The organism is Cyanobacterium stanieri LEGE 03274 (assembly GCF_015207825.1).
Classification (GTDB): Bacteria; Cyanobacteriota; Cyanobacteriia; order Cyanobacteriales; family Cyanobacteriaceae; genus Cyanobacterium; species Cyanobacterium stanieri_B.
Genome location: NZ_JADEWC010000004.1, coordinates 115,343 through 158,833, shown reverse-complemented (window position 1 = coordinate 158,833; position 43,491 = coordinate 115,343). Strand labels below are relative to the sequence as shown.

37 protein-coding genes are annotated in these 43,491 nt (G+C 37.9%); 20 read left to right on the top strand and 17 right to left on the bottom strand.

All coding sequences use genetic code 11. The features are described from left to right. Window positions 1-129: 129 nt before the first annotated feature. Entirely contained in the window at window positions 130-2,637 is a 2,508-nt protein-coding gene (gene priA / locus IQ215_RS03325; protein ID WP_193799901.1) for a primosomal protein N', read from the top strand. Between the two features lie 174 nt (window positions 2,638-2,811). Continuing rightward, window positions 2,812-3,384, top strand: coding sequence for a Uma2 family endonuclease (locus IQ215_RS03320; RefSeq protein ID WP_193799900.1), 573 nt, complete (start codon window positions 2,812-2,814; stop codon window positions 3,382-3,384). A gap of 2 nt (window positions 3,385-3,386) precedes the next feature. On the opposite strand, the gene IQ215_RS03315 is transcribed toward IQ215_RS03320, so the two are convergent. Then, entirely contained in the window at window positions 3,387-4,055 is a 669-nt protein-coding gene (locus IQ215_RS03315) for an SDR family oxidoreductase (protein ID WP_193799899.1), read from the bottom strand. Window positions 4,056-4,060: 5 nt separating this feature from the next. Then, window positions 4,061-4,297 (bottom strand): (2Fe-2S) ferredoxin domain-containing protein, encoded by a 237-nt coding sequence (locus IQ215_RS03310; RefSeq protein WP_193799898.1) that lies wholly within the window; start codon window positions 4,295-4,297, stop codon window positions 4,061-4,063. 323 nt (window positions 4,298-4,620) lie between these two features. On the opposite strand from IQ215_RS03310, the gene IQ215_RS03305 reads away from it, so the two are divergent. Both IQ215_RS03305 and gyrA read left to right on the top strand, forming a co-directional pair. Next, window positions 4,621-6,174 carry an NAD(P)H-quinone oxidoreductase subunit N gene (locus IQ215_RS03305; RefSeq protein ID WP_193799897.1) on the top strand — a complete coding sequence of 518 codons (1,554 nt, stop codon included), beginning with the start codon at window positions 4,621-4,623 and terminating at the stop codon, window positions 6,172-6,174. A gap of 181 nt (window positions 6,175-6,355) precedes the next feature. Further along, a complete protein-coding gene (gene gyrA / locus IQ215_RS03300; RefSeq protein WP_193799896.1) occupies window positions 6,356-8,932 on the top strand; it encodes a DNA topoisomerase (ATP-hydrolyzing) subunit A in 2,577 nt (858 codons plus the stop codon). Between the two features lie 293 nt (window positions 8,933-9,225). Here the strand turns inward: gyrA and IQ215_RS03295 are convergent, their stop codons facing one another. Both IQ215_RS03295 and IQ215_RS03290 read right to left on the bottom strand, forming a co-directional pair. After that, window positions 9,226-10,413, bottom strand: coding sequence for a class I SAM-dependent methyltransferase (locus tag IQ215_RS03295; protein ID WP_193799895.1), 1,188 nt, complete (start codon window positions 10,411-10,413; stop codon window positions 9,226-9,228). A 116-nt stretch (window positions 10,414-10,529) separates the two neighbouring features. Continuing rightward, complete coding sequence (locus IQ215_RS03290) at window positions 10,530-11,321, bottom strand: DUF6816 family protein (protein WP_193799894.1); 792 nt, start codon at window positions 11,319-11,321, stop codon at window positions 10,530-10,532. A 184-nt stretch (window positions 11,322-11,505) separates the two neighbouring features. Between IQ215_RS03290 and IQ215_RS03285 the strand changes: the two genes are divergently transcribed. Both IQ215_RS03285 and IQ215_RS03280 read left to right on the top strand, forming a co-directional pair. Further along, a complete protein-coding gene (locus tag IQ215_RS03285) occupies window positions 11,506-12,177 on the top strand; it encodes a response regulator transcription factor (RefSeq protein WP_193799893.1) in 672 nt (223 codons plus the stop codon). Window positions 12,178-12,273: 96 nt separating this feature from the next. After that, window positions 12,274-13,590: a four-carbon acid sugar kinase family protein gene (locus IQ215_RS03280; protein WP_193799892.1), complete on the top strand. Its 1,317-nt coding sequence runs from the start codon at window positions 12,274-12,276 to the stop codon at window positions 13,588-13,590. Here IQ215_RS03280 and IQ215_RS03275 read toward each other — a convergent pair. The 4 genes from IQ215_RS03275 to IQ215_RS03260 form a co-directional block, all read right to left on the bottom strand. After that, window positions 13,562-14,053, bottom strand: a complete 492-nt coding sequence (locus tag IQ215_RS03275; protein ID WP_193799891.1) for a molybdenum cofactor biosynthesis protein MoaE — start codon at window positions 14,051-14,053, stop codon at window positions 13,562-13,564. The two genes, IQ215_RS03280 and IQ215_RS03275, sit on opposite strands and share 29 nt — an antisense overlap. Window positions 14,054-14,219: 166 nt before the next feature. Further along, complete coding sequence (locus IQ215_RS03270) at window positions 14,220-15,113, bottom strand: CoB--CoM heterodisulfide reductase iron-sulfur subunit B family protein (protein WP_193799890.1); 894 nt, start codon at window positions 15,111-15,113, stop codon at window positions 14,220-14,222. A gap of 250 nt (window positions 15,114-15,363) precedes the next feature. After that, a complete protein-coding gene (locus IQ215_RS03265) occupies window positions 15,364-16,095 on the bottom strand; it encodes a 2-phosphosulfolactate phosphatase family protein (RefSeq protein ID WP_193799889.1) in 732 nt (243 codons plus the stop codon). A 110-nt stretch (window positions 16,096-16,205) separates the two neighbouring features. Next, window positions 16,206-16,904 (bottom strand): DUF3318 domain-containing protein, encoded by a 699-nt coding sequence (locus tag IQ215_RS03260; RefSeq protein ID WP_193799888.1) that lies wholly within the window; start codon window positions 16,902-16,904, stop codon window positions 16,206-16,208. 92 nt (window positions 16,905-16,996) lie between these two features. Between IQ215_RS03260 and IQ215_RS03255 the strand changes: the two genes are divergently transcribed. From IQ215_RS03255 to IQ215_RS03245, 3 genes are all read left to right on the top strand, one after another. After that, window positions 16,997-17,410, top strand: coding sequence for a hypothetical protein (locus IQ215_RS03255; RefSeq protein ID WP_193799887.1), 414 nt, complete (start codon window positions 16,997-16,999; stop codon window positions 17,408-17,410). A gap of 299 nt (window positions 17,411-17,709) precedes the next feature. Beyond that, window positions 17,710-18,456, top strand: coding sequence for a response regulator transcription factor RpaB (gene rpaB, locus IQ215_RS03250; RefSeq protein ID WP_193799886.1), 747 nt, complete (start codon window positions 17,710-17,712; stop codon window positions 18,454-18,456). A gap of 318 nt (window positions 18,457-18,774) precedes the next feature. Further along, complete coding sequence (locus IQ215_RS03245) at window positions 18,775-19,434, top strand: cofactor assembly of complex C subunit B (RefSeq protein WP_193799885.1); 660 nt, start codon at window positions 18,775-18,777, stop codon at window positions 19,432-19,434. Window positions 19,435-19,546: 112 nt separating this feature from the next. On the opposite strand, the gene IQ215_RS03240 is transcribed toward IQ215_RS03245, so the two are convergent. Continuing rightward, complete coding sequence (locus IQ215_RS03240; RefSeq protein ID WP_193799884.1) at window positions 19,547-20,362, bottom strand: tetratricopeptide repeat protein; 816 nt, start codon at window positions 20,360-20,362, stop codon at window positions 19,547-19,549. A gap of 171 nt (window positions 20,363-20,533) precedes the next feature. On the opposite strand from IQ215_RS03240, the gene dnaG reads away from it, so the two are divergent. Beyond that, on the top strand, window positions 20,534-22,462 hold the full coding sequence (gene dnaG / locus IQ215_RS03235) for a DNA primase (protein WP_193799909.1): 1,929 nt from the start codon (window positions 20,534-20,536) through the stop codon (window positions 22,460-22,462). 486 nt (window positions 22,463-22,948) lie between these two features. Beyond that, window positions 22,949-23,839, top strand: coding sequence for a tRNA (adenosine(37)-N6)-dimethylallyltransferase MiaA (miaA, locus tag IQ215_RS03230; RefSeq protein ID WP_193799883.1), 891 nt, complete (start codon window positions 22,949-22,951; stop codon window positions 23,837-23,839). 62 nt (window positions 23,840-23,901) lie between these two features. Here the strand turns inward: miaA and IQ215_RS03225 are convergent, their stop codons facing one another. Beyond that, window positions 23,902-24,546: a hypothetical protein gene (locus IQ215_RS03225; protein ID WP_193799882.1), complete on the bottom strand. Its 645-nt coding sequence runs from the start codon at window positions 24,544-24,546 to the stop codon at window positions 23,902-23,904. Between the two features lie 284 nt (window positions 24,547-24,830). Between IQ215_RS03225 and IQ215_RS03220 the strand changes: the two genes are divergently transcribed. The 4 genes from IQ215_RS03220 to IQ215_RS03205 all read left to right on the top strand — a co-directional run bounded on the left by IQ215_RS03220 (window position 24,831) and on the right by IQ215_RS03205 (window position 30,225). After that, window positions 24,831-26,168, top strand: coding sequence for a sedoheptulose 7-phosphate cyclase (locus tag IQ215_RS03220; RefSeq protein ID WP_241735239.1), 1,338 nt, complete (start codon window positions 24,831-24,833; stop codon window positions 26,166-26,168). Window positions 26,169-26,525: 357 nt separating this feature from the next. Further along, a complete protein-coding gene (locus IQ215_RS03215; protein WP_193799881.1) occupies window positions 26,526-27,347 on the top strand; it encodes an O-methyltransferase in 822 nt (273 codons plus the stop codon). 86 nt (window positions 27,348-27,433) lie between these two features. Next, window positions 27,434-28,456, top strand: a complete 1,023-nt coding sequence (locus IQ215_RS03210; RefSeq protein ID WP_193799880.1) for a D-alanine--D-alanine ligase family protein — start codon at window positions 27,434-27,436, stop codon at window positions 28,454-28,456. Between the two features lie 446 nt (window positions 28,457-28,902). Further along, complete coding sequence (locus IQ215_RS03205; RefSeq protein WP_193799879.1) at window positions 28,903-30,225, top strand: ATP-grasp domain-containing protein; 1,323 nt, start codon at window positions 28,903-28,905, stop codon at window positions 30,223-30,225. Between the two features lie 45 nt (window positions 30,226-30,270). On the opposite strand, the gene IQ215_RS03200 is transcribed toward IQ215_RS03205, so the two are convergent. The 7 genes from IQ215_RS03200 to bchD all read right to left on the bottom strand — a co-directional run bounded on the left by IQ215_RS03200 (window position 30,271) and on the right by bchD (window position 36,601). Next, the gene (locus IQ215_RS03200) at window positions 30,271-30,915 is read right to left on the bottom strand and encodes a class I SAM-dependent methyltransferase (protein WP_206688486.1); all 645 of its coding nucleotides are present in this window, start codon (window positions 30,913-30,915) and stop codon (window positions 30,271-30,273) included. Between the two features lie 2 nt (window positions 30,916-30,917). After that, window positions 30,918-31,868: a 4-(cytidine 5'-diphospho)-2-C-methyl-D-erythritol kinase gene (gene ispE, locus IQ215_RS03195; protein WP_193799878.1), complete on the bottom strand. Its 951-nt coding sequence runs from the start codon at window positions 31,866-31,868 to the stop codon at window positions 30,918-30,920. A gap of 274 nt (window positions 31,869-32,142) precedes the next feature. Then, window positions 32,143-32,355, bottom strand: a complete 213-nt coding sequence (locus tag IQ215_RS03190) for a type II toxin-antitoxin system HicA family toxin (RefSeq protein WP_193799877.1) — start codon at window positions 32,353-32,355, stop codon at window positions 32,143-32,145. A 13-nt stretch (window positions 32,356-32,368) separates the two neighbouring features. Then, complete coding sequence (locus IQ215_RS03185; RefSeq protein WP_193799876.1) at window positions 32,369-32,575, bottom strand: type II toxin-antitoxin system HicB family antitoxin; 207 nt, start codon at window positions 32,573-32,575, stop codon at window positions 32,369-32,371. A 192-nt stretch (window positions 32,576-32,767) separates the two neighbouring features. Next, on the bottom strand, window positions 32,768-33,580 hold the full coding sequence (locus IQ215_RS03180; protein WP_193799875.1) for a DNA-methyltransferase: 813 nt from the start codon (window positions 33,578-33,580) through the stop codon (window positions 32,768-32,770). A gap of 10 nt (window positions 33,581-33,590) precedes the next feature. Further along, complete coding sequence (locus IQ215_RS03175; protein ID WP_193799874.1) at window positions 33,591-34,496, bottom strand: HindIII family type II restriction endonuclease; 906 nt, start codon at window positions 34,494-34,496, stop codon at window positions 33,591-33,593. Window positions 34,497-34,561: 65 nt separating this feature from the next. Then, entirely contained in the window at window positions 34,562-36,601 is a 2,040-nt protein-coding gene (gene bchD / locus IQ215_RS03170; protein ID WP_193799873.1) for a magnesium chelatase ATPase subunit D, read from the bottom strand. Window positions 36,602-36,758: 157 nt separating this feature from the next. On the opposite strand from bchD, the gene cax reads away from it, so the two are divergent. From cax to IQ215_RS03145, 5 genes are all read left to right on the top strand, one after another. Beyond that, window positions 36,759-37,847 (top strand): calcium/proton exchanger, encoded by a 1,089-nt coding sequence (cax, locus tag IQ215_RS03165; RefSeq protein WP_193799872.1) that lies wholly within the window; start codon window positions 36,759-36,761, stop codon window positions 37,845-37,847. Between the two features lie 322 nt (window positions 37,848-38,169). Then, the gene (locus IQ215_RS03160) at window positions 38,170-39,453 is read left to right on the top strand and encodes a sensor histidine kinase (RefSeq protein WP_193799871.1); all 1,284 of its coding nucleotides are present in this window, start codon (window positions 38,170-38,172) and stop codon (window positions 39,451-39,453) included. A 102-nt stretch (window positions 39,454-39,555) separates the two neighbouring features. Next, on the top strand, window positions 39,556-40,626 hold the full coding sequence (locus IQ215_RS03155) for an iron ABC transporter substrate-binding protein (protein ID WP_193799870.1): 1,071 nt from the start codon (window positions 39,556-39,558) through the stop codon (window positions 40,624-40,626). Between the two features lie 355 nt (window positions 40,627-40,981). Continuing rightward, a complete protein-coding gene (locus IQ215_RS03150; RefSeq protein WP_193799869.1) occupies window positions 40,982-42,619 on the top strand; it encodes an ABC transporter permease in 1,638 nt (545 codons plus the stop codon). A gap of 200 nt (window positions 42,620-42,819) precedes the next feature. Then, complete coding sequence (locus IQ215_RS03145; RefSeq protein ID WP_193799868.1) at window positions 42,820-43,131, top strand: RNA recognition motif domain-containing protein; 312 nt, start codon at window positions 42,820-42,822, stop codon at window positions 43,129-43,131. Window positions 43,132-43,491: the final 360 nt, after the last annotated feature.

Genomic DNA, 43,491 nt, shown 5'->3' with positions numbered 1-43,491 from the left:
GAGTAGGGGGATAAAGGTGATTAAAGTTTATGATAAAAAAACAGTAAAATATAGTCATTGTCAATTGCCCCTTGTCAATTGTCCATTAACCCCATGGCTCCATTGTTGTACTAACTCCTATAATCATTTATGTATCCTCAATCTTCATCTACTCTCACTTTAGCAGAGCCTCAGACAGAATATGGTTCAAAAAATTATCAGTGGGTGGAAGTATTGGTAGATTGCCCCTATGCAGAAGGGTTATACACCTATGGCATCGGTGATGATTTGAATGTAAAAGCAGGGGATATTTTAAGTGTGCCTTTCGGAAATTCGGTGGTAGGTGCGATCGCCCTTAGGCTATTATTAAAACCCCCAGAAGGATTAGAAATTGAGCAAATTAAAAAAGTAGAAGATGTGATCACATCGGGCTTTTTTCCTCCTCGTTATTGGGAATTATTAACTAGGGTTTCGGAATATTATTTAACAGATTTAATTTATGTCATTAAATGTGCTTTACCACCAAAATTATTGGGTAAATCACAAAAAAGAGTCAGACTTTTATTTGATAATATTCCCCCTGGGGCAGAAAACTTTTGTCCTCGCACAGCATGGCGAGTTTTAGAACTATTACAAAATAGTAAAAATGGTGATTATACCTTTAGTTATATTAATCAAAAGGTAAAGGGAGCAAGGAGGGGTATTAACGATTTAGTCAAAAGAAATTGGGTGCAAACCTATTTACAACCCCCTGCCAAAGCTAAACCAAAATATCAAAAAGTAGTCACTTTTATTAGTGATAATTCCTCCGTTACCATAACTCAAAAACAAAGGGATGTTTTAGCTACTTTAAAAATAAATGGCGGAGAGTTATCGCAACAAGATTTGATGCAAAAATGTGAATTAAATAGTAATTCAGTTATTAATAGTTTAGCCAAAAAAGGTTGTGTGGTAATCCAAGAAAGGGAAAGTTTACGACTATTACAAAACTCGAATCCTGAAAAAGATTTACCGAAAGTATTGACACAAGAGCAACAATGCGCATTAGAAAAAATTAATGGTTTACAAGGATATAACGTAGCCCTATTGCACGGGGTGACAGGATCAGGGAAAACCGAAGTATATCTAAGGGCGATCGCCCCTATCCTCGAACAAAAAAAATCAGCCCTTGTGCTAGTACCCGAAATAGGCTTAACCCCCCAACTCACCGACAGATTTCGAGCCAGATTTGGACAACAAGTTTGCGTTTACCATAGTGCCTTGAGTGACGGAGAAAGGTACGACACATGGCGACAAATGCTCACAGGAGAACCCCAAGTCGTTATCGGCACCCGTAGCGCCGTCTTTGCACCCCTACCAAATTTGGGCATGATTATCCTAGACGAAGAACATGACACCAGCTTTAAACAAAGTCAACCCGTTCCCCCCTACCATGCCAAAACCGTCGCCCAGTGGCGTTCAGAATTGGTAAATTGCCCGTTGATTTTAGGTTCGGCTACCCCCTCCCTCGAATCATGGCAACTCACCACAGGAGGGCAAAAAAACCCAGAATTAGAGCAAAAAAAACACTATCTATCCTTACCAAACCGAGTCTATAACCGCCCCTTACCCCCCGTAGAAATTGTCGATATGCGCCATGAGTTGCGCAAAGGCAACCGTAGCATTTTTAGCCATGCCCTTGGTAACGCCTTGGGTAACCTAAAGGAAGAAGGAAAACAAGCCATCCTCTTTATTTCCCGTCGGGGACATAGTACATTTGTATCTTGTCGCAGTTGTGGTTATGTGATGGAATGCCCCCATTGTGATGTTTCCTTGTCCTACCATTATCCCAAGGAAGGGGCTACCCAACTATTACGCTGTCACTATTGCAACCATACTCAAATCCATCCCAAGCATTGCCCCGAATGTGGTTCGCCCTATCTCAAGTTTTTTGGCACGGGTACTCAAAGGGTATTACTAGAATTACAAAAAGCCTTTCCTGAATTAAAAGTATTACGGTTTGATAGTGATACCACCAGCACCAAAAACGCCCATCGCCGAATTTTAGAAGATTTTGAAGCAGGTAAGGCGGATGTGTTAATCGGTACACAAATGTTAACCAAGGGCATTGATTTAGCTCAAGTAACCCTTGTGGGGGTGGTATCTGCGGATGGTTTATTATTTCATTCCGATTATCGAGCTAGTGAGAGGGCTTTTCAAACCTTAACCCAAGTGGCAGGAAGGGCAGGAAGGGGCAATGATCCAGGGCAAGTGATAATACAAACTTACTCCCCCGAACATCCCGTTATCGGGGCGGTGCAAACTCACAATTATTCTGCATTTATCGCCACGGAATTGGAGCAACGGGAAATGCTCGATTATCCTCCCTATGGTAGTTTAATTTTGCTCAAGTGTACAGGGGCGGATGGAAACAAGGTAAGGGAAGCCATAGAGGCGATCGCCGATGTTTGTGAACAAATATTGCCCGATGATGTGGAAATTTTGGGGCCTGCCCCGGCCAATGTGATGAGGGTAGCTAGGCGTTACCGTTGGCAAATTTTACTCAAATCCCTTGAACCTTTTTCTGATGAGTTAAAACAGCAATTATTAACCCTAAAACAATATTGTCCTAGTACGGTTTCCTTTAATATTGATGTAGATCCTATTAGAATTGAATAGGTAGGTATTAGGTGTTTGGGGGTATAAGATGCCACGTCCCTAAGGGTATTAGGTTAAAATTATTAGAATGTAACAGTTATAGTTATTTAAGTGGGTTTTGAGACAGTTTCACCAGCTAAAACCCTTGTTTTATAAGTCTTTTATAATTTGGTCATTTTCATTTGGAGTAACTATATGGTTAATTCTATCGAGTCCATTGATCAAACATTAATAAGTTTAGATGAATTTCTCAAACTGCCTGAAACTAAGCCTTATAGTGAATATATTAATGGAAAAATAGAACAAAAATCCATGCTCCAAGGACAACATAGCGTCTTACAAGGCAGTTTAGCCACTGCAATTAATCAAAAAGTTTTAGAAAACAAAATCGCCTATGCCTTTCCTGAATTAAGATGTACCTTTGGGGGGCGATCGTTAGTACCAGATATATCAGTTTTCACATGGCAACGTATTCCTAAAAATGAAAAAGGGAAAATTGCCAATCGTTTTTTAACTTATCCAGATTGGGTAATTGAAATTTTGTCCCCCGAACAATCTGCCAATAAAGTTATGCGAAAAATTATGTTTTGTCTGGGGGAGGGAACAAAACTCGGTTGGTTAATTGATACAGAGGATGAATCAGTAATGATTCTTAAGCCGAATCAATTTCCAGAAATTAAAGTAGAAAAGGAAATTTTACCTGTTTTAGATGATATTAAAAACTTAGATTTATCCGTAGAAAAAATGTTCAGTTGGTTATCTTTTTAGGTCTAACTAACTGTTAAAGAATCCCCATTATTTCTGAGAGATAAACTTAATAAAAAAGGAACAGCTTTTTTCACCCAATCATCAATAGAATCATATAATTTTGCCTCTTCACCAAAACAAGTATTTAACATTTCGGTATTAATAACCCCAGGATTTAGGGCAACGGTGGCAAGGTTGCCCGGTAACTCTTGGGCAAGGGCTTTAGTTAATCCTTCAATAGCCCATTTAGAAGCACAATAGGGAGCAACTTCGGGGGAGGTGGAACGTCCCCAACCTGAGCTAAGATTAACAATGATACCTTCTTTTTTGTCCATCATCAGGGGTACTATTCCCCGAATTATGTTGGCTGTGCCTTTGATATTAATGTCAATTAGTTGATCAAAATCTTCGGTAGGTATTTCCCATAGGGGCGCTGGTTGATTAATAATGGCAGCGTTGTTGATGACTAAGTCGGGAATTTGAGGTAAGGATTTAAGCCATTTTTTTACTTCTTGATAACTGGCTACATTGAGGGAAGAAAAATAGTGTTCTGGATATTTATGTTGTAATTCTTTGATGGTATTGTAGGAACGAGCGCACCCTATAACAGTATGACCTAAAGGGATAAATTTTTCTGTTAATGCTTTTCCTAATCCTTTACTTACTCCTGTGATTAATATTGTTTTAGCCATGATAATTATTCAGAGTTGAGTATATTTAAAAGTTCCTTCTTATTTCTTATGTTAGGATAAATTTTTTGTTCTGGTAAGATTAAAACTGTAATACCATTACCACAATGACCAAAACAATATTTAGTTATCACTTTTGTGTTATTTTCCTTTTCTTTTTGAATAGCTTCTAAAAGGTAATTACTTCCATATTTTTTACAAGATCTACCGTTACATATAACTATTAAATGGGGTTTTTTATCCATAAACATATTTAGACCTTTCTATGATATTAAATTATCATCCATAATTAAGTAGGGTCTGCTGAATGAATTATAAACTAGACATATCAAGTATTTGAACACATTATAACCATCAAAAAATACAGAAAAATAATGTTTTTTTTGCAAAAACACAGTTAAAACACAGAAACCATTGCCTATTCCCCGCCCTCACGACTCCACTTTTTCAACAAACTCTAAGTAATGCCATAAAACAATTATTCATTATCAATTATCAACTCTCAACTATCCATTGTAGGAACTTTTCGGGTAAGATTGACTATTGATAGTTTTAAAATCAACTAATTATGGATTTTTCTAGTCAAGTCGCTAGTCAATTAAATGCGATCGCAATTCTACCAGAAGGAATTGTTGTGATAACATTATTATTAGTATTAATAGGAGATTTAATTTTTGGACGTAAATCCGCTTCATGGCTTCCCTATGTTGCTATTGGTGGTTTACTTGCGTCTGTGGTAGCCCTCATTCTGGGATGGGATAACCCTAATCCCCAATCCTTTTTAGGCTCGTTTGTGGGTGATAACCTCAGTATTGTATTCCGCATCATTGTGGCACTTTCTGCGGCGATTACCATCACCATGAGCATTACTTATATTGAAAATACAGGCACTGCCCTATCAGAGTTTATCTGTATTTTACTTACCGCTACCTTGGGTGGGATGTTTTTGTGTGGTGCATCAGAATTGGTGATGATTTTTGTATCCCTAGAAATGCTCAGTATTTCTTCATACCTGATGACAGGATACATGAAAAGAGATCCTCGTTCCAATGAAGCAGCCTTAAAATATCTTTTGATTGGGGCGGCTAGTTCTGCTATTTTTCTTTATGGTCTATCCTTGTTATATGGACTTTCTGGCGGTTTAACGGATATAAATGCGATCGCCTCTACCATCCAAGTAGGCACTGGGTTAGAATCCCTAGGATTAGCCATTGCCCTTGTGTTTGTCATTGCAGGTATCGCCTTCAAAATCTCCGCTGTACCCTTCCACCAGTGGACTCCAGACGTTTACGAAGGTTCACCCACCCCCGTAGTTGCCTTCCTTTCCGTGGGTTCAAAAGCCGCAGGATTTGCCATCGCCATTCGTTTACTGGCCACCGCTTTCAACCCCATGGGCGAACAATGGCAATTCATTTTTACCGCCCTTGCCATCCTTAGTATGGTACTCGGAAACGTGGTTGCTTTGGCTCAAACTAGCATGAAAAGAATGTTAGCCTATTCCTCCATCGGTCAAGCAGGGTTTGTAATGATTGGTTTAGTAGCCGACTCCCAGGCAGGATATTCTAGTATGATATTCTATCTCTTTATCTACCTATTCATGAACCTTGGGGCATTTACCTGTGTAATTCTCTTTGCCCTCAGAACAGGTACTGATAAAATTAGTGATTATGCAGGATTATATCAAAAAGATCCCCTCCTCACCCTTGGTTTAAGCCTCTGCCTACTCTCCCTCGGCGGTATTCCCCCCTTGGCTGGATTTTTTGGTAAAATTTACATTTTCTGGGCAGGATGGCAAAGTGGGCTTTATGGCTTAGTTTTAACGGCGCTCGTCACCAGTGTAATTTCTATTTACTACTATATCCGAGTGGTAAAAATGATGGTAGTAAAAGAACCTCAAGAAATGTCCGAAGTGGTCAAAAGATACCCCCCAGTGCGCTGGAATCTTCCCGGTATGCGTGCCATGCAAGTATCCCTAGTATTATTGGTGGTTGCAACTTCTTTGATTGGTATTCTCTCTAATCCTGTGGTTACTGTGGCTAATAATTCTGTGATTAGTAGTTCTGTATTAGAAAGTGCGATCGCACCTAATCAAGTCATAAACGATATTGCCATCAACAAATAAGCTAAGAGAATTTTTTTCTTGTCAAAGTTTCTATTAATTCTATTAATAAGTGGGGTTGATTTAGCCGTCAGCCTCACTTTTTTTATTACCATTGCCCATTGCCTATTCCCCATTGCCTCACTTGATTTTTGAGGGACTAATCTATGCTAAAATAGCATTAATTTCGTGACTCAAAATATATATGACCTCCATCCAAGAACGCATTGTACCAACCAATCTAACCAGTGAAATGTCAAACTCTTACCTAGAGTACGCCATGAGCGTTATTGTAGGTAGGGCTTTGCCCGATGCAAGAGATGGTTTAAAACCAGTTCACCGTCGTATTCTCTACGCCATGTATGAACTAGGACTAACCCCCGAAAGACCTTTTCGTAAGTGTGCAAGGGTTGTGGGGGAAGTCTTGGGTAAATACCATCCCCACGGTGATTCTGCGGTATATGATGCCCTTGTGAGGATGGCTCAAGATTTTTCCATGCGAAATCCTTTGATTAATGGTCATGGTAACTTTGGCAGTGTGGATAATGATCCCCCCGCTGCCATGCGTTACACAGAGTGCCGTTTACAGTCTTTGGCTACCAACGGACTTTTAAGAGATATTGAAGCCGAAACCGTTGATTTTATTGATAACTTTGATGGCTCTCAACAAGAACCTGTGGTGTTACCTGCTAGGGTACCTCAACTATTGTTAAATGGTACAACGGGCATTGCAGTAGGGATGGCAACCAATATCCCTCCCCACAACCTCGGAGAATTGATTGATGGTACTATCGCCATGATTCACAATCCCGAAATTACTGACATTGAATTAATGCAGTATATCCCCGGTCCTGATTTTCCCACAGGGGCACAAATTTTAGGCAGACAAGGGATAAAAGAAGCCTACACCACGGGCAGAGGTTCTGTAACCATGCGAGGGGTAGCTGGTATTGAAACTATTTCCCAACGGGGGAGACAGGATAGGGAAGCTATTATCGTTACGGAGTTGCCTTATCAAACTAACAAAGCCTCTTTAATTGAAAAAATTGCTGATTTAGTTAACGATAAAAAAATTGATGGTATCTCTGACATTAGGGATGAGAGCGATCGCAACGGAATGCGCATTGTTATAGAATTAAAAAGAGATGCTTATGCAAGGGTAGTATTAAACAACCTCTACAAACAAACCACCATCCAAAGCAACTTCGGTTGTAATATGTTGGCATTGGTAGGTAACGAACCCCAACTACTCACCCTCAGAAAATTCCTCCAAGTCTTCCTCGATTTTCGGGTAGAAGCCATCACCCGCCGTACCCAATACCGTCTCCGTAAGGCAGAAGAAAGGGATCATATTTTACAGGGGTTATTAATTGCGCTCGGTAACTTAGATGCCGTCATTCGTCTCATCCGCAGTGCCGCCGATACCGCTTCGGCTAAACAACAATTAGTCGATGATTTATCCCTCTCCGAGTTTCAGGCAGACGCTATCTTACAAATGCAACTAAGAAGACTTACTGCCCTAGAAGCCGAGAAAATAGAAGCTGAACACCAAGACTTATTAACCCAAATCACCGATTTACGGGATATTCTCGAGCGTAGAGAAAGAATCGATGCCATCATCGAAGAAGAATTAACTGAAATCAAAACTATCCATGCCACCCCCCGCCGTACGGAAATCATCCAAGGGGATGGAGATTTAGTGGATATTGATTTAATTGCCAATGAGCAAGTAGCCATTATTTTAACCGAGCAAGGTTACTTAAAGAAAATGCTGGTTAGTACCTTTGAGGCTCAAAACCGAGCGACAAGGGGTAAAGCAGGGGCAAAAATGAAGGAAAATGACGAGGTACAACACTTTTTGACGGGGTGTGAACATGATACCATCCTTTTCTTTAGCGATCGCGGCGTGGTATATGCCCTCAGTGCCTATCAAATCCCCTCAAGTTCTCGTAATGCAAGGGGGATGCCCATCATTCAGATGTTGCCCATCTCCTCGGAGGAAAAAATCACCTCAATTTTAGCAGTAAGTGAGTTTACAGATCATGAATACTTGGTCATGTTAACCCAAAATGGCTTTATCAAAAAAACCGCCCTGTCTGCCTTTGCTAATATTCGCAGTAACGGCCTTATTGCCATTTCCCTCGCTGAAGGGGATGAGTTGCGCTGGGTGCGTCTAGCCACCGCAGAAGATAGCATCTTAATTGGCTCTCGTCGGGGTATGGCTATCCATTTCCACGCTGATAATGATCAATTACGCCCCCTCAGTCGTACGGCAAAAGGGGTAAAATCCATGAAGCTACGGAAAGGCGATCAATTAATTAGTATGGATATTATTCCTTCTCAGGTGGTGGCTACCATTGGGGAAGCGGATGATAATGAGCCTGATAATGACACCGATGAGGAATTAACCAATGATACTGCTAAAGATGCTCCTTGGGCCTTGGCGGTTACCACTAGCGGTTATGGTAAAAGAGTTCCTGTTTCTCAGTTTAGGCTACAAAGAAGGGCTGGTTTGGGTTTGAGGGCTATTCGTTTCCGTAAATCCACCGAAGAATTAGCGGCTTTGCATATCGTTAACCCTGATGATGAGTTTATGATTATTACCACAAGGGGTATTATTATTCGTTGTGATGTTAATGCGGTTTCCCTCCAATCCCGTAATGCTAGTGGGGTAAGGGTGCAGAAATTAGACGGGGACGATGCGATCGCGGCTGTAGCCCTCGTACCTCCTGCTAGTGAGGAAACCACGGAGGAAATGGCCTCGGCAATGGATGATGAGTAATTTGGATTATAGTGATTGTATTTTTTTTAATAAACCTATAGATTTTTATAACCTGAAATATACCTCTTTTGTCAATTTTTCTTAGTAGCATAAGTTTTCGGACACTGACAAAAGATGGATATATTCTATAAACTATTTGGTATTAATTTCTGAGAGTAAAATTAAATCAGATAACAAAATAAAAACACCTTCTCATTTATAGTCACTTCAATTAAGATTGAGACATGTTACTTGTTTTAAAGCCTTGCAAAATAAGTATTGTGTCATTCTATAGCTCTTCATTACAATTTTGATTAATTATAACTACCAGTGATTTCAATCAATTGGACCATAATACCTAACTTTCTGGTGTCATTATTAAAACCTACAGCCTCAGGAGATATTGGTGTTAAAATCTTTAGGGTTAAATCCAAACAATTACTCTGCTGAATTAGTGCTACCGGAATAGTTAGCGTTTTTGAAGAATTAATACTTTTACTGAAAGAGTATGTCCATTGAGTTAGTGGTTTGCCAGCAATCAATATATCAATAATTTGTTGGGGATGTCGTTCATGGAGAAAAGGAACAGCAGTAATTTTTACTTGTATGTTTGAGTGTTTTTGAGAAATTATCGAATCTAAAGGAATAGAAAGGTTTGCTTCTGTACCGTCTGTCCAAGTTCCAATAGTTTCTGGCAATGACCAATCTCCTGATAAATAATCTCTTGATTTTAAGTCATCGGAAGTTAATCTTATTTTTAAATCTTGTTTTTTGATGAACTTAAATATTTGACGACTTGGATGATTTTGTGAATATCGATTCTTTTTACCGCCCAAAGAATCACAATCAAAATCATAGGAATAAGCTAAATTATAAATAGCAGATTCGTTAGGAAAGAGATAGTTACTGATTCCTACATTGTCCAAATATTTTTTGTCTTGAATGGCTATGGTGGGATAAATATCACTAGCATATTCAAACAATGGTAAATTACTTTGTAGTTGAGACATTTGAGTTTCTATATATAAAACTCCATCATCTTCCAAAAGATTTTTGAGTTTTTTTATAGAAGTAAAAACGTCTTCTAAATGATACAGTACACCAAAGAAAAAAATGACATCATAACGTTTATTGAAGTCATAATTACGAAAATCGGCAGTTATAATTTCTATATCAACATTCCAAATTTTACTTATGTATTTTAAATTTTTTGGCCAAGTTTCCCAATTCTTATCAACAGAGGTAACTTCCGAAGCACCTGCCATAGATGCGGCAATGGAAAAAAAGCCATCATTAGCACCAATATCTAAAACCTTTTTTCCCTTTAAACCACCGCTATTATCGATTTGCAGTGCGTTCCACATTTGAAATTGTAATTCCTGATCTTCGTGGCAACTTCTAATGCGATCTCCATTTGGTAAAGGAATACTATGCCACCAAATTCTTGAGTTATTGGGAGAGTTAATAAATTGTTGAATTTTATTCTCAAAAAAGGAATTCATTTTTTGTTGATTAAATTAATAAAATGGTTGAATCTATTCATTATTATATAACTAGCTCACAAAAATATGTGAGAGTTTTAGCATAATATTTATTGGAACTGCAAGACTTTGTTTCATTAGATTCTGTCAGTCGTTTTTTCTAAGTTTAATTCATAAAAATAAAGGGCAACGGGCTTGTTAAAAGCGATAAAATAATCGGGATCTTGGGGAGATAAATAAACGGCGGTATATTGCTTGGCTTTGATATGATTAGCATCGATCAAATTATATTTTGTTGTGGTTTCGACAAAGTTAACGTAGATATTCCCGGGGCGACGAAAAAATTGTCTGGTAATTTCGCTGGTAATAAATTCTTTTTGGTTAATGGTTTCTTGTTTTCTTCCTACTACGGTGGAAATTAGTTCATTTTCTTCACTAAATTTGGTTATTTGTTCGGTGGAATTTTTCTGATTTATTATTACTTGTTTGACGTTATTTTCTCCTAAGTAAGCCTGTGCGATCGCCCTTGCATTAAAACTACGATCCGCAATAATTGCTTCACTTGTATTAATTTTTGTGGGTAAAAATACATCAGAATTATTATTAATAATAGTGGAAATAAACTTCACAGGAAAAGTAATTTTTTTATCTATATAGTCACTATTTTGTGAAAAACCTGGGGTCTCAAATTCTGGAGCGAAGGGGGCTATCTGTTCTTTTAAAATATTAGTTACTAGCCAATCTCCTTCAAACCAAAGGGGATAAATTAATTCTTGTTCTGGAGATGGTAATGATATTTGATTATTCCAATTAGGATAATTATCAATTCTGTTTTCTAGGTTTTCTGCTAAGGCAGGATAAGTATTAATTAATAAACTTGTGAGTATTAAACAACAAAAAAGTAACAATTTAGCTATAATATTGAACATTATGTAGATAGATAATATAAGATGTTTTATAATTTTAACTTAGAATAATTGACTTGAATTTACTAAACTTTAGTTAATATTTTTAACTAATTATAAATACTATTTTATGACGAAAATTATCTTATGATTTATTTTGAGTACGAAATATTGTAAAATTAATCATATCTTAGTCATAATTATATTTATGAGTAAAATATTAGTTGTTGAAAATGAGCAAAAATTAATTAAGTTTTTGCAAGAAGGATTAAAATATCAAGGTTACGAAGTGATTGTAGCCGAAGATGGGGTAATTGGTTTAACCATGGCTAGGGAATCTCGGCCAGATTTGATTATCATTGATGGTATTTTACCAGGTTTATCGGGGTTAGAAGTATCCCGTCGTTTAAGATTAAGCGGTGAAAGAGTGCCCATAATTCTGTTAAGCGCCCAGGATGAAATTAATGATAGGGTGGCAGGATTGGATGCGGGGGTTGATGATTATTTGGTTAAGCCTTTTAGTATTGAAGATTTATTGATTAGGTTAAAGGCTTGTTTACGCCGTAGTAATGAAGATGACCCAGATTTATTACGGTTTCTTGATCTTAGCTTAAATCGTCGCACTCGAGAAATAAAAAGGGGCGATCGCACCATAGAACTAACCGCAACGGAGTATGATTTACTAGAGTATCTTATCTCCAATTCTAGGGAAGTGTTAACCCGTGAACAAATATTACAAAGGGTTTGGGGTTATAACTTTGGGGGAGACTCCAACATCATCGAAGTTTATGTACGCTACTTACGTTTAAAGTTAGAAGCTAACAAAGAAAAAAGATTAATCCAAACCGTTAGGGGAGTGGGTTACGTTTTAAAAGAATAAGCCACAATTGACAATAAATCATTGAACGTTAACAATAAAACAATAAGAGATAATTAAAAATTACTCCCATTAAAGACACTCCCAAAACTGTTAAATATGAATAAACAACCTAAAATAATTGTATTAGACGATGACCCCACAGGTTCTCAAACCGTCCATAGTTGCTTATTATTAATGCAGTGGGATGTAGATACCCTCCGAGATGGCTTACGGGATGAATCCCCCATTTTCTTTATCCTCACCAACACTAGGGCATTAAATCCCCAAGAAGCTCAACGCACTACCCAAGAAGTATGTCGTAATCTCAAAAGTGCGATCGCCCTTGAAAACATCGAAGAATACGTCATCGTCAGTCGCTCAGACTCTACCCTAAGGGGGCATTATCCCATCGAAACCGATACCATTGCCCAAGAATTAGGAGATTTTGACGCTCATTTTCTCATCCCAGCCTTTTTTGAAGGGGGCAGAATTACCCGCCATAGCACCCATTATCTCATCATCGATGGAGTAGAAACCCCCGTCCATGAAACAGAATTCGCCCAAGACTCAGTATTTGGTTATAGTTACAGCTATTTACCCGACTACGTCAACGAAAAAACTAAGGGAAAAATAAAACCAGAAGAAGTGCAATGCTTCCTATTAGAAGACATTAGAAAAGGCACTCAAGAAAGACTCAGAAAACTAAATCATAATCAGTGTTGTGCCGTTGATGCCGAAAAACAAAGCGACTTAGATAAATTCGCCCAAGACTTACTCACCGTTGCCAGAGAAGGGAAAAAATTTCTTTTCCGTAGTGCCGCTAGTATCTTAACCTCCCTTGCAGGGGTAGGCAAACAGCCCATCGAAGCTGAAAATATGGGTAAATATAAACCCACCGATAACACTGGAGTTATTTTAGTCGGTTCTCACGTAAAAAAAACCACCCAACAACTAAATCAATTATTACAACAACCCGAAATCATAGGTATCGAAATAGACGTAGTATTACTGCGAGATAATCCCAACTCTCGACAGGAAATCATTACCCAAGCCCTAGAAAAAGTCAACCAAGCCCTATCAAACAGTAAAACTCCTGCCATTTATACCAGCAGAGAAGAATTAACCTTTGCCGACATCGCCACCCGTTTAGAATTTGGGAAACAAGTATCTAGCCTCTTAATGGAAATTGTCAAAGGATTACCCCAAGACATCGGCTTTTTAATCAGTAAAGGGGGAATTACTTCCAATGATGTTTTAAGTGATGGTTTAAGCCTCAAAGAAGCCCGACTACTCGGGCAAATATTACCAGGATGCTCAGTAATTACTACCCCCCCTAATCATAGTTTATTTCCTAATCTGCCTGTGGTTTTATTCCCCGGTAACGTGGGAGATAAGGATGGTTTAGTTACAGCTTATAAGCGTTTGAATGGTTAAATTCCTCACAAGCCCCGATGCTTACCCAACTGGTGGCACCGTCTTGGAAATGTTCTTTTTTCCAGATAGGGGCGTTGTGTTTGAGGGTATCTATGGCATAGCGACAGGCTTCAAAGGCTTCTGCACGGTGGGGGCAACCTACGGCTACTAATACACTGATTTCACCGATGCTTAATTTACCGATACGATGATGAATGATGATTGTTTTTGTGTCTTTCCATTGGCTGTAAATGCGATCGCAAATTGACCGAAAAATATTAATTGCCATGGGTTCATAGGCTTGATACTCTAAATATGTAACCGGCTTACCTTCGGTTTGATTACGCACAGTGCCACTCATAACAACCACTGCCCCATTATCGGGGCATTCTGCCAATTGATAAACCTCGGAAATAGATAAAGGTGCGAAACTTATTTTCAGGGATTCTGAATGGTGGGCTATTGTTTGGGATAATTGTGCCATAGATGATTGATATTAATTAACCTGAGTTTAAGATTTGTCAGTATGGTTAGGTTACAGGGGATGGGGAGTGGAGGGGATGGGGAGTAAGGGTAAAATAGTTCAATTATTCATTGTCAATTATTCACGCCTTTACAAGACTATAAATTTTATCCCGAACTCAGATTAATTAAAAATTAATTTTTTCTAATACTTTTTTAGTGGAAACCACATGATTATTTAATCCTAATTTTTGAGCAGGAATTCCCAAAGCTAAACCAATTAATTGGGGTAAGTGTAAAATCGGAATATCTAATTTTTGCCCAACTACCCTCGCCACTTCTGGTTGTCGAGAGTCTAGGTTTAGATGACACAACGGGCAAGGGGTAACAATACAATCAGCGCCCTTAGCCATGGCATCAAGAAGGTTATTCCCCGCCATCATAAAAGATTGTTTAGTGGCATAACTAGAAAGGGGCCAACCACAACATTTTATCCTACCATCATAATATACAGGGGTAGCACCTAATACTTTAAAAACATCTTCCATGGATTGAGGATTAAAGGGATTATCGAAAGGGAGGTTTTTTTGTACCCTCAAAAGATAACAACCATAAAAAGAAGCACATCTCAAACCTTTTAAGGATTTAGTAACTTTTTTTTGGAGGGCATCTAAACCATAATCACTAATTAAAGCCCAAAGGATGTGTTTTACCTCTGTGCTACCTTGATAGGGGGAACAATTTTCTTTACTTAAAAAGCCATTGATTTCCTGTAGATAAGCGGGATTATTTTTTTTAGCGTCTTTAAGTCTTTCATCCACATGACCAATGACCCCTTGACAGGTGCTACAGTGGGTAAGTAAGGGTAAATTGAGAGACTCTGCTAGGGCAATATTACGGGCATTAACCGAATCTTCTAATAGGTTCGAGTCTTCTTTAAAAGTACCTGAGCCACAGCAGGAGGCTTTTTTTAGTTCGATTAGTTCAATTTCTAGGGTTTTGCTAATGGCTTTGGTTGATGTATCTAATTCTCGACAAGCCCCCTGGGCAACACAACCGGGAAAGTAGGCATAGCGAAGCATGATGATTTTTGATGATGGTGAGTTGTTCTATGCTCTATTTTGACTTATTTATTTCGCTTTTTTGAGGGGCTTTGCAATATTTCTTAATCTAACATTTAGTTTGAGTATGAGGGATGCGGAGTTGGGGTGATAATAGTTTAATTATTTATTGTCAATTTTCCATTGTTTAAACGGTGGGGCAACTGCAAAGATACAATCTATTTATAACGAATTATCCGAACTAGATATAAAATCAGCAACGCCCCAAATATTATTGAGCCTTAAATAATAAACTTCCTTTTTGTTGTTGTATGGGAAGGGTATCAATGATGTTGGTTTGGGCGCAATATTTTAAATCATCCACCAAGTTGAGTCTTAATAATCTTTGTCCGTGACTAGCGAAGGTAAATAATTTTACTAAATCTTTTTGCCATTGTTGGTAAAGGGCGATCGCACTTATAACCTCATCATTACCAATCATCTCAATATTATAGTCCTCAATAAGCCTAGAGGCGATCGCCCCAGCACAAACAGTATCCTCAAGGGAATAACCCCCCTCCCAACCAGAGCCCACCAACCAGACATTTTCAGGGTTTTTACCAGCTAAAAAATCCACCACAGCACCCAAATTAATCATCGCCCCAGTAACCACCACATTAGCATCTTGCACCCTCTGTAACGCCCTAGTGCCATTGGTTGTGCTAATAAATAATTGCTTATCCTTAACCACCTGAGGAGTACAATCTAGGGGAGAATTACCCATATCACAAGACTCTACCTTTTTTCCGCCCCTTTCCCCTAATCTCAATCTTTTATCCGACGACAAAGACTCACTTTCTGTCAACAATAAATTAATATCACTAAAAGCCCTTACCGACTCAGCCCCTGCACTTAAAGCCGTAGCAATAGTCGTAGTCGCCCGAAGTACGTCAATAACCACCGCACAATCAGGAATTTGACCTTCAGGGGTTGACTCAGGGGTATGATAAACAGAAATTTTCACAATAATTATTTTACCTATACTTTCACAACCTGCAATTATATATCACCAAGGCAATTTCCACGAACAAAAAAACCACCCATCAGGGGCAATAAATACCCCTATCAATGTGCCTAAATATTGCGCATCCTAGCACTATTACGAGAGCGAGGAGAAGGGGGAGTTTGTAAAGGTTGATTACCCATATTTTGTGCCTCCCTTTGTTTCGCCTTAGCCGCACTACGACGCAACGCCTGTAAACGCTCCTCATATTTCTTGCGTTGATTACGTTTAGGAGTTTGCTCAATTAATGTTTTAAGGGCGCTGCCCAAACTCTGATAAGCATTCTTTAAAGAATAACCAAAGCGAGTGGCCAACAAAATCGCCTTTTCATCAGCTTCAATGGCATCCTTGAGATTTTTCTCACCATTATTTTTTTGCCAAAGACGATAACCCGAAATACCACACAACGACAAAGCTAACAATAACAATAAACCATCCTGCACCCACAATTCACCCACAGCGCCCCCTAAACCAATGGCAAGGGCTGCCATTTCCCATCCTTCTTTGGGAATAGTATCATTTTGAATTCTTGCTACCTCATGCCAAAACATTAAATTTCGTTGATCAATAGCTAAGTTTTCCCACTTTGCTAAATCAATTTGGATTTCTACCTCATCCTTGCCCAATTCTTCACTACGGATTAAGGGAGGATTAACTTCAGTGGAAGATTCTACCATTACCCAGCTTTGTAATTCAGGAGGTAAGAGGGTTTTTAATCTTCTTAATTCATTCATTTCTGCTCTGGCGGAGGAAGTTGTGTAAGAAGTCATATAATTATTTTACTTAACTATTCACTATATTGTGATCTTGTTGATCTTATTCTATGGTAGTCTGATTTTAATTTGAGTTGCTAGATTTTAACATGGAACGTGGTTTATTTTGGTTACCTTTATTAATCCTTTTCTTTTGGTTGGCTTGGAGTGGTAAAAATGAATACCAGAAATTGGAAAATTATAAAGTTTGGGCAGAAAATTTTGATAAATCTAAATACGATATTTATGCGGTTTTAGGTAAAAAAGGTAACTTGATTACTTGGGGTAAACCAACGGCTAAGGGAATAATTAACACCATTACATTTTCTTTAGATGATATTGTTCAAATCAATCTAGTGGATAAAAATCAGGTTGCTTTGGACTCGAATTTATCAGAGAAACAAGAGGCAAATATACAGTTTATTACTCAGGAAAATCAGTCTATTATAGTTCCTTTTACTCAGGGTACTATGGCTCAGGAATGGTGTAAATATTTGCAAAAATTTAAAAATAATATTCCCTAACCTAGATTCTTTTTTCAAGGCTTATGTCATATATCAAAAGATGTATTGATAATCTCCAATTTCTTTCTAAAAGTAGATTTGTTGATGGTTACTCAGAATAAAACAAAGTAATTCGTTATGTTGACAGGTTAAAATTATTGTAAATTAATATTATGACTGTTTAAAAAAACTTGTGAGTATGTGACTCAGAGAGAAAAACAAATTATTTTGAGGTTTCCTATGGATTTTTTTAAGGAAATCTTTTCGGTAAACAGATATTTATAAAAGTACACTATTTAGGGATCGAGGAGTTTTGTAAATTGGATACACAAAAAGAAAGAATTTTAGTTGTTGATGATGAAGCTAGTATTAGACGAATTCTGGAAACTCGTTTATCAATGATTGGTTATGATGTGGTAACCGCCGCGGATGGGGAAGATGCGATCGCAACTTTCCACGAAACCCAACCCGATTTGGTAGTATTAGACGTAATGATGCCTAAATTAGACGGTTATGGAGTATGTCAAGAGCTACGTAAAGAATCAGACATCCCCATCATCATGTTAACAGCTCTAGGAGACGTTGCCGACCGTATCACAGGTCTTGAATTAGGCGCTGATGATTATGTTGTCAAACCCTTTTCACCTAAGGAATTAGAAGCTAGAATTCGCTCTGTATTGAGAAGGGTAGATAAGGATGGCGTAGCTGGTATTCCTAGCTCTGGGGTTATTTCTGTCAATTCTATTCGCATTGATACCAACAAAAGACAGGTTTATAAAGGAGATCAACGAATTCGCCTCACAGGCATGGAATTTAGTCTATTAGAATTACTGGTGAGCAAATCTGGAGAACCTTTTTCCCGCTCCGAAATTCTCCAAGAAGTATGGGGTTATACCCCCGAACGTCATGTGGATACTAGGGTTGTTGATGTCCATGTTTCCCGTTTACGGGCTAAATTAGAGGAAGATCCTAGTAATCCTGAACTAATTTTAACCGCCAGAGGTACAGGATATTTATTTCAACGTATCCTAGAGCCAGGGGAAAAACGGGCTTCGGCTGGTAGTTAATATTTACTTTTTAATAATAATTATTGTTCTAAGGTATTAAAAAATTGATAAAGTAAATATTTGATTATTTTAGACTATTTAATGATATTAAGAATTATTATTAACTCTTTATAATGGGGGGTATAGACCCCTTAAAACTACCATAATAAGAAGTTTTGTCAATGTACATACCAAAAAATTGTACTAAACCCGTAAATAAAAATATACCTTAGTTCAATTTATTGAACGATAAACTGTTAGCCTCGTAATTCATTGCAAGGGAAGTGATTCTGACTAAATTAATAATCTAAAATTAAGATTCTTAAGAATAAAAAAATAATGCCAGAAAAAAATAAGTCTTCAGAAAATAGCCTTCTAAAAAATTTACCCTTAATCGCTGGTATTTTAGGGGGAACTTTACTGATGATAAATCGTTTAGTTACTCCTACATTATTAGACTCTCAAGCTCGTTCTGATGCCTTAGGAATCATTTTATGTGCCATGCTATTATTAACCAGTATTTTGGCTAGACAAATCAACCCCGAACCTCCTCAAAGTGTTGTTTTAGAAGGACAAGAAGGCTTTGAATTAAGGGAAGATTTATCAGAAAATCTTAAGACAGAATTAGCTTGGGCAAGTCATTTAATTTTGAGTAATACGGTTACTAAATCAGTTATTATTTATTATCAAGATAAAACCCTATTAAGACGGGGTATTTTAGGAACTCAAAAAGATGTAAAAGTGGGTCAAATTGTCGAAAGAGTCATTAAAACTCATAAGCCTATTTATCTTGTAGATTTAAAACATTACCCAGGTAAAATAGAGTTTAATTATTTTCCTGAAAATGTTCAAGGTTTAATTTGTTTACCTTTGAATGATTGTGGTGTGATGATGGTAGCGACTAATATTCCTCGTAGTTACACCAAACAGAATGAAAATTGGATTAATGGTATTAGTGCTAAAGTTGCTCTGACTCTGGAAAAAGAGTTTAAATTATAGTTTCATTTTTCTGGGGAATGATTACTTTTTAATGGATAGAAAATAGATGGAAAAAGTTAAGATTGTGGTAGCACAACCATAGTATTAATAGGCTGTGCATTCCTTTTCAGGATTACGCTTGAGCGTCAAGATTAATAAAACTTTCTAGGGCTTCTATCATACTAGGAGGCCATCTTCTGACTTCCCGCAACCAATCCAAATCCTTGTAACGGCTATCCATACCCACAGTGGCAACCCAGTTGCTTTCTGCTTCCCCTTGTTTACCATTTTCCCAGAGGGCGGCGGTGAGGGCGGCACGCATATCGGGAAACATTGGATATTTACGAACGATGTTGCGCATTTTTCTGAGGGCATCTTCTTTTCTGCCTAATTCGTAAAGGGCGAGGGATTCGTTAGCCCCTGCAAAGGCAAAGTTAGGAGCGATTTCTGTGGCTTTGTGGTACAATTCTACGGCGGTTTCCCAGTTTTTAAGTCCTGCGTTAGCATTACCAAGGTTATTGTATGCCATGGCATCGTTAGGATCTAATTCTAATACTTTATTGTAATCTGCGATCGCCCTTTGATATTCCCCTAAACCTTCGTAGGCAGTACCACGATTAAGATAAGGATCGGGGGCATCGGGTGCTAAGATAATAGATTGGTTGTAATCTGCGATCGCCTCTTGTAACTTATTCTGACTCACAAGGGAATTACCACGATTACTCCACACCGCAGGATTGGTAGGAAAAGCCTCAATTAACTGCGTCCAGTATTCTTGAGCCTTGACAAAATCACCTTTTTGGGTGGCTTCTATGGCTTTTTGAGCAATGGCTTCTCCCTGTGCTAATTGCTCTTCGGTGATAGTAATTTGCTCTTGGGCAAAGGCAGGAGAAGGAGAAATCCAAGCCAAACACAAGATTAAAATAGCGACAATAATTGATTTAAACATATAACATTGAAATTGCGAATTTAATAACTACTATATCCGAAATTAGGGAACGGGAATGGGTAATGGTGATAATATTTTTATACCTCAATCTTGAGTGTAACTAAATTAATTTTCATACTACAAGCCCCGCAAATCCAATCTTTTTGCCCCGAAATTTCCTATAATTTAACCATGGAAAAAATCAGCCTTCACCCCGACACCATCAATGAAGTAAAAGAAAAAATCGACCTAGTAGAAATCGTTTCTGACTACGTAGTTTTACAAAAGAAAGGGAGAGAATTTAGCGGTTTATGTCCTTTCCATGACGAAAAAAGCCCTAGTTTTACCGTTAGCCCTACCAAACAACTTTACTACTGTTTTGGTTGCGGTGCGGGGGGTGGAGCGATTAAATTTTTGATGGACATTAATAAACAGTCTTTTAAAGAAGTAGTATTAAACCTTGCCCATCGTTATCAAATTCCTGTTAAAAGTTTAGCTCCTGAACAACAAAAAGAAATTCAAAAACAGCTTTCTTTGAGGGAACAATTATACGAAATTTTGGCAGTAGCTTGTAATTTTTATCAGCACAGTTTAAGGCAAAAAGAAGGAGAAGAAGCCTTAAAATATTTATTTGAAAAAAGAGAATTATCAGAAGAAACAATCCAAGAATTTAAATTAGGATATGCCCCCAATAATTGGGAAACTCTTTATAATTATTTAGTGGAAATCAAAAATTATCCTGTGATGTTAGTTGCCCAAGCGGGATTAATTAAAAAAAGAAATAAGGGAGATGGATATATTGATTATTTTCGTAATCGTTTAATGATTCCCATTATGGATAAAGAAGGTAGAGTAATAGCTTTTGGGGCAAGAAGTCTTGATGATAGTTTACCTAAATATTTAAATTCCCCTGATACGGAATTATTTTCTAAAAGTAGAACTTTATTCGCCCTTGATAAGGCAAAAAAAACCATTGTTAAAGAGGATAAAGCCATAGTGGTAGAAGGATATTTCGATGCGATCGCCCTTCACCGTTATAATATAAAAAATGCCGTAGCGGTGTTAGGTACAGCTTTAACCGAAAACCATGTAAAACTCCTTTCCCGTTACACTGAATCGAAAGAAATTATTGTTAATTTTGATGCTGATAAAGCAGGATTAAAAGCCACAGAAAGAGCCATTAAGGAAGTAGAAAATCTCATTTATTCAGGGCAAATGAAATTAAAAGTTGTTAATATTCCTGATGGTAAAGATGCCGATGAGTTTTTAGCCACAGGAAAAGAAGCCACAGAAAAATATTTAACTTTGATGCAAAATGCCCCTTTATGGTTAGATTGGCAAATACAACAAATAGTAAATACTCGGAATTTACAAGAAAGTGCTGACTTTGAATTAGGATTTCAAAGTATTGTGAGATTATTAAAAAAAATTAGTAAAGATTCCACCAAAGATTATTATTTATCATCCTGTGCCGAGTTATTAAGCCGTGGTAGAAGTAAATTTAATAACCCTAATAGTCAGGAATTTAAAAGAATTTATCAGAGTTTACAGACTGCTACTAAAACTTATAATCAGAAAAAAAACTCCCGTAATATTAGTAGTTATTTAAGTAAAACATCAGAAAATATTAAAATAGAGGAAGCAGAATTTTTAATCTTATTAATTTATATTCATACTCCCAGATATAGAGAACCAATAATTGATTTATTAGATGAAAAAGATTTAGTGTTTACTTACAAACCCTATCGCTTTTTATGGCAGCAAATCCACAATTTAAATATACAACAACTAGAACAAGACACCAATAATAATTTACTGTTAATGTTACAGGAAAATATGAATATTCCCCCTGAAATGTCCACCATCCTAAATCCTATCTTATATCCCACCGAAAATATTAGTCAAAGATTGTTTGCCCCTGAAGCTAATGTTCAAAGTGCGATCGCCTCTCTTGAATCCATTAAACTAGAAAAATATAAACAATATTGTCAACAACAAATTCCCCAACTAGAAAAAGATAATGACATACAAAAAATACACCACTTTTATCAAGAAATAATTACCACAGAAAAGCAACTACAAGAATTAAAAAATATGCGATTTCAAACCCCAGAAAATTAGACCTAAAAATATAAATTAAGCCACTATATGAATAATATATGATATAAAGTCGTCCTGAAGGCCAAGGTTTTAAACCCAGTAATTTTGATTTGACGACGAGGTTTTAATACTAAATCAAAATATACCTTAGTTCAATTTATTGAACGATAAACTGTTAGCCTTGTAATTCATTGCAAGGCGAGTAATGATATATTTTCTAAGTCGGATTTGGTATAAACCCAATTTTTTTGATAAACCTAGAATTCCCAGACATAATATAATCTTGTGATATAAAATACACCGTACAGAGTAAACAAATAAAATTAATTAACAAAGATATTCAAACAATTAACCCTAGTTCAATTTATTGAAAGTTAACTGTTAGCCGTGTAATTTATCACACAGTGGGTGATGTAAATTTTACTAATTGGATTTGATATGATTTGCCCATTGCCCATTCTTCTCCAATCTGATTCAGTGCTTAACAGTTAAAAAATGCGAAAATCAATGAAAAAATATTCCCTTATCGTCATTTGTGGTGCCACCGCCAGTGGAAAATCATCCCTCGCCCTCAAAATAGCCCAGACATTAAACAGTATCATCATCAGCGCCGACTCTCGGCAAATATACCAAGAATTTAACATCGGCACCGCCAAACCCACCTCCCAAGAGCAAAAAATTATCCCCCATCACCTCATCGATATTTGCCACCCCACCGAAACCCTTACCCTTGCAGACTACCAAGAAAAAGCCCAAACCCTCATCCAACAAAATCATCACCTTCCCCCCCTTTTAGTAGGTGGCACAGGATTATATATAAAATCCATCACCAAAGGGCTAAAAATTCCCCGCGTCGCCCCCCAACCCCAACTAAGACAACAACTAACCGACTATGATCAAAAACAACGGTATTCTATGTTAAAACAAGTGGATAACGAAGCTACCAAAAAAATTCACCCTAACGATGAAACTAGAACCATTAGAGCCTTAGAGGTTTATTATGTCACAGGAAAACCCATTTCCCAACAACAGGGAGAAGCGCCCCCATCTTATCCCATCCTCCAGATAGGCTTACATTGTGACAGCGAAATGAGTCGTCGAAGAATCAACCAGCGCACCTTAACCATGCTAGAAGAAGGATTGGTAGAAGAAGTAGAAACTTTGATAGCAAAATATGGCGCTGACTTGCCTTTACTCAATACCCTTGGCTATGGGGAAATTAAGCAATATTTATTGGGCAATATATCCTTAGATGAAGCAAAGGAGTTGATTGTTACCCATACCTGCCAGTTTGCCAAAAGACAAAGAACTTGGTTTAATGCTTACCCTCAGATTAATTGGTTTAATGCCGATAGCCCTGATTTATTTGCACAGGTGATGAGATTAATTGAAGAATAACTTCTCTGGCAAATTACCAATCCTCCCCTATTTTTTGGAGAGGAAATTAATTCAACATTAAACTAAATCTTTTTTTTATTACCAAATAGAACACCACTGCCAAGAACAAATATACTGCCAAAAATGATGCTCGGTTCAGGAGTTGTAGTTATATTGCCAAATCTAAAGGTAATTGTATCAGCACCATTATTAAAGCCCGATTCATAAGTACCAGGAATAATACCCAAATCAGCAAAGGTTGTATTGTTAAAAATCATCGTACCAGTTAAAGGATCTCCACTGCTATACTCTGAATCGAGGTAGATGGTATTACCACTAGCAACAATAGAAAAAAAGCCTGATACGCTACTAGGAGAAAAATCACTCTGATTAGGGCCAAAGATTAAATTACTCGGGGTGTCTATCCTATCAGAAATAAAGATTCCTTCTGTAATACTTTGAAAGTAAATCAAACCCCATGAAGACAAAACCCCCCCGCCAACTGTATCAAAAACATTAGGACTTATTATTGTACTTGTAATATCTAAACTGCCACTAAGGGTTAATTCTACATTACCCCCTGTTTCAAAACCTTGAATTAAAACAGCGCTCTTAGCCGATTCCGTGTAGCTAATGGAACTTAACAAAGTAGTAATGGTTAAACTAGCCGTTAAAGCTAAAGCCTTATGATTGTAAGGGAAGGTAAATATATACGGATTATTTTTCAAAACTTCAAAAAAATTAAGGTTGATTACTAAGGATAGCAGTCAATCATTAGAAAAACTTTTTTGGCTCAGATTAACTTTACCAGTGATTTCCACTTGCAATTTTTAGCATGAATATAAAAAACTCTCATTTTTCTTAAGATTTTTTTTAACTTTTGTTTACAATCTGAAAAATATTGTGTAGTATGGTAGCCAGAATAGATAAACCTCTGAGGTTTCGGGCTATTCAGTCAACAATAAGGATTGAAACAGTCATGATTTCTAGTGAAATAAAGAGTTCGTTCCCAATGATGAAAGATTCAACCATGGGCAACGGTGTCCAAGGGGGAAATCTTCAGGAAAATAATAAAACAGTAATTTGGCGCCCCCATGAAGAAAAGTACCGTACCTCTGAATGGTACACAGGTTCTGGTCAGATTACCACCGCCGATGAGGGTTTATCCTTTGAAGTAACAGCAGTATATCAGCTGAAATCAGAGGTTAAGGTTATTAAGGATATTTTTGCCATATCTAACGATACCCTTGGTAATATCTATCGCCCCCGTGGTCGTTGTATTGCGGTAGTAGATCAAACCGTGGCGCAGTTATATGGAGAGAAGATAGAAGGTTATTTTCAAGCTCAAGAAATTTCCCTAGAATTAATGGTGGTAAGGGCTTGGGAAAGTGATAAAACCCCCGAAACAGTCCATCGTATTCTTGGCTTTTTAGGGAAAGATGGTTGTGATGTATCCCGTAACGAGCCTGTTTTGGTCATTGGGGGAGGTGTTTTAAGTGATGTGGCTGGTTTAGCTTGTGCGCTACAACATCGCCGTACACCCTATATTATGATCGGTACTACCATCATCGCCGCCATTGATGCGGGCCCTTCTCCCCGTACTTGTACCAATGGAACTCAATTTAAAAATAGCATTGGGGTATATCATCCCCCCGTGTTAACTCTGGTGGATCGTCAATTTTTCGCTACCCTTGATATGGGACATATCCGTAATGGGATGGCAGAAATTATCAAGATGGCGGTAACTGATGACAAGGAATTGTTTGAGTTATTGGAGGAATACGGGCAGGAGTTGATCAAAACTCGTTTTGCCACCATGGATGCCAGTGAAGATTTAGCAAAAATCGCTGATTTAATCATTTACAAGGCTCTTTATGCTTATATGAAGCATGAGGGAACTAATATGTTTGAAACCTATCAGGATAGGCCCCATGCCTATGGACATACTTGGAGTCCTCGTTTTGAACCTGCGGTTAAGTTGATGCACGGACACGCCGTCACCATTGGTATGGCTTTTGGTGCAACTTTATCCAAGGAGTTGGGTTGGTTAAGTGAGCAGGAGTGCCAGAGAATTATTAATTTATCTAGTAAGTTAGGGCTATCGGTTTATCATCCTGTCTTAGAAGATACTACGATTATGATTGAGGGACAAAAGAATATGCGCCGTAAGCGAGGTGATGGCGGTTTATGGGCGCCTTTGCCTACCACCATCGGTGTTTGTGATTATGCTCAGGAGGTAGAGCCTGATTTACTAAATCAAGCGGTGATAGCTCATAAAGAATACTGCTCTCAATTACCGAATCAAGGCGCAGGAGAGCAGATGTATCTCAGGGATCTTGGTTTAGAATAAGACTACGAGGGTTGTTCTGATTGGCGTCCGATCGCCCTTGTTCATCTTCTTCAAACCATCTGAAATCTTAATCTAATCTTAACAAAGGTAGGTTTATAGATCTGCTTTTGTTAAGAAAATGCAAAGTTTGACCCCATCTCTGTTCGTAGGGGTGATTCATTCTAAAGTGTTTCCGTGGGCTTGGGGAAAAGTTTTTCCCTCTTTGAGTCACCCTTAATCTTAGTTCAGGAATGGACAAAAGCCAGAAGCAAAAAAGAATAATTGTTCATTGTCAATTGTTTTATATCCCGGATTTAGGTTGATTTTTGATTAACAAAAAATATATTTCATTCATATTACATATATTGGAGTAATGTTATGTCCGTAACAGTAAACAAACCAAGGGCGATCGCCCCTTTAGCGATTCTTGTGGAAAAATTAGAAAATATATTAAAAACTGCAAAGAATACTGAGAATATCGAATTAGTAGCACAAATAGAAGAAGCCTATCAATTTGCTTCAGCATTAGAACCTTATTTAACCGAAGTTTCTAGCCAAGAATCCCCCGCCCTCACACATCTAGCAACAAAAACCGCCCAAGAAGATTGGACAAGACTATTCCAAGAAGGTAAAACCCCCTTTGAATTAGAGCAAGAAATGCTTTCAGGACACATCGAAGGGCAAATGTTGCAAATTTTCGTCAAAATGTTAAACGCAAAAAACGTCCTTGAAATCGGTATGTTTACAGGATATTCCGCCCTTGCCATGGCAGAAGCATTACCCGAAGATGGACAAGTCATCGCCTGTGAAGTAGATGAATATGTAGCCAAATTCGCCCAAGACTGTTTTTCCCACTCCCCCCACGGCAACAAAATCACCGTCAAAGTAGCCCCTGCCCTCCATACCATGGCACAATTAGCCCAAGAGGACAAAAACTTCGATTTAGTCTTTATTGATGCCAACAAGAAAGAATATCAAGACTATTTCAATTTATTATTAGACAAAAACCTAGTCTCCTCAGGCGCCATCATCGTCGTAGATAACACCCTTTATCAAGGACAGGTTTATTTACCCGAATCCGAGCGCACCGAAAATGGGGAAGCTATTAACCAATTTAATCACATGGTAGCCCACGATGAACGAGTACAACAAGTATTATTACCCCTGCGCGACGGCTTAACCGTGATGCGAGTCAATTAAAAACAAGGGAATGGGCAACAGGCAATAGGCAAAAGATAATTAAATCATTGTTAATTATCCGTTTATAGTACAACTAATAATCCATAATGTTTACACCAGAAAACCCGTTAAAAGTATTACATATCGGAGGCTCTTTGGTGTCCGATTTTTATGATAAATTATCCCTACTCTACTTAAAAGAAGTAGTCAAACCCCCAGCAGTCAAAGCCTATTATGCCATAGTGCATCCCGATGGATTATGGCAACAGGGAGACTCCCTCGAAAACTTGAGCGCCCCTCAAACTTTATCCGACTTTCTCAAAAGTTTACCATTGCTTGATGTGGTAGTACCCCATTTATTTTGTCAGCCTGGCATGACTACCATCCGAGGTTTTTTTGAGGATATGTTAGGTTTGCCTGTGGTGGGTTCAAAATTACCTTGCACATCCCTTGCAACCAACAAAGCCCACACCAGAGACGTTGTTTCGGCTAATGGGGTATTAGTAGCGAAAGGGCAACTTTTGAAACGGGGGGATGAGGTGAGATTAAAACCTCCTTTTATCATCAAACCCAATGGGGAAGATAATTCCTTGGGTATTACCCTTGTCAAAGATGAAAGTCAAATGGAGGAAGCCTTAAAACTTGGTTTTCAATATGATAGTCAACTTCTGGCAGAAGAATTTATCCCGGGGCGAGAAATTCGGGCGGTGGTAATAGAAAGGGGTGATAAGTTGCAGGTGTTGCCTATGATTGAATATTTAGTCAATGATGCTAATCCCATTCGCACTACTGCCGAAAAGTTGCAGTTAAAGGATGATGGGATGCCTCAACAACAAACCCCCCAACCTAATGTTAAGGCTATTTGCCCAGCGCACCTTAGCCCAGAATTAGAGACTAAGTTAAGTTTAGCAGTGATTAACGCCCACGGTGCGATCGGTTGCCGAGATTATTCCCTCTATGATTTCAGGATACATCAAGACACCGACGAACCCTATCTATTAGAAGCAGGTTTATTTTGGGCATTTAGTAATATCAGTATGATTTCCAAAATGTTACTCGCCAACGGAGAAGATTTGGAGTCAGTTATCTTTGAGGTTTGGTGTAATGCCCTACACCGCCATAGAAAATAATTAATGAGTTATACAGTTAATCAACATATACCTTAGTTCAATTTATTGAACGATAAACCGTTAGCCTTGTAATTCATTGCAAGGCGAGTGACGATAAAATTTACCAATCAGATTGAGTCTTACTCTATTAAAGCAGTAAAAACAAAAATAATTCTCCATTATTAACACCTTAATTTAATTCATTGAACGATAAATTCTTAGCCTTGTAATTCATTGCAAGGTGAGTGACGATAAACTTTACCAATCAGATTGAGTCTTACTCTATTAAAGCAGTAAAAACAAAAATAATTCTCCATTATTAACACCTTAATTCAATTTATTGAACTATAAACCCTTAATCTTGTAATTCATGATAATATGAGGAGTTTTACTAATCATATTTATTCTTCTTTTTCTGTATTTTTCCTTTATAAAAAACATTAAATTAATATTATTCAGCATAAAAAATGTTTTCAGCAACTCTAAAAAGTTTAGCTACCTTAGTATTATTAAAATTAGCATTACCCTTTAACTTAACACTGGTTTTAATTGCTTCTATTAGTAATATATTAACTTACCCACTTCGCAAAAAAAATAATCAAAATATTAACTCTAAAACTATCCTTTTAACGGGTGGAAAAATGAGTAAAGCTCTACAATTAGCAAGAGCTTTTCATAATGCAGGACATCGAGTTATTTTAGTAGAAACTCATAAATATTGGTTATCAGGACATCGGTTTTCAGTAGCAGTGGATCGTTTTTTTACCATACCTAATCCTGTCAAAGATAAAGAAGGTTATATCAATGGTTTATTAGACATCGTTAAAAGAGAAAAGGTAGATGTTTTTATCCCTGTTTCTAGCCCCATAGCTAGTTATTATGACTCAGTGGCAAAAATGGTATTAGCTCCCCATTGTGAAACAATTCATTTCGATATTGAAACTACTTTGATGTTAGATGATAAAGCCAGTTTATGTCAAAAAGCTAGGGATTTGGGGTTAACTTCTCCTAGCTCTTTTTTAATTACTGATGTTCAACAAATTATTGATTTTGACTTCAGTAAAAATAATCATAAATATATTTTAAAAAGTATTAAATACGACTCAGTTTATCGTCTAAATATGACGCAATTCCCCTTTGAAGGTATGGAAAAATATTTACTTACTTTGCCCATCAGTGAAGATAATCCTTGGGTAATGCAACAGTTTATCACGGGGCAGGAATATTGTACCCATAGCACCGTCCGTGATGGTAAAATTAGGCTTCATTGTTGTTCAAAGTCTTCTCATTTTCAGGTGAACTATGAACATATTGACAACCAAAAAATTTATGATTGGGTAGAAGAATTTGTAGATAAATTAAATTTAACGGGACAAATTTCCTTCGATTTTATCCAAACCGAAGATGGCACAGTTTACCCCATAGAATGTAATCCTCGTACCCATTCAGCCATTTCTATGTTTTATAATCATCCCTTGGTGGCGGATGCCTATTTGTATGGTGGTGATACCCCTGCCATTACTCCCCTTGCCACGAGTAAACCGACTTTTTGGACATATCACGAATTATGGCGTTTAACGGAGGTGCGCAGTTTTGATGATTTATCTCGATGGTGGCACAAAATAAGTAATGGTCAAGATGGTATATTTTTATGGGAAGATCCTTTACCATTTTTGATGGTGCATCATTGGCAAATTCCGTTATTAATTTTTGGGAATTTGATTAAGGGTAAACCTTGGGTAAAAATTGATTTTAATATTGGTAAGTTAGTAGAAACTGCAGGGGATTAATGGAAGTGTTATGTCAATGTTTCTGAGTTATTCAGCGCCCCTTAATCATTGTTGATATTCAATCATGGCAATGGATATGGGATTATTTTCCCGATGGATGGTTGAGCGACACTTTTCCTGCCATCCTAATTGTTTAAATTGATTTAATTCCCCTGATGATAAAGGCCATGGGGGCCCATTGGGGGCTTCTTCTGTGGTTCTAATATGGGTTGAAACGAGGATTTTAGCAGTGGGTTTTGCTAGGGCTACCACTTGCTTGATGACTTGAGCACGCACATTTAGGGGAAGGGCTTGAATAGTGCGACATTCCCAAATGAGGTCAAATTTTTGTTGCCATGGTGAGGGTAAATGGAAAATATCGGCGGTGACGTAATCCACTGGGCTATGGGGAAATCTTTGTTTACACCAATTGATGGCGGTGGGGGAAACATCAAAGGCGGTAACATGGTATCCTGCTTCGGCAAAGGCTTGGGCATCATCCCCTAATCCACAACCGATAATCACTGCTTGGGGTTTTTGTTTACCATGGATGGGATTATTTTTTAACCATTCTATTAATTGCTGGTTGGGTTGTAGGTGCGCCCAGGGTATTTGTTGGGGGTTTTGGTTGGCTTGGGCGTATAATTCTTCAAACCATGCGGATGGTTGATTATTTTGGAGATGTTTTTCTACGAGGTTTTTGATTTCCATGGTTATGGGGCTTGGGTGGTGGTGATGCCGTGGGAACACATTTTCGTTACCCACATTTGTAGGTTAGGATCTTTTATGGTTTGGTTGATGGTATTTTTAATGTGAATGGCCTGAGCTTGATTTTCACATAGGGCAAAAACCGTGGGGCCTGAACCTGACATCATTGTACCAAGGACGTTTTGGGTTTTGAATTGATCGATGAGATTTTTTACTTCGGGATATTCGGGCAGGACGCTTTTTTGTAAGTCGTTATATAACAGTTTGCCAATTTGTGTTGAGTCTTTATGGGCGATCGCCTTTACTAATTTCCCTGAGTGAATGGCGTTGGTGCGCTCGGTGATGCCATGGCTATCTTGGACGTAAAGATGATGAAATTCTTCTCGATAGGTTTTATAAGCCCAAGGGGTAGAAACACTGATATTACTATATTTAGCAAGGATTACCCATATATTATCCAAGGGTGGTAATGGCTCAATTTGTTCTCCTCTGCCTGTGGCGATCGCCGTTCCCCCCGCAATACAAAAGGGTACATCAGAACCCAAATGAGTAGCAAAATCTCTCAATTCGGGTTGGGTTAAACCTAAACCCCATAATAAGTTGATACCGACTAACACGGCGGCGGCATTGCTCGAACCCCCGGCTAATCCGGCTGCGACGGGAATCTTTTTTTCAATGTGAATATCTACCCCCCCAAAATTTCTCGCTTGGGCAGGGAAATTTTTTTGCATTAAGGATACTGCTTTATGGGCTAAATTGCTATGATCTAGGGGGACTTGAGGATTTTGACAAAAAAGGCGAATTTCTTCTTTTCCGTTGGCTCTGATGTTGATAATGTCCCCTAGGGCAACACTTTGCATGATCATGACCAATTCATGGTAGCCGTCGGGGCGATCGCCTATAATTTCCAGATGAAGATTTATTTTTGCAGGGGCAAATAGTGAATAGGATTGCATAAATACTCAAATAAATAGGGTTTGATGAAAATTAGAAAAGGTTAAAAATCAAACGTATCAAGCAGACAAACCAACGATAACCTTTATTGTCCATTGTCCATCGTTCATTGTCAATTATGTTATGGAGCGTAAGAACTTTAAATCGATGATAATGATATGATCTTTACATCTTTCCACCATAATCGCCCTTTAAAAGTATTACTTGGTAAGTGCGATCGAACCCTTAACCACATTAACATTAATCCATAAGTGCGATCGAACTCTCTTAACTATCTCAATAAAATTTAATACCTGACTGTTTTTCAATGGCTTTTAATGTGCCAATAGGAATTATTTTTCCTTGATGAATAGGTACAATAGTTGTTCTTTGAGTAATATGATTGAATAATTTTAGATGAGAACCCGTTTGCGAAATTTCTATAAAACCGCTCTGTTTTAGTTGTTTAATAATTTCTTTGGATGTTAAACGAGGAGATTTAGAAGACATTTTTGATTGTTTTTTAAACTAAGATTTCGATGCGATTATGAATATCCGTATTAGATGAAATTTCGGGTATTGGTTCTAAAAGTAATTGAATTGCATCTTTTAGGTTTTCGATGGCTTCTTCTTTTGTATCTCCGCAGGAAGAAATATAGTTTAATTCAGGACAAGTAGCTGAATAAGATTGTGCGTCTTCATCCCACTCTAATATTGCTTTAACAATCATTTTGATTTATCTTGATTCAAATAACGTTTCTTTTTTTTATATATTAGCTTAATAAGAACGATCGAACCCTGTAAATACATCAATCTTATCTTGTAAGTGCGATCGCACTTTAAATCCTATTTACAGAATATTTCTAAGGAAATTCAATTATATTCTTATATGATCTTCCGCCATTTCCGCCATTATTTATTGCTAATCTAAATTTAAGCTTAATTGTAAGTTAGAGTTTTTGACTCTTTCTCTTGCTAAATCACAATATTCCCCACTAATGTCAATACCAATATATTGTCGTTCAAGTTGATAAGCAGACTTACAAGTTGTACCGCTACCACACATTGGATCTAATACAATATCCCCCTTATTAGTCCATGAGATTATGTGATCTTTGGCCAAAGCACAGGGAAAAGGTGCAGGATGCGCTTTTGCCTCTTGATCTTCAGCTTTTTTACCTACCACATATTGCCAAATATTTCCTTTAATTTTTTCTTTTTGTACTGGTTTCGCTAGTTTTTCTCTTTTTTGCTTACCCTTGGAATAGTTTTTATAAGTAGTTCCATTTAACTCTAATCCTCCGTGTAAACATTTTACTTTAATGGGATTATGGGTTTTCACTTCTCCTTTACTGAAGACAAACATATATTCAAATACGTTGTTATATCTTTTCCTATAAATTTGGGGGATAGGATTTTGTTTTTGAAAGATCATCGTATCATGAAGATTAAATCCTATTTTTTTAAAAAAAAGAGCTTGTTCAAAACTTGTACCAGTTTCAGTTTTATTGATAGTTGCATCTGCACAAACCCAAACCACTACGCCACCGTTATTCGTTATTCTAAATAATTCTTGAGCTATTTCTTCAAAAGGAAAAATATAACCGTTATAGCTTCTTAAATTGTCATAAGGTGGAGAAGTTACAGTTAAATCAATAGAGTTTGATTCAAATTGTTTCATTATTTCAGTGCAATTTCCTTGAATAATCTGATTAAGATATTTTGTAATACTCATATTATTAAATCTAAAATAAACCGTTTTCACTGATAGATTTGATTTTTTCCATTCGACTATCAATTTTATTTAATTTGATTAGTTCTTTAATTGGTTCATCATGACTCATTCTCATAATATTTTCTCTTTCCAAGGCTAAAAAATATAACGCTTCTTCCTTTGCAATTTTCGTTGACTCTATTAATGCTTGTTTTTCAGTTTTCCATAAGTCCTCTATTTCTTCAGATAAATTTAATATTGTTCTATTCAATGCGAACCAATAATCTAAAGCATTTTTAGATGGATTTAACACTGATATAACTTCAAAAATTTGTTGGATAATATCTTCAGTAACGATATTGTTTTTTATTGTAAAAAAATTTAATAATAATGCTAAATGAGAATAGCTAAAAATACAAACATTTCTGGTAATTCCTTGTTGATAAATTTGACTGGAGCGACTGGGTAGTTGATAGATAGGACATACTACCATTGCGTAGGGTTTGCCCCTTTTCCAATTATCCATGGCTTGTATCTTAAAATCTTTCTGATTTTTAGCTGTTCGACTTAACCGAAAAGCCTTTGCATCAGCAATGAAGCTAAAATTAGGGGCAAATATCTCTACATCAGCACTATCACTTCTTTCTGTAAAAACCAAACTTTTAAAGCCCATTGCTTCATAACTCAAAGATAGTAGAATATCAGTATATTTTGAGTATAATTTTTCTTCACTAGAATCGTGACCATAACATTCTGGGATATTACCACAAAGTCTCAAGTGGGCAATTAAACTATTAACCCCTCCTTGTTTTATTTCCTCTTTTAGTTGATTTTCAATCTTTTGTGCTTCTTCGGCAAAATTACCTCTACAATTTTTTATCTTATTAACCCAATGTCTTCTATTTTCGATAACTTTTTGGTCAATTATATTCGTCATTTCACTTGATTCACTATAGGCTATTATTGGTGGATAAGAGTGATATTATCCACCTTTTTTATTCATTACTTCATCTCAGAAATAGCACCTTTTGCCATATTTGCAATAGCCTGATCCGTTGCTTTAGGTAACTGGTAATAAGTACCACCCGCAGTAGTTGCCAACTCCTTGCCGAAGCCAGTGGAAACAAACTTTTTCTCCGTGTCAATGACCAACAACTTCATGCCCATAGCTCGGATTTTACCCGCAATTTCCAGCAATTCCGCTTTAATATCAGGTTTTTCACCCTCGGGGATTTCATCCCCCAAAGAACGAGCCAAGGGAATATTTCCCCGTCCATCGGTAATCGCCACAATAACCACCTGCCCAATATCCCCAGACATTTGAGCATTTACCCCCACATGAACCGCTTGGGAGAGAGCATGGGAAAGGGGAGAACCACCGCCACAGGGCAGGGTTTCAAGGCGTAAACGAGCGAGGGTAATCGAACGGGTGGGGGGTAACAATACGTCTGCCTGTTCTCCTCGGAAGGGAATGAGAGCTACTTGATCTCGGTTTTCGTAGGCTTCTGTGAGTAAACGCATGACAGCACCTTTTGCCGACTGCATTCTATTCAAAGCCATAGAACCCGAAGCATCCACCACAAAGACGATTAAAGCCCCTGCTTTTCTCGCCAGACGTTTTGACCTCAAATCGCTCTGTTCCACGATGACACGGCGGTCAGGGTAGCGTTCACGGCGACTTTTTTGGTAGGGTGCAGAGGCTCTGAGGGTAGCATCTACGGCGATGCGTCTTACTTTGCCTTTAGGTAGCATGGGTTTAATATAGCGCCCTCTGTCATCGGAAAAAATCATATTACGAGCACCCGATTTCCCTTGTCTTTGCATCTGTTGGGCAAAATAAAGCACACTGGGATCTAAAATTACTCCCTCCACATCAAAAACGAACTCTTCGGGAATTTGGGGGGCTTCCTGTTCGTCTTGATTATCTTCTTTGTCTTTTTCTTCCTCTTGATCTTGATTGTCTTCTTGCTCTTCTTCTCCTTCATCCCCTTGATCTTGGGGTTGGGGTGGTGGTGGCGGTGGGGGTTGCATCTGATCTTCAGGGGGTTGTTGTTGTACCATGGTAGAACGGGGTACAATGACCAATTCTACAGCTTTACGCAGATCATCGGCACTAACGGTATTTCTTCCTTCGAGGGCGGCGGCTGCCATGGCTACCCTGACGGCAAATATTTCGGCTCTATGTCCTTCTACAACCCCCCTGACGGCTTCTTGAACAAGGTATTTAACTTGTTCGGTGCTGATTTTTACTTCTTTAATCCATTCCCTTGCCAAGATGATTTCCGTGCGCAAAGCGTCCATGTCTTCGTCATACTGTTGCAGGAATTTGACAGGAGAAGAAGCATAATCGATTACTTGATCTACTGCTTGAACTCTTTCATCTAATGCCAATACTCCGTCAGCACTAAGGGCGATCGCAATGCGGTCTAGTAAATGTTCTCTCAGGGTACCTTCTTCGGGGTTGTAGGTAGCAATTAGCAGGGGTTTGCAAGGGTGAGAAAAACTAATCCCCTCCCTTTCAATCTGGTTTCTGCCATCGGTTAACACCGTTAAAAGTTGGTTAGCAATTTGATCATCAAGGAGATTCAATTCATCAATATATAAAACCCCTCGATGGGCTTTGGCGAGTAATCCTGGTTGAAATACGGGTTCACCCTGTTTTACGGACTCTTCCACATCCACCGAACCCAAAAGGCGATCTTCGGTGGCATTGAGGGGAATTTGCACAAAGGGCGTTGCGATAACTTCCGTGGGGATTTCTTCTCGGGGGGTATCACCGTATTTTTCAAGGGTTTCGTTATCCCATTCCTCTCGGTTATCGGGATCACAGTTAAAACGACTGCCTTTGATCACTTCAATGGGGGGCAAAAGGGCATGGACTCCCCTTGCCATAACCGATTTGGCTGTACCTCGTTTACCTGCGATCGCCACTCCTCCCAAAGTAGGATCTACTGCAGCCAAAAGCAGGGCTGTTTTAATAGCCTGTTGTCCAATAACTGCCGTTAAAGGAAAATTTATATCTTTAGTAGTTAAAGTTGGCATTAATAATTAATATAGCAATTTCAAGGATCTTTCTTATTCAAAGCTATATTTTATCGTACATTCGCCCTTGACCATGGAAACATAAAGCAAAGAATAATTTTCTGACATTTTTTAGCAAAAAAGGACTATCATTTCATGGATATGACTTAACAGAACCATGAATACAAAAAATCTGATATTCGGTACTCTTTTAATTTTTATTCCCATCTCCATCGCTGGCCATTATCTCCATTGGAGCGAAACTTTGATTTTCGTTACGGCGGCCTTGGCCATTATCCCCCTCGCTGCTTTCATGGGGGAAGCTACGGAAGAAATCGCCGTGGTGGTAGGGCCTAATTTGGGAGGATTACTCAACGCTACTTTTGGTAATGCCACGGAATTAATTTTGGCTTTTATTGCCCTTAAAAGTGGTTTAGTGGCTGTGGTTAAAGCAACCCTAACAGGTTCTATTATTGGTAACTTGTTGTTGGTAATGGGTTTTTCCATGTTGTTGGGTGGTTTACGTTTTAAAGAACAAAATTTCCAACCCACCACCGCCCGTCTTAATGCTTCGGTGATGAATTTAGCGGTCATTGCTATTTTATTACCTACGGCGGTGCAATATACATCGACGGGTATAGAATCGATTACCCTACAAAAATTATCCGTTGCGGTGGCAGTAGTCTTAGTTCTTGTGTATTTACTCACACTACTTTTTTCCATGAAAACCCATTCCTATCTCTATGATGTAGGTATCGCAGAGAATGAGGAGGAAGGACAAGAAGCCTATCAACCTAATTTGTGGTTATGGGTAGGAGTTTTATTTATTGTAACCGTGGGAGTGGCGATCGAGTCGGAATTATTGGTTGAATCCTTGGAAATGGCTACGGAAGATTTGGGTTTACCCACTTTGTTTACAGGGGTGATTTTTTTACCCATTATTGGTAATGCGGCGGAACACGCTACGGCGGTAACGGTTGCTATGAAGGATAAAATGGATTTATCTGTATCGGTGGCTTTGGGTTCTAGTTTACAAATCGCCTTGTTTGTTGCCCCTGTATTGGTAATTGCAGGATGGTTTATGGGACAACCCATGGATTTGAATTTTAATCCTTTTGAGTTGGTGGCGGTGATGGTGGCGGTATTAATTGCCAATTCTATTAGTTCTGATGGTAATTCCAATTGGTTGGAGGGTGCGCTACTGTTGGCTACTTATGCGGTGGTTGCCCTTGCTTTCTTTTATCATCCTGCCATTGAGGGTTTATAAAAATTTATTTGGTGTAAGACTCTCATTCAATAAGTAGTTTGACCAAAATTACCTGAGGTAATGGCAAATCATCTTATTAATCGGGAAAGTGGTCAATGTTCTAGTATGAGTGTTAGGGAAAAAACTAAGTCAAGGTTTGCTGAATCAGTCTAAAGTAGCTCTCAGATATTGAGGAAATAACAGCGCACCTTAATTATTATCTTTTGCCTACAGTTTATTATCTCAAGATGAATTTGTTTTTATAATTCACTGAGGGCTTATTTTAGTTAGTAGATGGTTTAGGATTAATGTATATCTATTTTTTGTCTTTTCAATCATTTACATGATTCAGTTTATCTTTGGTTTAGTAATCGGGTTAGGTTTTTTTTTCTGGAAACAAAGACAGATTAATAAACAATTAAATAATGTTTTGCATTCTCTTTCTAATTTTGAACAAATACCTTCTCTTTCTAAAATTAGTCAGGTGAGAAGAAGTGTTAATTTACTTAATGAAGATTATAATCTCTTGTTGGCTGAACGAGATTTATTTAAACATATTCTTAATACCGTTCCTTTTGGTTATTTAAGAATTGATGCGGATAATCATTTAATTGAATGTAATACTCAGGCAAAAAAAATACTTTCTATTCAACGTTGGAATCCTAAAAAATCAAGATTTTTTTTAGAATTAGTTCGTTCTTATGAGTTAGATCAATTAATTCAACAGGCAAGGAAAACAGGTTATAAATTAAGCATTAAATGGGATTTTTTTCCTACTTCTAATTATATTTTGGATGATACCAATGTTAATGATGATATTGAAAGTTATGAGCCTATTTTTCTAAAGGCGATCGCCCTTCCTGTGATCAACGATCAAGTAATTATTATCATTGAAAATAGACAAGTAATTAAAGATTTATCCCATAAAAGAGATCAAGCCTACACCGATTTAAGCCATGAACTAAGAACCCCCCTAACATCCATGTCATTGTTAGCCCAAACCCTCATTAAACATAATGACAATAAAAATAAAATGTGGGCAGAACAAATATATCAAGAAATTAACCGCCTAATTAACTTAGTAGAAAATTGGTTAAAAATAGCTCAATTAGATGGTAATCCTTACACTAATTTACAATGGCAAAAACTAGATCTACAACAATTAATTATTTCTGCATGGCAATCCTTAGCTATTTTAGCTGAACAGGAACAGATTTCTTTAGAATATCAAGGATTAGAAAATATACTTATTGGCGCTGATTTAAACTGTTTAACTCAGGTATTTGTTAATCTTTTTGATAATAGTATAAAACACACCGATTGTGATGGTTTAATTACCGTGAATGTCACACAATCCAAGGAAAATAAATCTCAAATTATCATTGATGTTATAGACAATGGAAATGGCTTTAACCCCAAAGATTTACCCCATATTTTTGAAAGACTTTATCGAGGTGATAAATCGAGGGCAAGAACATCAAGGGAAGGAAGCGGACTTGGTTTAAGTATTGTTAAGCAAATTATCAATGCCCATGGAGGCTCTATTAAAGCTCAAAATCACCCCACCACTCAAGGGGCTTGGTTTCAAATTTCTTTACCTAAAAACATCTCCATGACTGAAAATTAATATTACTTGCCATAAATTAGCGTTAAGTTTGACAAATCTTTGTATTCTAGGATACTCTATAACAGGATAATTAAGAATATTTATTAATAAATAATATAGAAAATGAAAAGAAGAAAAATATTAAGTTTTATAGGCATAGCCCTTGCATCAAGTAGCCTAACCATTGCTTGTAATGCTCCTACCAATGATAGCGGAGGAGAAACCACCATCACTCCAGATACCACAGGAGAGGCCGTTGATTTAACAGGGCAAGAATTAACCATTTATTCTGGTAGAAATGAAGAATTAATCGGCCCCTTGCTAGAAAGATTTGAAGAAGAAACAGGAGTAACCGTAGAGGTGCGCTACGGTGATACAGCAGAATTAGCGGCGGCCATTTTAGAAGAAGGGGAAAACACCCCGGCAGATGTTTATTTTGGGCAAGATGCTGGTGCTTTAGGGGCGCTACAGAAAGAGGGAAGAACCAAAGCTATTCCCGAAAACCTATTGGGGCGGGTAGATTCTCGTTTTCGTTCCCCTGAGGGGCAATGGGTTGGTATTTCTGGCCGAGCGCGTACCCTTGCTTATAATGTCAATGAGGTAGAAGAAACTGAGCTACCTGAGACTATCTGGGAATTAACCGAGGAGCAATGGAGCGGTAGAGTTGCTTGGGCGCCTACCAATGGTTCTTTTCAGTCTTTTGTAACGGCGATGCGTGTTACGGAGGGAGATGATAGAACTAGGGAATGGTTACAAGGTCTTATTGATAATAATGCTCAAGTTTATCCTAATAATACTACTACGGTGGAAGCTGTGGGACGAGGAGAAGCGGATATTGGTTTGGTAAATAATTATTATTTAGGTCGTTTTACCGCTGAAGATCCTGATTTTCCAGTGGCTCATCACTATACGGGAGGGGATGTTGGTTCAATGATTAATGTGGCAGGGGTTTCTATTCTTGATGCCACCGATAGTGAACCCGCGGCGATCGCCCTTATTGACTTTTTATTAACGGAAGAATCTCAAACTTATTTTTCCGAAACCACCAACGAATATCCTTTACTAGAAGGGGTAGCACCTCCCCAAGATCAAATTTCCATTGCCGAAATCAACCCCCCTGCCATTGATTTGAGTAACTTAGATGACTTGGAAGGCACTCTTAACTTACTGCGGGAAGTAGGAGCAATTCAATAATTTGAAGGAAAATCGTACAAGATAACCTTTTATTAACTACTAATAATGGGTAGTGGTAATTAACTTATTTTAATGCCCTACCCATTTTTTTATGGTGTGCTAAAAAACCCAAGGTTTGTCCGATAAATAATCAAAATTTTCTTAACAAATAAACTCATTGAAGATAATTCTTAACAACTGCAACTTATTCCACAGTAGGTGATGATAAACTTTACTAATCAGATTTAGTATTACAAAGCTAAAAATTATCTTTAAATTAAATTTATAGTTCATTGAGCGAACTAAGATTATTGGTGACTTGCCTGTAAGTAATTACACTAACTCACCCCATTGACTAAGTCTCATATTGATTACCATGAACCATAGTTCTAATTCTCAAACCCAATCATTACCACAGAATAAGATTAAACCCCCATTATTTTTGTTAGGGGTGGCAATCATCACAGTCATTGCCATTATGATTCCCTTAATTTATTTGATGATTCGGGCGGGAAGTGTTTCCTCAACCGAAGAATTAGAACAACTGATTAATTTTATTTTTAATGTTCGTATCTTAACCATTTTACTTAACAGTATTGGTATGGCTGCCGCCTCAACGGCGATCGCCTCTTTAATCGCCATTCCCTACGCTTTTTTGACCGTCAGAACTGATTTACCATGGCGTAAATTTTGGTCGGTGGTTAGTACCTTACCCCTAGCCATTCCCACCTATGTAGGTAGTTTTGCCCTCATTGCTACCTTTGGCCCTCGGGGCAGTCTTCTACAATCATGGCTCGAACCCTTTGGGGTAGAAAGATTACCCTCTATTTATGGTTGGACTGGCACCATTGCCGCCATAACTCTTTTCTCCTATCCCTATTTATTATTAAGCGTCAGAGCAGGATTACAAGGCTTAGATCCTGCCCTAGAAGAATCAGCCCGTAGTTTAGGCTATAACCCTTGGAGCATCTTTTTTAAGGTCACCTTACCCCTATTACGCCCCTCTATTGTAGCAGGGTCATTATTGGTGTCACTCTACGCCCTTCAGGATTTTGGCACACCAGCGTTAATGCGGTTTAATTCCTTTACCCTTGCTATTTTTACCCAATATCGTTCTAGTTTTAATCGTAGTTTGGCCGCTTCCTTAGCCATGGTGTTGGTGATTTTAGTATTATGTATTTTATTTATCGAGCAGAAAGTTAGAACCAATGCTAACTACTATTCCCGTGGTTCGGGAGCCATTAATAAAGCTACCTTAATTCCCCTAGGTAAATGGAAACTACCGGCGATCGCCTTTTGTTGTCTAATTTCCTTTTTTTCCGTGGTACTACCCGTTGGGGTAATTATTCTTTGGTTAACCCGAAGCTCAGAGGCGATCGCCACCCTACAAAATATGCTCATCTTTGCCCGTAACTCCGCTTGGGCATCAAGTCTAGCCGCCATTTTTGCCACCCTCCTAGCCCTCCCCGTAGCCATTCTTTCCGTCAGATTTCCCAGCAAATTAAGTATTTTAATTGAAAGGGGAACTTACCTAGGCTATGGATTACCGGGTATCGTAGTTGCCCTATCCCTCGTATTTTTCGGAGCTAACTACTTACCATGGATTTATCAAACCATGCCCATGTTAGTTTTTGCCTATATCGTCCTATTCTTGCCCCAATCCGTTGGCACAAACCGTAGCTCACTATTACAAGTCAATCCCTCCCTAGAAGAATCCGCCCGTATTCTCGGTCGTAGCCCCTGGCAAACCCTCAAAGAAGTTACCTTACCCCTCGTACGTCCTGGCATTACCAGCGGTGCAGTCTTAGTTTTTGTTACCGCTATCAAAGAACTACCCGCCACCATCTTATTATCCCCCATTGGCTTTAAAACCCTAGCTGTAGAAATTTGGGAATCCACCAATGATGCTCGATTTGCTTCGGCCGCAGCCGCTTCTTTTGGATTATTGGTTATTTGTGCGAGTTTAACCTTTGTTATTTTATCCCAAGAAAAAAAGACTAAAAATAGTAACTAGAATCTCAAGAAAAAATGCCTTTGTAAAAAACACCAATGGTGGAAATAGGTGTTATAATGTTTTTAGAAGAGATTAAAAGTATCGGTTTAAAGATTTTGTTGAAGATATTCCCGAATTTTCGAGTTTTATTACATTGGCAGTCTTCTCTCCGAATATTACAGATCCTCCCATAAGCAAAAAACACTGGAGAAAAGACAATTATGTCAATATATGTAGGCAACCTTTCCTATGACGTTACCGAAGCACACCTTACCTCTGCTTTTGCAGACTTCGGAGCAGTCAAAAGGGTATATTTACCCACCGACCGTGAAACTGGTCGTATGCGTGGTTTTGGTTTCGTCGAAATGGATACTGAAGCCGAAGAAAACGCAGCCATTGAAGCCCTAGACGGTGCAGAATGGATGGGTCGTGACATGAAAGTTAACAAAGCGAAACCCCGTGAAAACAACAACCGTTCTTCCTATGGTGGCGGCGGAAACAGAAATGGAAATCGTTTCTCTCGTAGTCACTAAAACCCCATAAAAGGTTTTTAAAAAAAATTCCTCATCTTTTTTAGGTGGGGTTTTTTTTTGAGAATCTGCGATTTTTCTCAACATTTCATGACAAAATCTCGAAAAGCAAAATAAAGATTAGGAAATTTAAACATATTTAGCCCAAAATCAAAAAGGTTTGTTAACCTAAGAGCAAGGACGAATTTGCACTCAACAACAAAACGCATGTATTACGACGGATATTATCCACTATGGTTAAAAAAATATCGCTTCTCGATGCCATTTTCTGTGAAATTCATTACAATATCTGAAAGATTTGACCGAAAAAACTTGTTCAATTATCAAATGACTTTATCTCAAGGTATGGTTAACTTTGATTTT

What these genes read in the sequence shown, in the direction of transcription:
- IQ215_RS03280 (WP_193799892.1), top strand. Translation starts at nt 12,274, where the DNA reads ATGAATAAACAACCTAAAATAATTGTATTAGACGATGACCCCACAGGT.
- IQ215_RS03315 (WP_193799899.1), bottom strand. Translation starts at nt 4,055, where the DNA reads ATGGCTAAAACAATATTAATCACAGGAGTAAGTAAAGGATTAGGAAAA.
- dnaG (WP_193799909.1), top strand. Translation starts at nt 20,534, where the DNA reads ATGGAAAAAATCAGCCTTCACCCCGACACCATCAATGAAGTAAAAGAA.
- IQ215_RS03320 (WP_193799900.1), top strand. Translation starts at nt 2,812, where the DNA reads ATGGTTAATTCTATCGAGTCCATTGATCAAACATTAATAAGTTTAGAT.
- ispE (WP_193799878.1), bottom strand. Translation starts at nt 31,868, where the DNA reads ATGCAATCCTATTCACTATTTGCCCCTGCAAAAATAAATCTTCATCTG.
- IQ215_RS03210 (WP_193799880.1), top strand. Translation starts at nt 27,434, where the DNA reads ATGTTTACACCAGAAAACCCGTTAAAAGTATTACATATCGGAGGCTCT.
- gyrA (WP_193799896.1), top strand. Translation starts at nt 6,356, where the DNA reads ATGACCTCCATCCAAGAACGCATTGTACCAACCAATCTAACCAGTGAA.
- IQ215_RS03185 (WP_193799876.1), bottom strand. Translation starts at nt 32,575, where the DNA reads ATGATTGTTAAAGCAATATTAGAGTGGGATGAAGACGCACAATCTTAT.
- IQ215_RS03155 (WP_193799870.1), top strand. Translation starts at nt 39,556, where the DNA reads ATGAAAAGAAGAAAAATATTAAGTTTTATAGGCATAGCCCTTGCATCA.
- IQ215_RS03305 (WP_193799897.1), top strand. Translation starts at nt 4,621, where the DNA reads ATGGATTTTTCTAGTCAAGTCGCTAGTCAATTAAATGCGATCGCAATT.
- IQ215_RS03260 (WP_193799888.1), bottom strand. Translation starts at nt 16,904, where the DNA reads ATGACTTCTTACACAACTTCCTCCGCCAGAGCAGAAATGAATGAATTA.
- cax (WP_193799872.1), top strand. Translation starts at nt 36,759, where the DNA reads ATGAATACAAAAAATCTGATATTCGGTACTCTTTTAATTTTTATTCCC.
- IQ215_RS03190 (WP_193799877.1), bottom strand. Translation starts at nt 32,355, where the DNA reads ATGTCTTCTAAATCTCCTCGTTTAACATCCAAAGAAATTATTAAACAA.
- IQ215_RS03240 (WP_193799884.1), bottom strand. Translation starts at nt 20,362, where the DNA reads ATGTTTAAATCAATTATTGTCGCTATTTTAATCTTGTGTTTGGCTTGG.
- IQ215_RS03160 (WP_193799871.1), top strand. Translation starts at nt 38,170, where the DNA reads ATGATTCAGTTTATCTTTGGTTTAGTAATCGGGTTAGGTTTTTTTTTC.
- IQ215_RS03145 (WP_193799868.1), top strand. Translation starts at nt 42,820, where the DNA reads ATGTCAATATATGTAGGCAACCTTTCCTATGACGTTACCGAAGCACAC.
- IQ215_RS03215 (WP_193799881.1), top strand. Translation starts at nt 26,526, where the DNA reads ATGTCCGTAACAGTAAACAAACCAAGGGCGATCGCCCCTTTAGCGATT.
- IQ215_RS03245 (WP_193799885.1), top strand. Translation starts at nt 18,775, where the DNA reads ATGCCAGAAAAAAATAAGTCTTCAGAAAATAGCCTTCTAAAAAATTTA.
- IQ215_RS03220 (WP_241735239.1), top strand. Translation starts at nt 24,831, where the DNA reads ATGATGAAAGATTCAACCATGGGCAACGGTGTCCAAGGGGGAAATCTT.
- IQ215_RS03150 (WP_193799869.1), top strand. Translation starts at nt 40,982, where the DNA reads ATGAACCATAGTTCTAATTCTCAAACCCAATCATTACCACAGAATAAG.
- IQ215_RS03175 (WP_193799874.1), bottom strand. Translation starts at nt 34,496, where the DNA reads ATGACGAATATAATTGACCAAAAAGTTATCGAAAATAGAAGACATTGG.
- IQ215_RS03200 (WP_206688486.1), bottom strand. Translation starts at nt 30,915, where the DNA reads ATGGAAATCAAAAACCTCGTAGAAAAACATCTCCAAAATAATCAACCA.
- IQ215_RS03270 (WP_193799890.1), bottom strand. Translation starts at nt 15,113, where the DNA reads ATGCTTCGCTATGCCTACTTTCCCGGTTGTGTTGCCCAGGGGGCTTGT.
- priA (WP_193799901.1), top strand. Translation starts at nt 130, where the DNA reads ATGTATCCTCAATCTTCATCTACTCTCACTTTAGCAGAGCCTCAGACA.
- IQ215_RS03310 (WP_193799898.1), bottom strand. Translation starts at nt 4,297, where the DNA reads ATGGATAAAAAACCCCATTTAATAGTTATATGTAACGGTAGATCTTGT.
- IQ215_RS03180 (WP_193799875.1), bottom strand. Translation starts at nt 33,580, where the DNA reads ATGAGTATTACAAAATATCTTAATCAGATTATTCAAGGAAATTGCACT.
- IQ215_RS03285 (WP_193799893.1), top strand. Translation starts at nt 11,506, where the DNA reads ATGAGTAAAATATTAGTTGTTGAAAATGAGCAAAAATTAATTAAGTTT.
- bchD (WP_193799873.1), bottom strand. Translation starts at nt 36,601, where the DNA reads ATGCCAACTTTAACTACTAAAGATATAAATTTTCCTTTAACGGCAGTT.
- IQ215_RS03295 (WP_193799895.1), bottom strand. Translation starts at nt 10,413, where the DNA reads ATGAATTCCTTTTTTGAGAATAAAATTCAACAATTTATTAACTCTCCC.
- IQ215_RS03290 (WP_193799894.1), bottom strand. Translation starts at nt 11,321, where the DNA reads ATGTTCAATATTATAGCTAAATTGTTACTTTTTTGTTGTTTAATACTC.
- miaA (WP_193799883.1), top strand. Translation starts at nt 22,949, where the DNA reads ATGAAAAAATATTCCCTTATCGTCATTTGTGGTGCCACCGCCAGTGGA.
- IQ215_RS03275 (WP_193799891.1), bottom strand. Translation starts at nt 14,053, where the DNA reads ATGGCACAATTATCCCAAACAATAGCCCACCATTCAGAATCCCTGAAA.
- IQ215_RS03205 (WP_193799879.1), top strand. Translation starts at nt 28,903, where the DNA reads ATGTTTTCAGCAACTCTAAAAAGTTTAGCTACCTTAGTATTATTAAAA.
- IQ215_RS03255 (WP_193799887.1), top strand. Translation starts at nt 16,997, where the DNA reads ATGGAACGTGGTTTATTTTGGTTACCTTTATTAATCCTTTTCTTTTGG.